Raw genomic sequence first — 57,671 nt, 5'->3', positions numbered from 1 at the left:
TACAAGGGCTATGGTATAAATTTAGAAGAAAACAATGGGAATACCCGACATACCTTACCCGTTCCTGCAACCTATATCATCGATCGTTCAGGGAAAGTTAAGTATGTTCATTTTGATCCCAACTATCAAAAAAGAGCCTCTGTAAAACTTTTGCTTTCGAAACTTTAGGTAGAGTATAGCATCATTTTTTTATAGTTTTGAGGTGACATTTTAAACAAAATTTAGATGATCAATAGGCTACATCCGTTTTTGTTTGGAAATGGAAGGGGCGTAATTCTTGACTGACTGCAGCCCTGCTTTTGGTACAAGTCCCGATGCTAATTTAGTGCCGATTTATCGGTAAAGAATCGGGCGCTTTCCCCGTCAATCAGGTTTATAGACAGCGTTCAAACGTTAATGGCTTACAATAGTTTCAGTAAGATTAGCTTTAGGATACTGTTTTCTCTCGAGAATAAATTAAATTTGTAAGAATACCCAACAGATGCTTTTCCATTTTAAAGATAAATTTCCTCAGTTGAATCCTTATTGGGATAAATATCTGGAATTTCAGGAGCGCATGGAGGTTCCGGCGAAAACCATTTTACTGGAAGAGGGTAAAATATCCCATCATTATTTTTATGTAGAAAAAGGTTGTGTACGTGCCGCTTTAAATAAACAAGGAGATGATAAAACTGTTCAGTTTTTCTTTGAAAAAGAAGGTTTAACTTCCTTAGAAAGTTTTCTGAAGAATACGCCCAGCCTATTTACCATTGAAACGATCGAGCCTTCGGTTATTTATCTGTTGCATAAAATAAAAGTAAAAGCTTTAATGACTGAACTGCGTGAGGAGCCTGGATTTGCGGATGTAATCTTAAATATTCTGGCTCAGAGGCAGATGCATTATATGAATGAATTTGTATCCTTCATCAGAGATACTCCCGAAGAACGTTATCAAAAGATCTTACAGGAAAGGCCTCATATTGTACAGCGCGTTCCTCAACATTATATTGCCTCTTATTTAGGTATAACCCGTGTACACTTAAGCCGTATAAAAAGTGCACTGCTAAAAAAAGGCAATCGGTAACATATGTTATCGTTCGGCACTGCAGCCGAATCTAACTTTGTATCAACAAAATACAAAAAAGATGAAAGCAGCAGTGATGTATCAAAAAGGGGAATTACCTCAATATGTAGAGTTTGAGCAACCAGTAGCCCAAAACGACCATGAAATATTGGTGTGTGTAAAGGCCGTTGCCATTAAACATTTCGATAAAGGCAAAGCAGCGGGTACGCATTATTCGAGCGATGCACCAAAAGCAACAGGCCGTGTGATTGGTGGCGATGGCGTATGCCTGCTCGAAGATGGCACGCGGGTTTATGGGATGGGTGTAAGTGGAATGCTGGCAGAAAAAGCAACTATAGAAAAGAGCAGGATGGTGAAACTGCCTGAAGGTTTAAGTGATGCAACGGCCGCCGCATTGGCCAATGCCGTTATTGGCTCGGCCATGGCCTTAAGGTTTAAAGCGGCTATCCAGCCTGGAGATGTGGTGTTGATTAATGGTGCAACTGGTTTTACAGGGATGGTAGCCGTGCAGATTGCGAAACATTATGGCGCAGCAAAAGTAATTGCAACAGGAAGAAATGTCCAATCGCTCCAAAATCTGTTAACGCTTGGTGCAGATGAAATCATCGAGATTACAACCGATAATTCAGCATTTTTATCGCAGGTGAAACAAAGCCATCAAGAAAAACCTATAGATGTAATTATCGATTACCTCTGGGGCCGTACCGCTGAACTGTTGTTATCCAGTTTAATGGGGCAAGGTTCGTTTACTAATAAAGTGAGGTTTGTTTCTGTGGGCAGTATGGCTGGCGATCTGATCCAGTTATCGGCTGCAAATTTAAGAAGTGTAGATCTGCGGCTCACAGGTTCGGGCCTGGGCAGCTGGAGCAAAGAACAGGTTGGGTTGTTATTTACTGAAATATTGCCTCAAATGTTTCAGCTAGCAGCAGATGGTAAATTGAAGGTAGAAACTATTGAGGTTAAGCTAGCAGATATTTCCAGTCTTTGGAACCTTAAGGTTGCTGATGGCAAACGTTTAGTGGTAACCATTTAAGTTTTATAGGGTCTTTAAATCAAGGTTTAAAGACCCTTTTAGAGGGAGCTAGGGAAGGATGGTAAAGTGAATGTCAATAAGGTCATCAAGTCATGCTGAACTTGTTTTATTAGTAGTGTTTATGGCTTTAAAGGCCTAATAGCTACTTCGTGGTCGGTATCTTTTATACATCGGTGCTGATTCCCATGTAAAAATTGAGACAGGATGATGGCCGCTTTACGTACATGTTAATTACTTCCGTGTAAAATCATCCATTAACTTCATCGTAATCAATGCTTCTTCACCGCTACATGGGTTTTCTCCTTTGTTTAAAAAGTAATCAACTACTTTTTCGATCATAGGTTGTTGCACATGCTGCAAAGACTCAAATATAAATTCTTCTGTTTGATCGGTAGTAACGGTGATTTTATTGCCAAACATGGGGAAACTGATATGGCCTTTTGAACCATAAACCACGCAACTATCGGCCTGATCTTGTGGCGAAACGGAGAAACACCAGGTACCGCTAAACACAACTCCATTTTCGAAAAGGATATTTCCTGCAACCAGATCATCCACCTTGGTGTTTTCCTGTTGTTTGGTGGCGATGCCCATAGCGTTTTTAACTGCACCGAAATAATAAGTCATCAGATCTAATTGGTGAGGAGCCAGGTCATGAAATAAACCACCACCAGAAATAGCTGGATTGATCCGCCAATTATCAGCTGTTTTGGTAATTAGTGCAGGGTTTGGCGACTGGAGCATTTTTAAGCGGACTAAACGAACATCACCAATGGTATTAGCAGCCAATAGTTCTTTAACTTTTAAGAACATTGGTTGGGCACGGCGATAATGCGCCACGCAGAGCTTCACCTTTAGCTGATTGGCGGCATCAGTCATGCGTTGAGCAGCTTCAGCATCTAAAGTCATGGGTTTTTCTACATATACCGGCTTACCAGCTTTTAAGGCTTCGATGGTGTAAGCTTCATGTTGGAGAGGTGGGGTAGCAATATAAATGGCATTAACTTCCGGATCGTTGATCAGTTGAGCAGCATCATTATACCATTTGGGTACCTGATGCCGTTTGGCATAATCTGCTGCTTTGGTACCATCGCGGCGCATTACGGCCACCAATTTAGAATTGGCTACCTTATTAAATGCTGGTCCGCTTTTTACTTCGGTCACATCTCCACAACCAATAATGCCCCATCTGATTTCTTCCATTGTATAATCTATTTGAAAGCTGAATTTAGAAAATATTGTCTGGAAACTATGCTCAATCGATAAAAGCTTTGTAAAAAAGAAAAGGGATTCACTTTGGGAGTGATCCCTAATCAACTAACCAAACAAACTATTCCGGAAACCACGCCGGAATCAATTTATAAACGAAAGAATTAGGAGATTGTTTTGCCAGGTTTGTTTATTTAGTGTATTTTTTTTAAAAAAGAAAAATAAAACCTTTATCAGGAATATAGCCTCGCTTTTTTTAGCTTTGTACCATGCAAAATCTTTCCAAGAAACTTCAGATTGATCTTATAGAACTTAAGGCAAAATATGCCTTTATTATGGATGAACTTGAAGTAACATTTGCAGATGCTTACCTGTCGAAATTGCAAGCTAAACAACGCCTGGCCGAGCAGATGATGATAGAAATGGAAAGGATACTTACCGGTGAGGCTGGAGAGCATGAAAACTAACCCATTAAGATAAAGAGATAGTTTTTGATATTAACCTTAAGGTAAAGAAGCACTATATTATATTATTAATCTGAAACCGTAATCCCGTAGCTGCCCAATTTATGGGGAAGTTAAACATGGGTATATTCGGACCGAAATTTAAATTTTATAATACTGCCTGGTTTTATTTATTTAACCAATATGAAATTATACTCCTTTTTAATACTAGGTATTTGTTTTTTAGGTGCTTGTTCACCAAAAATCAGCAAACAAGCTGAATCGAAAAGCAGTAATGTACTGCGCATCATGTCTTATAACCTTCACCATTGTAACCCGCCATCAAAAGAGAAAGAAGGCCTTATTGATATTGATGCCATTGCAAAAGCGATAGCACAACAAAAACCTGATCTTGTGGCTTTACAAGAGGTAGACGTGAATACCAAAAGATCGGGCACTATTAACCAGGCCGTTTTGCTGGCCACCAAGTTGAAGATGAATTTTTATTTTGGTAAAGCGATAGATCATGATGGAGGTGACTATGGCGTAGCTATTTTATCGCGCTTTCCTCTGTCTGCACAGCAGACTTTTATGTTACCTAAAAATAATGATGCCAAAGCAGAACAAAGAGTTTTGGCCATTGCAACTGCCGAAATTGCCAAAGGAGTTTTTATCCGCTTTGCTTCAACCCATCTTGATGCGCAACGCCCGGAAGATAACCGTATCCTTCAAGCTAAGGAGATTAATCGCTTAGCAGCAAAAGAAACCCTGCCGCTAATTGTTGCAGGTGATCTGAACGCCGATCCAAGTTCCGAAAGCATTAAAATATTCGATTCGAATTTTACCAGAACATGTAGCGATTGTGGTTTTACCATTCCTGTGATCAACCCACGGAAAACCATTGATCATATAGGTTTTAAAACCGGAAATCCTTTTAAAATTATTTCCCACGAAGTTATTCCTGAACGCTATGCCTCAGATCATTTGCCTGTCGTTGCCGTGCTCGAATTGAAAAAATAGCGAAACCATACGATTTACGCTACCTCTTTTTTAAAGCAGGAGGTATGCTGAAGGTGGGTTTTTTGTCAGCATCTTTAAAGTCTACTTCCATAAAGTAGCGCTTTTTTTTAACGATGTAATTTTCAATAAACCATAAAATATCAGGCAGGTTTTCCACCATTGGAGAACCTGCTATTTCGTGCCCCATATCTTGCACATACTGAAAGTAATACGGATATCCATTTTTTCTGAAGGTGCGTGCAAGATATTTCGAGCCAAAAAAGCCCCTGTTAAGTAATCTCACTTTGTTGTAGGGAACAAGTTTATCGGCTGTGCCATGAAAAAGCATCGTAGGTGCTGGTGGTATCATATATTTCGGCGCTCCCTTATAACTTAATATTGCCCCAGCAAAAGAAATTACACCTTTGTATTGAAAATGCTGTGGGAGTTTAGTCGATAACGCTGTCGCATTCCGCTTGTTATAGTCGGCATGTAGAGCAGTAATAGCGCCCGCACTAGATCCCGATAGGATGATCATAGCCGTATCGATACCGAGTTCTTTTGCATTTTTAAGCAGATAAGCTGTTGCGTCGAAAACATCAGTCGTAGCCGTATCAATAGCTGCTTTTAAATTTGAAGTATTAAATGGACTAGGGAATTTCTTTCCTTTAAGGCCTAATCGATAGTCAACAGACACTACTTTATAACCATGTCCTATCAAAGTATTAAAGTATTGATCAAATAACTTACTGTCTCTGTGGCCCATTACAAAGCCGCCACCAAATACAAAAAGCACTGTTGGCTTAGTTTCTGTTATTTTACCACTGTAATAAATATCTAACTTTAACGTGCCTGAATCTGTTTGCGAGAATATTTTAGTGTCTACACGAAATTTTTTATCCTTGAGTACAATTTGCCCTATTGAAGATAAAGAGCTGAATAAAAGTGCTAGGAACAGCAGGCTTAGCAGATATACTTTGTTATTGGGCATCATCTATTTTTTAGGAAGAGGTTCGCTACTAGCCAAATTGGATCGGCTTTGATTTCTAAGCTAATTTATTGCATTTTCAGCTCAAGTGCAATTAAATACACCATATTCTACACCATAATTTAATTTAGGCTATAATCGCGATTGAACTATTTTTTATAGCCATTTAGCTTAAATAACAGGATGTTTTTGCATATAGCTCCGTTTCTGAAAATAGGTACAATAATTGGTGCTTTGCAAACTTTAAATTGAGATTTGATTAATTTTATTCTGTTTTCATCGTAAAGATTAGAAGGGATAATATAATATGCATCATCTCCAGCAGTTAATTTTTGTTTAGTTTGGTTCGACCAATAATACTGGTGAAGATCGAATATTTCACCTATACCATAGGTATGCAAACCCGTTTTGTTGCAGACATAAAAATCCAAATGTGCTGCAGGAAACCAATTTGTAATCAAAATGGTATGGACTGTTTTATTGTTTTTTGATGATTTATCTATGCGATAAATAGAATCAATTATTCTTGCTGTTTCTTTCCAGCCGTATAAATCTAATGTGGGGTCTCCGGTACCCAAATGCATGGTGTCTTTTTGTGGCGAAAATGTGCCCTTGTAAAAATTAATTGCGATGAGACCTGCACTTACCACGAATAAGAAAAACAGCATACTAGCCCTAATAATGGCTTTTACTTTTGATAAGGTAAAAGATTCCAGTTTCAATGCAGAAAGAAATATTAAACAGCTATAGGCCGGACCAGACCAATGCGGCAATGTATCTCTAAAAATCGAAAGAAAAATCAGCGTTGCAATAAGTGGGAGTGCACAATATAATAGCAGTTGTATTTCGCTTTTAAGAAGAAGATGTTTGGTTTTGATCAAATTAAAAACTGCAATCCACGCCAGAAAAAAAACAATGGGATTGTTGTAAAATATTTGTCCGCTAATTTCTCTGGCGAAAGCCAATTGATTTATGCCAGCGTGGAACAGACTAACCCGATTACTATGATAAGTATAGGTGATGAAATGATGCCGGATGTTCCAGATGATAAAAGGAGATACGACAATCAAACTAATTAACGCAGAAATATATATGCCTTTTTGCACCATCAATTTTCTATTGCTAAACAGAGCGAACAGTAGAACGGCCACCCATAAATAGATACCATGAATCTTACACATCATGCAAAGACCTGTTGCCACACCGAACCAACACCAGAGACTTAATGTTGGTAAACCCAGATAAATAGATTTGGTGATTTTAAGTAACAAAAAGATGCTCCACAGCCAGAAAACCATTTGAGGGCTATCTGGCAAAATAAATGTTCCGGCAATAATGCTGCAATAAAAAGACGAAGAATAGAGTAAAACGGCAAACCAACCTACTCGGGTATTAAGGAGTAATTTGCCTGTTTTATATACGATTATTGTACTGATTGTTGATGATATTATGGCGCCGAGCCGAACAGCCAATTCATTGTGAATGTATAAATTTACTGTGGTTGTTCTGATTAACCAGGCCACAAATGGGGGATGATCAAAATAATTCCATTCCAAATTTAAAGCATAAGTCCAGTAATATACCTCATCGTTTCCAAGGGATATTGTTGAAGCAATGATCAGTTTGATCACAGTCATTACCATTATAAAAAGCCAAAGTTTAACTGGAATTTCTTTCACTTAAATGGGGCTGGCCTGACTGGCGATTTTAAGCTGTTTATACCTTTTGCTTACCTTGGCAGATCTGAAAAGTTTAAGATCGTATACTTGATGGTAACTAACTAAAGCACAGATTATACCGGTTATTGCTCCAAAAATTACATCAATAAGGAAATGTTGGGCCAGGTATATGCGCGAATAACCGACTAAAAAAGCAAAAAATAAACAGTAAAATGAGATTTTATTTTTCTTGAAAACCAAAACCAATACTGTGGCCAAGGCAAACGCAGAAGCGGTATGGCCTGAAGGAAAAGAATTTTGATCATGCATGTTTACCCCTTCAACAAAATGAGTATAGTGAAATAAAGTCTGCTCGAAAAAATATTTAGGCCTTGGCATGTGGAATATCCTTTTTGCGATTTGAATAAGCAGCCCTGAATAAATATAAGCAAGAGCAACAGTCATTGCTTTTTTCTTTTTCCGGAGTGCAAGCAGTATTACTGCAGCCAGAATACTGATTAAACCATCTCCAAAATTAGTGATATACTTAAAAAAAATATCCAGCCACGTTGGATGAAAACGGTTAAAAATGAGGAATCCATCAGTTTTAGAAAAGCTAAAATTAAAGAGAAGCAACAACAGAAGTACTGATATTGTTGTAAAGAAATAGTAATTGAGTTTGGTCAATCTTTTTATCGTACGCATGTTCTGTTCTTTAATACAAAACTATTAGCTGAATATCATCTGAAAGTTAAGTGAGTGTCATGTTTATGTCATGCTGCCTGATTTAAAGAATTTGTTGCCGATCTGTATGTTGATTGGAATAACCTCAATCTTGGTACTGGGGAGGTGATAATATTAAAGAAAGTCCTTTGTTAACATTTCTTAATAAGTTAATATGAAAGCGCTGATAAGTTAAAACGCTTTGTCTTGCTTTGTGGCAAAAGAATTAATAATTGATTATGCAAAACAATCAGGTAACAGTTAGCCCAGATCTACAGCAGTTTATTGATAAGTTTGAGCCCAGCAAATTTAAACTAATGTCTGGCGGGATCGAAATCAGGGGAATAAACGATATGCAAAGAAATATTGCTCAAGCCAGAGCAATCATCGAAAGATTAAAACTTCGTCTAATTGTTTCGCATAATGCCGAAATGCTTAGCTATCGCGGTTTTGAAGTAAATAACCTATAAGCCAAAAACCGATTTATAATTAGCCCAGGCATCAGGCTAATCATTAATTGCTGTTTCCGTTATACTTATAACATTTTTTTTTTCGACTGCGAATATAAATCAAAAAGACAATGTGTACAGTGATAAATAAAAAGAGGGCCACATATTGGCCCTCTTCTTTATCAAATCGTTAATTGTATAATCCCAGTTCTGCCAGCGATGCAAACTGCAAACCATCTTGTGCAGAGTTCATAATTACCTTAAGGTATCTTAAGGTTTTGGTGCTGCCAAATGCAAAATATTGTACTCCGGCAGCATTTTGAGCTACATAATTGTTTACCGATGTGAAATTTATATTATCGGTACTTGTTAAAACCTGAAAGTTTTTAATCGCACGGCTCAATCCGCTTCTTTGCACTAAACTTAAGCCGTTTGCCGATTTTGAAGATCCTAAATCAATCACAATCTGATGCGCATAACTTGTTGCAGAAGTGGTCCAACGTGAGTGCCAGAATGTACTGTGGCTACCATCGATTAAAGTAGCAGCCCTGCCATTGATAGCTCCCTCGCCGCTGGTTTCTTCAGAACTGAAAGAGTTTATGCTCCAGCCAGTTTTACTTAATTCGGTTAAAGGTGCAACATTGTCTTGCAGGGTAGAGGGATCAGTGCTTGGAGCTGGTAAACCCAATGCTGCCATGTCTGCATATATTTGCGTTGTAGCTGCTGAAGTAGATAGATTCAATCCCCATTTTTGGAAGAAAGTACTTAAGTTTTTGCCCGATATACTACAAGCCTTCAGCATGAAATAACGCATCTTGGCATCATCATTAGCTAAGGTTGGATTTTCAATACGCATGTCCTTGGCCAGGGTTCTATAAAAATTATCACCATAGGCTAAGGTTAATTGTTGAAACATGCAGAGTCTGATAAACAGATCGGTTAAAGGGTTGGTATAACTTGTTGATCCGTTATAATCTTTGGTGCCAGCAGGTTTTCCTAAGTAGGTAAAAGCTTTTGGCCACACGCCATCGTTTACCAGCCTGTTGATAGAAGGGGTAAGGGTACGCTGCACATATAAACTATATAGATTTACAGAAACCTCGCCCAAGGCTCCCCAACGCCACATCATTTGGTGCTGGTGGCCTAATTCGTGCCATAATCCCCAACCATTGGTACCCACTGCGCTTAAGGTTAAAATGGCATTAACATCTGAGGTGATATAGGCTGTACGATAATCATAAGCGAAAAAATAATAGGCCGGATCTTCATGCTGCGTTAAAAGATAGGTGTGTACATTTTTCGCATGTGCAGGCAAAGAGTTGTCTAAGCCGTTCAAATCATCCTCTAGTGCAATAACCTGCGTAATTTTGTTCAATATAGCACTCTGGTCTTCTGCTTGGTATTGTATCGCTTTAGTTCTTGATACTACGATAAAACAATTTGAGCCCTCTAAAACCACATCAGGAGCAGTGTAGGTTTGTAATTGATTAATCCAGTCTGAATTGGTGGTTACACCAAGTTTGTAATATGGAGCGTATTGGTAACCGCTATTAAAAGTTACTTTAGCAGTAGATCCTGTTGTAGAATTGGTGTACCTGATCCATAATAAGCCGCCAACAGCATTGGTAATGGTATTGGTACCCGCCGTTAACTGTATAGATGCGGGCTGGGTGTTCCAGGTACCATATCGAGAATAGGTACCGATTAACAATTTTGGCAGGCGGGTTCCATTGGTTTGTTCTACAGTGATATCTAAGGTAGCACCTGGAGCCATATATAAACCGGTTGCAGTAAAATCGGTTAAGTAGTATCCATTTTTTAAGCGGTCCCTTTCAATTGATGCACTAATTTTTTCGGTGACATTAAAAATATTGGTTTGAGTGAGGGATTGCACGCTGGCGCTGCCCATAGTTTTTTTGCTGTTTACAACCTCATCTTGTAGTACAGCCGTTTTTTTACAGGCCGAAAGGCTTACAATCGCCGAAACGGTTAAGAGTAATAATTTTTTTTTCATTTTTTAGGTTTTAGTAAATATTTGGTTATAGGTAGCCATGTTCCAAAAAGATAGAGGCATGACAATAATTAGTTGCTGTAATGTTTAAGTCTGCTTAAAACGTCAATACAATATATTCATATTTACACTTGTGCAAAAGCAAAAAGACTGCGCAAACGTTTGATCTGCCCATGTTTACAACAGTAGCCACTGAACGTTCTTCCACTTTGAGCTATTCTTTTAATATTTATTACGAAACGGTAATTGGGATATTAGAAATAGCCTGCCGCCATGGCAAGCTTCGAATTGTTCGAAGATATTAGTATTTGAGATAACCTAATCAACAAATTGGGCAAGAGCCTATAGATCTGGTTTATCCAATTTACCAATTGATTTTGAAGGCAAGCCTTAAGACAAAGAGATATATGCTATGCGTAACCCAAGCTTACTAAAGAAGCTAATTAAAATCCAGATTTAATTCGGATTCAGGTGTTAAAATGCAGTATAGAAATTTAACGAACTTCTTGTAAGTTGATTGTGATTAACACTTCAAAATAACGGCCTTTCATGCCTGCAGAAAGTGCTGCCTTGTCTGCATAGGTATGAAGCAATCTTTGCCGGATGTTTTCAAGGCCTGTATGGAAGCCTGTATCGTTCAGGCCTGTGTTAATCAGGTTACTTGTTTGAATACTAAATTGAGCTGCCTGCAACTTTACCATAATTTTTCCAGGATCTTCCGGTTGGCTGAGGTTACCATGTTTAACCATGTTTTCGGTTAGGCTAAGTAAGAGTAATGGAATTACCTCTGTTGACTCGGTTTTCTGGTCATAACTAAAATCTATAAATAAGTCTGGCTGCTTTGTTCTGCAAAGCTGGAGTAGGTTTTCGACTTGGCGGATCTCTGCTTCAAGCGGCATAATTTCTGGGCCGTGTTCGCATTCCAATGCGTAGCGCATCAGTTTTGAAAGATATCGCACCGCTTCTGCAGCCCTGGGTTCACTTTTATGTGTACTGTTATATATGTAGGTTAATGTGTTGAACAAGAAATGGGGATTGATTTGTGCTTTGAGGTAGGCATTTTTAGCATTAGCCAGTTCAAGCGTTGTTTGTTTTTGCTTCAACATTTCTTCAATAGCTTCTTTTTCCAGTTCTACTGTTCGATGTTTTTGATGGATATAACTTTTGATAAAATAATAAGCAGTTGAGAAGAGCAGGAAGTAAATGCCCCTCCATACTGTTAAAAACATATATTTCCAGTCTGTAACCGTCATTTTGCCAATAGAAAGCGCTATTACTTTTGAAAGCGAACGGTCTGCAAGGTAGGCGGTAAAAGTATACAGGCACACTTCAAGTATTGTAAATACAATTATGCTTAAGTAAACAGGTTTTTGTGGTTTCAACCCCCGTCCTAATACCAGTTCTGCATGGATGTAAAAGAATGTTATATTAATAATATAATGAATGCAGTAGTTTATTATGGGGCCGTTTATTTTAAGGATCAACGAGACCAGTATATATTCATAAATAATGAAAATAGCCCATGCAATAATATGCCAGCGATAATTTTTTAGCCAGTTTTTCATTTTGTTCTTTGGTTAAAATTCGGTTTCACATCAGTCAATAATTGCTTTGCGTAACAAGATCTTTTTTGGGTTTTGCCAGGACTAATTTCCCTCTATGAAAAGAATCACAGACTTAAAATTAACCCGGAAAACCGCATTTGTTTTCCGCTCCCAAAAAGCGGCTAGTGTACGCTTTCAAAAAACTGATCCAACAACCAGTACAGTTACAGTAATTACAACACTTACCGGCTTGCAGGAGTCAACCCCTTAGACGTTTCGAGACAAGGGTTTGGTTTTCAATATAATCCATAAATGCCTCTTTGTACTGTGGCGTCATGAGCACTTCATACTTTCCAAGATCTATTTTGTGTCCATTAATTTCCTTTACAAATGTAGTGTTGATCATGTATGATTTGTGAACTCGGTAGAAGTGCTCATTTTCCTGGAGTTTTTCCTCCATTTCCTTAATGGTCATGTATACCGAGTAATCATTTGTTGGTGTGTAAATGTGCACATGGTTGTTTGAGCCCTGGAGATAGATAATGTCTTTTTTAAGTACTTTGGTCAGTCTGCCGCGTTCGCCATTTGTGCGTAAGAAAAATGCACCTTCATTTTCACTTACAAGGCGCTGTGCATCGTAATATTCTGAAAGTACCTCATTAACAACCTCTATTATATTTGAGCCATGAAATAAAAATTAATTACATATTTGATATTGTAGCGAACGCTATTTTACTGTTTTAGAAAACCGCAAAACTTCAAAAGACACAGGAAAAAATAGATGGTTGCCTACGCTATGCGTGGGTGCCTGTTTATCTTGTGTCTGGGCATTTTGCGGTGCCTCTAAAGCGGATATCGGGTTAACCCACGCTTTTTTATGGATAGTTTTTCCCAATCAAATCACTTTCTCCTCAATCTGCCAATTGCAGAACTTCCACTATCCGATAATTTTAAGCTTAGAAGTAAGCTAATGGGTTTTTTTACGCTTCAGGATATTATAGGAACCAACCAAAAGGATTTACATGAACTGGATGATTACTCTGAGCACTGGTATTTTGAATTTGTTGATTTTTTACACCGGAAGGATTTGTTATATCTTCTTGGCTAGTATTTTTCCTGGGCAATGGCCAACATGGTGACAATCTTATCAATCACTTTTTCAACATCCTTTCCGGCATTTCCATAGTAAGCATTTTTAAAGCTCTTTTCTGATACGTTATCTTTTTCTACAGTACTATAATGTTTCGTAACATATTGATGTAGTGTCTTGGGGCTTTGGGTTATGATGATGCCTGCCTCGACTTGTAGATGTATAAACATTGCGAGCTGCCTTACGGTAAAATTTACTTTAAAATAACTGTCCAAAATACCACCAGAACTTAAGTCTTCGGCTATAGTATCAATTGATTTGAGGTAGCTGATCTCACTTTCTAGGTACCTCATTAGTGATTCGTCAATATCGGGCAAATTTCTATTGTACGGTATGATTATGGTTTTAAAGACCTGCCCAATTAACTTTTTAAAGAAATGGAGTAATCTATATTGCTCGTTAATGTTTTCGCACCGTTGAAGTTCATGATTAAAATGACTGCAGCAAGAATGATAAAAAGATGGGTGATTGAAATTTAAGGAGGTAAGCAGCAGGATAATTCCTGGCATTTGTAAAGGGAACGCAAATTTCTTTAACTCCATTTTAAGTGATTCGAAAAAATCACGTAGATATCCGGCCTGTTCGAAAGTGAAACGGCTTATATCACTATTTAGGTGTTCAAAGATTTGCGTAAGGACCGCGATGGTTTCATTATCGGTATGCAGTTCTTCAAGGTTTTTTAGGATCTGGCTGGAATTTTTCGCAATTTTTAATAATACCTGTTTCTGGGTAATTATGGAGACAGGGCTATGATGGTCGAAATAATATGGTAAATGCTGCTGAAGATCCAAAACCATCTGGTTGAGCAGATTTGCTATGCCACTAATTTCTTCAGTTTTGTTTTTTTGATCTGCATTAGGGTTATCCCGGTCCACCATAACTTCTAACTCATCCATTAATTGAATCAATCCTCTTTGATGTTGTGTTAGATAAACCTTTGATCTATCTGGCTCTATTTGTGTAATATTATGCTGAATGGAGCTGAATATCCGTTTGCTTTCCTTTACGATTTCATCTTGTAGTTCCTTATGTGGCCATTTATATGCTGTTCCTGTGGTAAGGGTATCTAAAATTATTTCCCTGAAACTTATAAGTTCATACATCATTGCTTAGTAGCCAGTTGCTTAATTCTAGGCTTTTATTTTCATATTTCCGTATTAGCGTGGTGAAACGAATAATTAACTTGGTGATACTTGATTTTAACGCTTTTATCGGTTAATTGTGATTCAGTTTTAAGATTGAGCAGTACATAAAAAGGCTGTGAGTTAGACTGAAACTTCATGGCCTGCAGATCGCTCTGTTTTTATCAATCGTGCTGACTTTTTTTGTGAAAAACCGACTTTTTGTGTTTCTTACGCCTGTAGCCAGTATTATTGATTTCTATTCTGCCGGCTCCTTTGGTTGTCTTTTTTTTTCTAAAAAAAATACGGATACTGAAAAAAAGACTTAAGCTGTGTCTGAAGGTGCCTGATTACAATTATTTTAAGTGCTTTCCTTAGTTTTATCCTCTTTCATATTTAATTGAAAAGGGGACATTTGTAAAAAACCGATTTTTATTATATTTGAAATCTTACGCATGCGTTCAAAAATATTAATGTAGTTGAGATGATCAAAAGAAACTTACGGCATAGCTTTTCACTTCTTAATGTTGATTATGTGCGACTTAACTCCAAATGGAATTATAGAAATGTGATCAGCCCGTACTATCGCATTTACTATATAGATGAGGGAGAAGGTGAAATATCAGATGCTGAAAGCTTGCTAAAGCTAGAGCCAGGCTATTTGTATATTGTTCCCAGTTTCACGCTATGTAATTTAAACTGTAAGAATTATCTGGGCCAGTATTTTGTCCAGTTTTTTGAGGATTCGACAGATGGAAGTTCACTTTTTGCCAATAACAGAAATGTATTAAAGACAGCGGCGACCGAAATAGATCTTAATCTTTTTGGCAGGCTGCTCCAGATTAACCCTGGAAGAGGAATCAATAGGTCTGATAATCCTAAAGTTTATGAAAAAGACATTTACTATAAAGAATATCAGGAACTTAACAACCAACAGAACGCTTCGGCATATCTGGAAACCCAAGGGATTCTGATGCTGTTAACTGCCAGGTTCCTAAACCCCCAGCTTTTCAAAAGTCCGGAACACAAACTTATACCGGTAAAAATTGCAGAAACTTTAAATTATATCCTTATCAATTTACACACAGACCTTTCTGTATATCAGCTTGCTTCTCGCGTAAATCAAAATCCCGATTATTTTTCAAGGCAGTTTAAACAGCATACGGGAACCAGACCTTTGAATTATATAAACGAAAAACGCGTTGAACGGGCACAGTATCTAATGGCGACAAGCAGAATGTCATACTCAGAGATTTGTGCCCAGACCGGATTTGATAATCTTTCCTACTTTTCTAAAACCTTCAAAAAGTTAACCGGCATGGCACCCAGCATATATAAGAAACAGATATACCAGGTTGGTTTTAACCATTAGACTAAATATTTGTATTGAAGTTAATATTGCCGATTGTTTTAAAACCCCATTCAGCATGAGATAACTGAACGATGTAACGGATATGATTATCGCTTAGTCCTTGTGGAGCAACACATCGCTGGATTGTAGTTTACGCCCACAAAAAATGATAGCTATGATCGTAATCATCCTGCCTTGTCGCAATCAGAAAGATCTGATTATCATTTGTACCGTTCTAGATGAAGTAAGAACTGCTTCGATTTGTTTATTTGCAGTGATATCAGCCTCTTCTTTTCTTTCTATATGTCTGTTTAGATACCTCTAAACTTAGTTTGTACATGTTAACCTGATACAAAGAACTCCGTATTTATACCCAGTTTGCCACTTTCTGGCAAGACTAAGACAGCAAATAAGTTAACATTTATATACCTATTTTTTATCAAATGTGCCCTTTAGGAAATCAGGTTATGGCTATTTTAGAAACGCTGACCATATAGACCGTCTTCCACTTTTATAATCAATCCAGCTACGCCTCCAGACTTGTGGGTTGCTGTCCGTGTTCAGTCCGACATTTGATAATACTTAGAAATAACCATTTATAATAAAAAAAACAATTATGAGCATGAAAATTACCCATTTAACAAGGCTGCTAGTACCAGCCAGATTATGGCTCTTACTGCTGTTGTTTGTGCCGATGAGTGCATTGCCCGTTATGGCACAAACAGTCAACATTAAAGGAGTTGTAACATCAGCCGATGATAACAGTCCACTTCCAGGAGTTACAGTATTGGAAAAAGGAAAGCAGAATGGTATGGTTACTGGTACCGATGGTTCTTATTCGGTTAATGTACCACAGGATGCTACGCTCGTATTTTCTTCTATTGGATTCACAAAGCAGGAAGTTAAATTAAACGGAAAAACAGTACTGAATATAAAACTGCAGAGTGATGTAAGTGCACTAAATGATGTAGTAGTAATAGGCTATGGAACCGCCCGAAAAAAGGACCTGATAGGTTCGGTAAATGTTGTGGCCGCGAAGGATGCTGGCGCTAACACCAATACCAGTGCCGCACAGCTCCTCATCGGTAAGGCCCCTGGTGTACAAGTATTAAATTCAAACGGTAATCCTGGTTCAAATGCCCAGATCATTGTACGCGGTACGGGCTCGTTTACCAATGTGGAACCATTGTATGTTGTAGACGGCATACAGAGTGATGCCAATCTTTTTAATACAATCAACCCGCAGGACATTGATAATATTACCATTTTAAAAGATGCGGCCTCAACCGCCATTTATGGTGTCGCTGCCGCTAATGGTGTGGTTATCGTTACCACTAAAAAGGCTAAAAGCGGTACCCCGCAGATATTATTTGACTCGCAGGTTGGTACTTCATCAGTGCGTAAACAACTTGACCTGCTTAATGCAAATGATTATGTCAACCTTCTTAAAGATATAGCTGCTACCAACAATCTTACGCCTCCGGCCAAACTAAATACTCCTTTTGTTGGTGTTGACCGTACCGACTGGCAAAAAGAAATATTTAAAACAGCTTTATCTACCCAAAACAATGCAAGTATAAGCGGAGGCAGCGAAAAGGTTACCTATAATCTCTCAATAGGTTATTTAACCCAGCAGGCTATTGTTAAAGATTACCGTTTAAGAAGATTAAACAGCCGTTTTTCATTGGACGAAAAGCTAGGGCGTTTTCATTTCGGACAAAGCCTTAACATCCGTTACACCAATACTAACGGACAGACAGCAAGCATATTAAACGCTATCAGCTACGCCCCTTATCAGCCAATATACGACCCCGCTATTTTGGGCGGCTACTCTATCCTTACCAATGTTGATGACAACAGTAATGCCGTAAATCCATTACAGAGTTTAGGTGTTCAAACTTTATCAAGCAACGATCTGGTATTGTATCCGCAGGTTTTTGGCGAAGTAAATATTATTAAAGGTTTAACTTTTAGGTCACAGCTGGCGGGTGTATACGGTACTTCGACAAACGATTCTTACCAGATACCTTATATTACATCCAACAACCTGGGTTTCAGTCGGCAGGCAGGCCGTGCATTTAACAGTTATTCCAATTATACTTTTGAAAACTACCTGTCGTACAACCGTATTTTTGGAAAACACAGTATATCGGCAACCGCAGGTACCAGTTATATTGATGCCGGATCGAGCAAATACCTGAGCGTACTGGGTACAGGAATGTTGAATGATAATGTGAAAGATATAGGCGTAGCGCCAACCATCACCAGTCAGGCCAACACATCGGGTTATTATACACAGTTTGGCCGGGCTATCTCTTATTATGGCCGGTTGGTATATACCTTTAACGATCGGTATATCTTATCCGGAAGTATCCGCCGTGACGGATCCTCAAACTTTGGACCTCAAAGCCGTTACGGTAACTTTCCAGGAGTTGGTTTTGCATGGCGTATCAGTGAAGAAGAATTTGTTAAATCGGCACTTCCGTTTATCAGCGATGCAAAATTTCGCATAGGCTGGGGCCGTACAGGCAATAATAAGTTTGGTTTAACCACAACACAGGTATTTACTTTTGGCGGTTCACCGACCGGCAACCTGATTTATTCACTGGGGGATAACAAAAGTTTTGTAAACGGAACTACTGTAACTTCGATTGCAAACCCACTGTTGAGATGGGAACAGACAGACCAGACCGATATCGGGCTTGATCTTGGCTTTCTGAAAAACAAACTTACGCTTACCCTTGATTACTATAACCGAAAAAGCAGTGGTTTGCTAGTGGGGATTCCGGTACCGACAAGCGTAGGCATTGGCGGATTAAGCGGATTCAGCAGTACTTTAATTACTAATGCTGCAGATGCTCAAAATAAAGGTTTCGAATTTCAGTTGGCCTATGCTGATAAAACCAGTGACTTTAATTACAATGTAAGTGTAAATGGAGGTTATAACCAAAACAAAACATTATCACTGGGGGCACAATCGTCAACCCCTATAATTGGAGGATACTTTAATAATTTAAATGGTATTACATTAACACAACCAGGTTCGCCTATTGGTGCTTTTTATGGTTATTCTGTTGATCATGTAGCAAGTACACAAGCAGAAATTGATGCATTAAATGCAGCTACCAGACAAAGAACCGGAAATCCAGCCAGTTTATACCAGGATGGATTATTGCCAGGAGATTTTATATTTAAAGATCTTAATAACGATGGTGTTGTGGATAGCAAAGACCAGAAGGTACTGGGCAGTCCAATCCCGAAATTTACATATGGTTTTAATGCCGGGGCATCTTATAAAAACTTCGACCTCAATATTGTTGTCTCGGGTGTTCAGGGTGTTCAATTGGCCAACTCACTTAAATTTTATACCGAAAATGCTTCAACCGGGCATAATGCTTCTACCGCCATTTTAAACAGGTGGAGAAAACCGGGTGATATTGCCGCTTTGCCAAGGGCAGGCCAAAATGTTACGGCAACAGGGAATTTGAGGCCTTCTGATTTTTTTGTTGAGAATGGATCATACCTGCGGGTACGCAACGTAACCTTAGGTTATACTTTTACAAAAACGGCATTAAATTCTTTCTCGGGTAATGTATTAAGCAGGTTACGGGTTTATGTAGCAGCTCAAAACTTATTTACCATAACAAAATATACAGGATATGACCCCGAAATAAGCACCCAAACCAATGGCGGTGTTAATGGCGGGGCCAGCGATTATATATTTAACCGGGGCATTGATGACGGACAGATACCACAGCCACGTACATTTTTGGCGGGCATACAAGTTGGATTTTAATGATGAAAAATATTAAAGATATAATGATGAAAAAATATATAAAATATCTGATTGTTGTCGTTTTAATGATTGCAACCGGGGGATGTAAGAAGGATTTGGATTTACAGAGTAAAAGCGCATATACCTATGATACTTATTTCACAAGTGATGCAGCTTTAAATCAAGCCGTAATAGCCAGCTATGCTACTTTATTGCATTCTGGTTTGTGGGCTCGCGAATGGTATTATATTTTTGATTTGCTAGGCTATGATGCCAAAAATGCCCAACCACTCCAGGGGGATCTATTGGCCCTGGCACAATATAATTTTGCTTCGAACCAACCGCAGTTAGAAGCCATGTGGTCTTCGCTATATCGAATGGTAATGCGGGCAAACGTTGTGATTAACCGTGCCCAGGCATGGGCCCCTGCCAATGCAACCGAACAGGCCAATCAAAAGCAATATATTGCAGAGGCTAAATTTTTGAGGGCTTATGCTTACTTCAATCTAGTTAACCTGTACGGACGTGTACCCTTGCGTAAAGCATATATCCCTCTGCCAACAGCAGAAGAAATTAACCTGCCCCGTGCCGCTGTAGCAGATGTATGGGCTTTTATTGAACAGGATTTAAAAGACGCACAAGCAGACCTTCCTATTTCATATGCTCCGGCCAGTTTTGGGCGTACCACCAGGGGTGCTGCGGTTGCATTGCTTGGTAAGTCATACCTGTACGAAAAAAAATGGGGAGACGCTGTTACTGAATTGACCAAACTGACACAGGCTCCATATACCTATGCGCTCGCGCCCGTATATAACAACCTGTTTGATGATCCGAATCAGAATAATACTGCCCTTAATAAGGAAACCATTTTTCAGGTCATGAACCAAGCCTGGACCGATTGGGGTATCGGTAACCAGTATGCCCCATTTGGCGGCCAGGAAACATGGGGTGGAAAAGCAAGCCACTCTGCCCGTGCACAGGAATATGGCTTTAACGATTGGAATAACGTGTTTATTACCACTACGGCTGTTAAAGCTTTTACCTACACTAACCCACAAACCAATGCCACTTATGTCGATCCACGTGCAGCTTATACTTTTTATGGAGATGCTGCAAGCGGGGGGCAAACCCAATATTGCCAGCAATGCGCAACCGGGCCAGTAGCCTTTCCCTATGCCTCAGCCGGATACAAATATTTAAAATATGAGTATTATAATAAAGTAGCAAGCTTTGGTGGCCCGCAAAGCGGCATTAACGGGCAGGTGATCCGATATGCAGATGTATTGCTGATGCTTGCCGAGGCTTACATACAACAGGGTAATACCGGGTCGCAGCCATTGGCGCTGATTAACCAGGTGCGCAGCAGGCCGAGCGTTAATGCGCCGCTTTATATCAGTTTGGGCAGCCAATCTCAGGCGATGACCATTTTGATGCGCGAAAGACAATTGGAACTGACCGGGGAACAATCCCGTTATTTTGATCTGATACGCTGGGGTATAGCTAAGCAGACCATTAATTCGCAAAGGCAGATCGAAGATGGTACCCAGCCTTTTCAGGATAAAAATATTTTATTTCCTATCCCACTATCTGAAAAGAACGCAAACCCAAATGTTGGTAAGGATATCGGTAGTGATTGGAATTAAATCAACAAAAGAGATGAGGCTGTATCATAAATTGTAATTTACTTTGAATTTGTCACGTTGAACCTGTCGAAACGCCTTTTAAGACATTAAAAAGGTCCTTCGACAAGCTTTCCGTAGGAGTTCTTTGGACAGGATGACAATTCATATATTTATGATGCAGCCTCTTTTATCTGCCTATTCTGGTATTCATTTACGGGCAGCCCAGTCCCTGATAATTATGTTCTTGGCAGGATCATATCAATTTTATAGAAAGCACTACCTATAAAAAAAACATAAATCAACCTTAAGCATCGGTTACCTGAGAATCATCTGGTCAGCCGACTCAGTTTAGGCTACTTAATTGAGTCTTTTATAAAGGTTTCAATCTCGCCAATGGCCTGTGTTTTATTTTCTACGATCTTTTCATAATGCTCATTGGTCAGTTTGCCCAATGCGAGTATTAACATGGCCTTTTGATCTTTGTTCAGTGATGTAAATAGTAATGAGATAACCTGGTTAAATAAGCTGTTTACTTTTTTATAGCTTTCAATGCCCTTGTCTGTCGGTTTTATTAAACGTGCTCTTTTATCTGCCGGGTCAACGCGTTCACTGATGAGTCCCGCTTTAAGCATCCGGTTCAAAATATCTATACCTGTTGTGGGTTCCAATAGGAGACGAAAACTGATCACGTCTGTTTTCCTGATCTCCTTATGGTCGTTCAGCGTATCTAAAATATAAAACCACTCCATTTCCATATCAGGGATTTGCCTTAATGCTAACTTAAGGTATGTTTTAATAAGACTGCCCGATTTACCTATCAGTTTTGAAAGCAGAACATCTCTTTCGGGATCAGGATCATCTTTCTGATTTTTATTAGATAAGTAATCGCAACAGAAACTTTCAACATCTGGGTCACGATGTGTATCAGCAAAAGCTTGCCAGGCAGTAATTAGTTCTACTAAAGGTTTCATGGGTACTAATATAAAGTAATAAATTTAATATTTTCGTTGTATTTATATCGGATTCGTTTTATTTTTGCTGAAATTATTTTTTTTATGAAAGATTATATCATTTTATTCCGGGAGCCCGATGGGAGAATGGATGAACATTCGGACGAAGATCTGCGGGTACACCAGCAGCACTGGAGCGAGTGGCTAACCCGGTTAAAAGCTGAAGGCCATTTAGTAGGGGGAAGTTCCCTAACATTGGAGGGTAGACTCATCACGGGTGATGGCACAAAAATCACCCCTGCAACCCATAAAGTGGGAACGGAGATCGTAGGTGGATTTCTATTATTAAAGGCAAATAACCTGGATGAGGCGGCAGAGATCGCATCATCATGCCCAATCTATGAATCTGCAGGTTATTCGGAAGTCCGCGAGTTTAAAAATTAAAACAGGTTATCAAAACGCTGGCTCATTCTTCTATAAATGGAATGAACAGATACCAAAGTATGCGAACTGGTTATTGCCTTTTCGTTGGCTTAGTTATAGCGCTTTCTTTTCTCCTAAAAGTCTGGAACGGGTTTCATTTGGGATTGATCAGCATTGTTTTTTTATCTTTGTACCATGCATGGTCAACTGATAAGTCTTATTACAAAAAGCCTACAACTTTCCAACCGGGATAGAGATTTGTGTGTGCAGTACTTTGAACCGGTGAGATATCCGAAAAATCGGATAATCGAAGAAGAAGGGAAGGTGCCAGGCCATCTGTATTTTGTGGTTTCAGGTTTTGCAAGGCTATTCCATTATAATGATAAGGGCGATGAGGTTACAACGCATATAAACTGTCCGCCTGGTTTCATTACATCCTATGCTGATTTTACCAACCAGAAAAGCTCCGATGAAAATCTGGAATGTATTACCGAATGTGAACTTTTGCGCATCAGTAAAACAGATCTTGATCAGCTTATACAACAGAGCCCTACTTTTATGGACTTTAGCTTTTTGGTATTTCAACAATCTTTATCCTATAATGAAACACGTGCCAGGGAGCTGGCTACCCTTGATGCGGAACAGCGTTATTTAAAAATGATGGACCAGTACCCCGAAGTTCTCCAGAATGTTCCCATGCAATACATTGCGTCTTTTCTTGGAATGAACCCTAAAAGTCTGAGCCGTATCAGAAAGAAGATCATTAGGTAACATTTGTGAAGTGGTTTTAAATCTGCAAAGTTCAACTTTGTCACAGCATTTAAAATCAATAATTATGACAGATAAAAAAATGGTACTGGTATCTGGTGCCAACGGGCATTTAGGCAACAATCTTGTGAGACTGTTGATCGAAAAAGGGATCCCGGTAAGGGCTTCAGTCCGTAATATCAAAAGCAAAGAATGTTTCAAAGATCTGAACTGCGAGGTTGTTCAGGCAGATATAACGGATAAAGCTTCCTTTAAGCGCGCACTGCAGAATGTTGATACGTTTTTTGCAGTTGGTGCGGCCTTCAAGCTATGGGCTAAAAAACCTAAGGAAGAAATTTATGATGTGAATATGCTGGGCACCCGGAATACGATAGAAGCAGCTGCAGAGGCGGGCGTAAAAAGAATCGTCTATGTAAGTTCCATCGCTGCACTGGATTATAGCAACCTTCCGACAAAAGAAAGCAATGGATATAATTCCGACCGAAGGGATATGTACTACAATTCCAAGAATGACGGCGAAAAGCTGGCTTTTGATCTGGCAAGAGAATTCGGTATAGAATTGGTATCGGTTATGCCCGGAGCAATGATAGGAGGTGAAGCATTTCTTCCATTAAATGTTTCCAATAATGTGCTAAAACTGATTCTTAACAAGCAAATCCCCATGGATACCAGGATTACCCTGAACTGGGTCGATGTTAAAGATGTAGCAGAAGGCTGTTACCTTGCTGCACTAAAAGGCCGGTCTGGTGAGCGTTATATCCTTGCCAACGAAAAATGTATGACCATTACCGATACAACTAAATTGGCGCAAAAACTTTATCCGGAATTGAAAATCAAAGTACCTGGAACTGTGCCAAAGTTTATTTTGTATGCTATTGCAGGTTTTATGGAGCTTTCAAGTAAAATAAGTGGAAAACCTCCACTGCTTACCACTAAAGAAATTGCTATGTTTTCAGGATTACAACAGGATTTTGATATTTCGAAGTCAAGAAACGAATTAGGATTTAATCCGAAAGATAGTGAACAGACAGTAAAGGAAGCATTGGCCTACCTGATGGAACATAGAGAGTTGATTTAATTTTAGAAAAATTATTGGGGCACTTTATAATATAATAGATGGTAGGGGAATTGCCAGCTATATATCTGTTTTCTGAACCTGGTTGGTATTTTTAATGGACTTGGTAAGTAAAAAGAGCAGGGTAAAGATAGGATATTCGTGGTATGGGCGCAATATCGTTAAGTTAAGGGATAAATCGCAAAAAGATGTCACCATGGGGGCTAATTTATTGTATAAAAATCAATATAAATGACGTTTAAATTTCAGAAGGTATATAATTCCCCTCTTTTAGAGGGGTGTCCGCAGGACGGGGTGTTATATTTGTCCTAGCCGGACAGGCTTCTTTCTTTTTGGCATCAAAAAGAAACAAAAAATGCCGGCTGAAAATTTATTCATCTGTATTACAGTTTTCAGCTGCATTCATGAGGGCTTCGCCGTTTTCTTTTGAAGGCAATTGTGCGGCCAAAACAGTGCAGCCCGATCCCGATAGCTATCGGGATGTTAGGCCGGATTTAAGTAGAAAGGAGATACCGTGCTATAGCCTAGCTGGATGGAAATGCTAAAGCAGTTAAAGTGCTGATTAATAATGATCTGCAAAACAGCGTCAATGGTAGCGTAGTCGAAGGACATTTATTTGCGGGTCATCAATCTCAAGAAGTCTTCAACTACGCTCTCCACAGGAGTCCTTCGGACAGACTGACGACCGTGGTGCTTAACTTAATGATATTAGGCATGGGCGGGAGCCGGGCTAATATGGCAGCGTTGACTTTACGATATAAAACCCTAAAGAGTATTAAACAGCGGTTTTTATGTCTCGGTTCATATGGTAGATTTTGTTAAAACGATATTGATAGTATCAGGAAAAAATATTTCAACTAAATGAATAAAAAAACAAAGCCACTTATGATAGGTGTTGATATCGGTGGTTCACACATTACAGCTGCAATCATTGATTTTAGGTCACATTCAGTGATAGATCACTCACGTGTGCGTAGCCATGTTAATACACACGGTACAAAGGAAGATATATTAGCCTCATGGATCAGTGTACTTAAAAATATTATCGGGAACCATTCCCCAGACGAGATCCTTTTAGGGATTGCCATGCCTGGCCCGTTCGATTATGAAAATGGGATATCGTTGATCAAGAACATGAATAAATATGAATCCCTGTATCATACGGATATTAAGGGCGTTTTGATCGAGCAGCTGGAACTATCGCCCGAGAATATTATTTTTAGAAATGATGCAGAGGCTTTTCTCCATGGAGAAGTTAATGGGGGCAATGCTTTGGGATTCAACAGGGCGATAGGGATCACATTGGGTACCGGTCTGGGATCGGCCGTTAGTATTGCGGGGAAAACCACCGATGCAAACCTCGGGGTCAGTGCATTTAAGCTGGGGATAGCAGAGGATTATATTTCCACCAGATGGTTTGTGAAACGTTATGAAGAACTCTCAGGAAAGAAAGTAAAAGATACAAAAGCACTTGTCGATCTATATGAAAGTGATCCTATGGTGCCTGTACTCTTTAATGATTTTTCCAGAAGCCTTGCAGACTTTCTTTTTCCTTTTATCAAAGCGCACGATGCAGAAGTGGTCATCATTGGAGGAAATATTGCCAAAGCACATCCTTTGTTTCTGAACAAGATCCAGAACACACTCCACCAGCAGGGAATTCGGGCTGAACTGAGGATAACCGCATTATGGGAAGATGCTGCAATGCTTGGTGCTGCTTACTCACATACAACAGGAATTTTGGCTTCATAAAAAAGCATGCTCGCATATCTTATCTATGTGATTTAAGGTGGATACTTTCTGCTGCCAACAGAAATATATAGCTAATTTCGAGTAGTATAGGCATTAACCTATACTGCCAGTTCGAATTTGGTGAGTATATCTTTCTGTATTTGTTGTCTAGGTAGTATGCACAACATGAGATATACAGCTTTTGCCATAACTACCTTACTATTTTTCTTCGGCAGACCTGCTTCCGCGCAGATTAATGCGGCCAGGCAGTTGGCTTACTGTACCGAACAGGTAAAAAAGACATTGAGAATTATTCCTCGTCATGGAAATAATATTCCAAGGAGTATTGTTCCCGGTTCATCTGAATGGAAGTTTGTAGGCTATAAGGATTGGTGCAGTGGTTTTTGGCCAGGGATACTATGGTATAGCTATGAAGCAACAAAATCAAAAACGTTTCTCGCTGAGGCAGCGGCTTTTTCTTCGGCGCTTAAGCCACTTTCAGCGCAACACGCTTTCGACCATGACCTGGGCTTCCAGATATTCAATAGTTATGGGAACGGATATAGGCTTACCAAAAATCCTAAATATAAAGCAATTATACTCAAAACAGCCGATACCCTGGCCACCCTGTTTAATCCAAAGGTTGGAACGATCCTGTCATGGCCAAGGGAGGTTCCCGGAATGCAATGGCCACAGCATAATACCATTATTGATAACATGATCAATCTGGAACTGCTTTTTTGGGCATCCCGGAACGGGGGGGAGAAAAGATTATATGATATCGCTTTTTCCCATGCTGAGGTAACCATGAAGAATCATTTCAGACCTGATTATTCTGCATACCATGCGGTGATTTATGACCGGGAGACAGGAAAAAAAATCAAAGGACTAACCCACCAGGGATATGCCGATAACTCCATGTGGGCACGTGGCCAGTCCTGGGCCATTTATGGATATACCGTGTGTTTCCGCGAGACAGGTAATGCTGCATTTCTTGAATTTGCCCAAAAGGTAAGCGACGTTTATCTGGCAAAATTGCCTGCAGATGGAATTCCTTATTGGGATTTTAACGATCCTTCTATTCCAAATGCTCCGAAAGATGCATCTGCAGCAGCAGTGGTTGCATCAGGGCTTTTGGAGCTTTCTACTTTTGTTAAGGACAAGGCGAAATCACAAAAATACAGGAAAGCTGCAGAACTCATGTTGACTTCCCTTTCTTCATCAGCATACCAGAGTAGAAATAAGAATTCAGCCTTTCTGTTACATTCAACAGGGCATAAGCCCAATGGATCTGAAATTGATACATCGATCATATACGCAGATTATTATTACATAGAAGCGCTGTTGAGGTTGGAAAAACTTCAAAAAGGAATGAAGCTAAATTAAACCTTTAGTATAGTAATAACCAATGTAGCTCTCTTTGTGGAATATTGCTGGGCGGGACGTCTGATTTAATTTCTGGCTGCCATTTTTCATATTTAGTTTTAGTCGATCTATATGCCAGGTGCAGCTGGAATACCGAGACTTAATTCAACAGTCTCGCTCACAATATTTTAATAAAATTGGTGCTGCAAAATGAAAATAATTATAGGTTACTTAAAAGATAGCGTTTACTTTGATTATATGAGGCGCAACCTCAATATCATTAAGTACCATGCCATTGTCAGTCTGAGCTTGTCGAAGACCTTTTATAGTCGAAAACAAAAAACATTTATCCTTCGACAGGCTCAGGATGACAATGTTTTTTGTTTTCTCCTTTACTTAATGACATTAGGCGGAGCCTTCAAAAAGGCGTTTTAAACATCTAGATCTCGGCAGTGCAACAGTGTATTGGGAGGAATCAATTCCCGATCGAATCATAAATAAAATGAAAACAGTAAAATATTCTTTTATCATCTACTTGATTATGGCCTGTAAATTGGCTTATGGTCAGGATAATCTATCAAAAGTATGGACTGCCGACCTGGGAAACAGGACATATAAAAATCCGGTTATACATGCGGATTATTCCGATCCCGACGCGATCAGGGTCGGAGAGGATTATTATATGACCGCATCAAGCTTCAATTGTATTCCAGGACTTCCTATTTTGCATTCCAGCGACCTGGTAAACTGGAAATTAGTTAACCATGCACTCCAAGTACAGGAACCAGCTGAAGTTTATGATGTTCCCCAGCATGGAAAGGGTGTTTGGGCACCTAGTATAAATTATCATAAGGGAGAGTTCAGGATCTATTATCCTGATCCCGATTATGGGATTTTTATGGTCAGGACCAAAAATCCGCTTGGAAGGTGGGAAAAACCTGTACTTATCCTTAAAGGCAAGGGAATTATCGATCCAAGTGTATTCTTTGATGATGATGGACAGACCTATCTGGCTGTAGCATGGGCAGCAAGCAGGGCTGGTGTAAATAGCCTATTAACCGTTTTCAAAATGAACAGTGATGGTACCCGCGTAGAAGATGAGGGAAGACATGTTTTTGATGGGCATGGAAAAAACCATACGGTAGAAGGGCCAAAATTTTATAAACTTAACGGGTATTATTACCTTTTTGCACCTGCTGGAGGAGTAGCAACTGGCTGGCAGCTTGTAATGCGTTCAAAAAATATATATGGTCCATATGAGGAACGTAAGGTTATGGAGCAGGGCAAAACAGCGATCAATGGCCCCCATCAGGGGGCTTTGGTCCGTACGGCAAAGAATGAATACTGGTTCCTTCATTTTCAGGACAAGGGACCTTATGGCCGTGTAGTTCACCTTCAGCCTGTAACCTGGAAAAATGACTGGCCGATTATCGGCTCAGATGCGGATGGCGACGGGATAGGAGAACCGGTTTCTGTCTACACTAAACCCTCAGTTTCAGGAATCCATGTAATCTCCGCACCATCGGAAAGTGATGAATTTAACGGCATTGAGCCTGGTCTGCAATGGCAGTGGCATGCCAATAAAAAAATACAATGGTCGGCAATGATCCCTAAAAGTGGGTACCTCAGGCTTTTTGCCTTTCCCAGCCCACAAATTGATAAAGGCCTTTGGAATGTGCCGAACCTGCTTCTCCAGAAGTTTCCTGCGCCTACTTTCACTGCTACCACCAAGCTCCGCTACGAAGTAGAATGGGATACCTGGCAAGAGAAAAAGACTGGGCTGCTCATTATGGGGAATGACTATTCCTATCTTTCTGTCTCTAAAAATGAAAAAGGATTTCAGATCGCACAGGTAATCTGTAAAGATGCTCCCAATAGCGGAACTGAGCAGGTATTGGCTCAAAGGCCGTTGAAGTCTGGAGCAGTTTATCTTCGGGCCGAGGTTGCTCAGGAAGGACAGGTAACCTTTTCATACAGTGAAGATGGTGAGCTGTACCACAAAATAGGGGAAACATTTAAAGCGCAGCCTGATAAGTGGATAGGCGCAAAAATCGGAATTTTCTGTACAAGCGGGAGTGGCGTACGTACTGGCGGATATGCTGATTTCGATTATTTTAGGATAACCAGATAATCTGCACTCAGAAATATCCCTCTGGCATCATCAAGGGGTAACTTAAATCGGCCAAGAACGGATCGTATCTGAAAGGAATTATATTATGTAGTGGTAGAGGTGTATCATAAAGATAGATTTGTCATCCTGAGCCTGTCGAAGGACCCGTTTAAATACCTTTAAGGTGTTTCGACAGGCTCTCCGTAGGAGTCCTTTGGACAACATGACAGCATTTGAGGTGAAACGCCTTTATGATACAACCTCTTTGTATTGGGCATTTTTTCAAATTATTCAGTTTTATCGATTAATAGAGTATTAAAAACACTACCCTGTGTCATACTAGTATGAAAAACGAAAATCTGCCAGAAAAAATAAATAATGAGAACCTGCCTTTCAACTTTAGGCGGCAGTTAGTTTCAGATGAAGATATCAGAAAGCATTGGGACTGCATAGCGACAAGAATTTTTAGAGGTGGAGAAGCTGAATATCCCCTGGAGCCAAAGGATAATAAGGGAGATAACAAGGCTTGAAAGTGACTTGGCCAGAAACGAAGCTTTCCCGGCAATAATTTTTTTACCCGTTCAAGCAGGATAATCTTGTTGATAGCCGTACATATTTAGAACAAACGAACCACCAATACGCCTAATATTTTTATGAAATTTTACCAACACACTTTTCTGACACTACTTTCCCTACCTGCATTTTTTTTGGCGTCGGCCCAAACAACTACTGTAATTTCTGAACAAATACTTTATTCTCCGGATAAGTCGCTTGTGGTCCGTTTTTTTCAAAAGGAAGCCGCAGATCATAAAAAGGCATTTTTTTATCAATTGTCGTATAAAGGAAAAAATGTTATTCAGGAGTCAAAACTTGATCTGGAGCTTGATAACCACCTTTCAGAAAGTGCAATGGCTCTAAAGGTAGATACCCGCCAAAATTGGTTTGAGAACCTCGAGATAAAGAATTCAGTACGCACGCAAAAAGATACAACCTGGACTCCTGTTTATGGAGAAAGGAAATTTATCCGTGATCATTATAACAGTCTGGTGATTAAAACAGTGAAGGATGATAATCCGATATATGAGATGAATATCGAATTCAGGGCCTATAACCAGGGTATTGCATTCCGCTTTTTCTTTCCGGAAAATGTTAAGGGAACCTACTACCGGATCATTTCGGAAAATACAGAATTTAAGTTTGAAGAAGGCGCTTTGGCCTGGAAAGCAAACTGGGCACAGGCACCATATCATAAGGTTGCATTGGAGAACTGGGATGGTGAGGCTGAGCGGCCACTGACCCTTGAGCTGAAAAATGGTCTGTTTGTATCTCTCTTAGAGGCACAAATGGTGGATTATTCAAGGACCAAGTTCAAGCTGAGCGGAAAAAACACAATAAGTACATCCATGTTCACCCCTGTAGATCTGATTTCACCCGTAGCTACGCCCTGGAGAGCGGTAATGGTTGCTGAAACTGCCACAGGGATTGCCGAGGGAACGGACCTGATTCTAAACCTGAATGAACCATCAAAGATAAAAGATCAAAGCTGGGTAAAACCTGGAAAGATTATGCGGGTGATGTCGCAAACCACAAAAGATGCACTGGAGAATATCGATTTTGCTGCAAAAAGAAACCTGCAGTATATTCTCTTCGATTGGAAATGGTATGGTCCTGCTTTTAGTTTCAGTTCTGATGCCTCAAAAGTTGCCATCTCAGATTTCGATCTCCCTCAGATTATCAGGTATGGAAAGGAAAAAAAAGTAGGGGTATGGTTATATGTGAACCAACAGGCGCTGTTGATGCAGAGCGATAGCCTTTTTTCAATCTATAAAAAGTGGGGTATTGCCGGCGTTAAGTTTGGTTTTGTACAATCAGGATCGCACAGATGGACAACATGGGTAGAAAAAGCCATACAACAGGCTGCACAAAACCAGATAATGGTAAACATCCACGATGACTGGCGCCCAACGGGCGAGCAGCGCACCTGGCCCAATCTGATGACCTCGGAGGGAATAAGGGGGAATGAAGAAATGCCCGATGCCACTAGTAACACGGTAATGCCGTTTACCAGGTATATTGCAGGAGCAGCAGATTATACCATCTGTTATTTCGATCCAAGGATAAAAACTACCCATGCCCACCAGCTTGCGCTGGCAGCAATTTATTTTAGCCCCATCCAAACCCTATATTGGTATGATAAACCGGCCCTTTATAAAGGGGAGCCTGAACTCGAATTTTGGGACAAGATTCCTGTTACCTGGGATGAAACAAAGGTTTTGTCGGGAAGTCCTGGTGAGTACGTCACAACAGCCAGGCGCAGTGGCGAGGAATGGTTTTTAGGTAGCATTACCAATAATGAGGCCCGTAAAGTAGAATTGAAGCTTGATTTTCTTCCCAAAGGGCAAAAATTTGTTGCCAGGATTTATAATGACGACAACAAGGTTAATACTGCCACCAAGGTAGGGATAAAAGATATAGCGGTTGATTCAAAAACTATCCTGAAACTGGATCTCCAGCCTTCAGGAGGTGCTGCAATATGGCTCCACAAAAAATAATATGTAAAGGATTACAACAAAATAAAAATGAACAATAAACCTGCTTTTACCGAAAAAAGATTCCTTTTTACCTTTATCCTGGTTACTTCCCTGTTTATGCTATGGGGAGTAGCGCACTCCATGAGTGATGTACTCAATAAACATTTTCAGAATGTGCTCAATGTATCAAAAGCACAGTCTGGCCTGATCCAGTTTTCCGTTTTTGGGGCTTATTTTATCATGAGTATCCCTGCCGGAATGTTTCTGAAACGTTTTGGCTACAAGGCAGGTGTAATATTAGGGCTTGGACTTTTTGCTATCGGAACTTTTCTCTTTGTCCCAGCCGCAAATGCAGAAAGTTTTGGTTTTTTCAGGATAGCACTTTTTATTCTCGGTTGCGGAATGGCAACGCTCGAAACTGTTGCACATCCCTTTGCAGCCTCACTTGGCGATCAGCGTACCAGTGATAGAAGAGTAAACTTTTCGCAGTCTTTTAATGCGATAGGGGCAATAATCGGTCCGGCGATAGGAACATTCTTTTTGCTCCGGGCAACTTCCGGTGGTCATGAAAACTCGCTAGATTCAGTAAAATTACTTTATGCAGGGCTAGGAGGATTTATCCTGATCGTGGCTGTGGCTTTTTTCTTTATCCGCATTCCAGACCTGATCGATCCCCACAGTATTTCTGATGCACCACTATCTGCGCAGAACATTGACATCGCGCCGGGAAAAAGGCTTTTTCAACACAGGCACTTTGTCTGGGCAGTAGCTGCTCAATTTTTTAATGTAGCTGCACAAGCGGGCACCTGGAGTTATTTTATAAACTATGGGCATGAGAAGATGGGCTTTTCTGATGAGAAAGCAGGAAATTTTATGGTTTTGTTTATGGTAATGATGGCGCTTGGAAGATTCGTCGGAACTTACCTGATGAAATTTATAGCGCCAAATAAGATCCTCGCAGCATTCGCCATTTGCAGTATCATTGCCTGTATTATTGTAGCCCAGAGTTGGGACTGGACATCATATTGCGCCCTGCTGAGCATCAATTTTTTCTTTAGTATTATGTTTCCAACTATCTTCAGCCTTGGACTGAAAAATCTCGGTACACATACCCAGCAGGCTTCCTCATTTATTTCAATGGGTGTAGTTGGCGGAGCTGTAATGCCTTATTTTATGGGTAAGATAGCCAATGAGGATGTCGCCCATGCATATTATCTGCCTATCATCTGTTATGTAGTGATCTTTCTTTTTGCAGCCAGATTTTTTAAGGTAATCAGATAAAAATTTTCAGCATGCTTTTGCTTTCTACTTTTAATCGGGTAAGAAATTCGACATATACTGATATTGCGGATAAGGGTTGCCGGAGTGGATTTTGGTGTGATGAAGCTGTGTCATAAAGGCAATTTTACCTAACATGCTGTCATGTTGTCCAAAGGAGTCCTACGGAGAGCTAGTCGAAACACTTTAAAGCATATTTAAATGAGTCCTTCGACAGGCTCAGGATGACAAATCAATATTATGATACAACCTCATCACCATATTTACCCAGTGTATTTAAAACTTAATGCAATTTTTGATTTTTATGGCTTTTTAATCCTACAAATTTAAGGAAAGAATGTCTTTGGCAAGATGAGATCTTTGTTAATTTTTCGATTAGGAAAAAAACCTAAAAAAATGAGTATACAGAACATTTCCCTGTGTCTTTAAGATAATCCAGCCTTCCAACTCTACTATAAACTTGCTTCGGCTGTTGGAAGGCGCTATACCAAATATTAAATAAAAGAATTATGGATATTTTTTACAAAAAATTATGGCAGGTAAGTGCAGTGCACTTATTTCTACTGCTGTTTTTTTGTTGCACCCCCGTTTTTGCACAAACGCAGGTAGTGACAGGGAAAGTTGTTGATGCGGCAACAGGCGACCCGATTCCGGGAGCTACAGTTAAAGTGGTCAGTTCCAATATAGGCGTTTCGGCCGACGTTAATGGAAGTTTCACCCTTAATGTACCTGTGGGAAGTTCAATACAGTTCACTAGCATTGGTTATAAAAATGTAGTATTGAAGGCGGAAACAGGCAGGCCGATGTTAGTCAAGTTATCTTCTAATACTGAGCTTGATGACGTTGTGGTAGTGGCCTATGGCACGCAGAAAAAGGCAACAGTTACCGGTGCGATTTCTACCATCAACTCAAAGACATTTCAGGACCGTGGGCCTACCAATAACCCAATTGCCAACATCCAAGGACAGGTTCCTGGGGTAGTGGTAACCAGAACCTCTGCGCAGCCAGGAAGGGAAAACTGGAATTTTCAGATCAGAGGAGCAACATCTATTAATAACCAGGATCCATTAATCATCCTCGATGGGGTAGCATTGAACAATAACAATGCATTAAATTCAATCAATCCAGATGATATTGATAACGTATCAATTTTAAAAGATGCGGCAGCATCTATATATGGTGCAAGGGCAGCTTATGGTGTAGTGTTAATCACGACCAAAAAAGGCAAGAGCGGACAGTTCGTGGTACAGTATAGCCCAACAATTTCGCGTAAACTGATTGGTCTTCAGCCTGAAATGGCAAATATGGAGCAGTGGGCAAAAGGCTTAATTGAAGCCAAAATCAATGATAATTATGGTGTAATACCAGCAACAGATCTATGGTATCAAATGGCCAATTTTGCAATTGCGAATAACGGAAATGTGGTTTTAGCCTCACAGATCCCCGGTTATAACGGATCATCTATCACCAGCGGACTTTTTTATAATGGACTGCCAGTACCTGCTTTCGGCGATGTGAAAGAACTTAATTTTACCGACACCAGAATGTCGGAAATCCTTTGGGGCGGGGCCACTTCAACACAACATAATCTTAGCCTTGCAGGAGGAAATGAAAAAAATACATTTCGGGCATCTCTTGGATATCTTAATGACGGCAGTCAGCTTCAGTTTGGAAATAATGGAAACCAACGTTATAACCTTAGATTGAACAATGGCTTTAAATTCAGTGAAAAAGTTCAGTTGGAAACCAATGTCTCGCTTGAACAGAATAATATCCAGCAGCCTACACTGTATACAACGGGTTCATACAGCGCACTGGGAAATGGTTTTCAGCCCGGAATCCCAGCATTTACGCAATCTGGCAAACCTTACCAGTGGGGTGGCGTCATCAGTCCACCGGGATCATTAAGGGATGGTGGTGATAATCTCGAGAATAATACCAGGATCTTATTGAATTCTACAATAAATTATAAACCTGTAAAACACCTTACCTTTTCGGGTACTGCAGGATATAACATGTGGTATCAGGATAACAAGGTACAGGCAAAAGCGGTACAGTTTTATTCCTATGATGACCGTTACCTGATCTCAACAACACCAAGCAGGGGGACAGCTGGTAATGTTACCGGAAATGCCAATTATTTCAGGCAGACGGTTAACGATAAATATTATAACCTCATTGGTAGGGTAACCTATGAAAATACATTTGCGAAACACCATAATGTAACTGTGCTTGCGGGCGGATCATATGAAAGGGATGAATACAATATGTTCAATACCCGCACCTATAATCTGGGTAGCGACGATATCCCTTCGCTGAACCTTGGTCTGAGTAATGGAACTGCAGGTTTTGTCACCAACGATGAGGCCAGGAACCATTATGCCCTTGGTTCGTACTTTGCAAAAGGTACTTATGATTATGATGGTAAATATCTTTTCGAAGGTAGTGTAAGGTACGATGGTTCGTCCAAATTTATCGATGATAAACGCTGGAAAACTTTTTACAGTGCCCAGCTAGGTTACAGGTTGTCTGAAGAAGCTTTTGTCAAAAAACTAGATGTTTTTTCGGATCTTAAGATCAGAGCATCGTATGGTACAGCTGGTAACCAAGGAGGTATCGGGTTATATGACTACCTTCAATCATTGAATGTAGGAAGCAGTGGTGTACTATTGGGCTCGAACATCGCAACAGCAACAACCACTACAGGAAACCTGGTTTCTCTTAACAGGACATGGGAGACTGTTGTCAACAAAAACCTTGGTCTTGATTTTGGGCTTTTAAAAGGAAAATTGACAGGGACTTTCGAGCTTTTCGAAAAACGCAACAAGAATATGCTTATCAGCATAACCTACCCCGGAACGCTTGGAATCGGTGCACCGCAGTCAAACAACGGCGAGCTAAAAACATGGGGATGGGAGGGGATCGTGACCTGGAGGGATAAGATCGGAAGCGTAAATTATTCTGTTTCTGCCAACATTACCGATAGCCAGAACAAGATTATTTATCTGAACGGAACCCCACTGATCAATGCTGGATACAATGGGGCAGTAGAAGGCTATTCAATTGGATCTTATTTTGGCCTCCAATATGCAGGCCGCCTTCAAACACAGGCTGAGGTTGATGCTTATAATAAATTTTATGCTCCTGGAGGGGTTGTAAACGGGATTGGTATTCCGATTGCAAGCCCATTGACCAACCTTCCTGGGCAGTTATCAGGTCTTAGGCCTGGAGACAATTCGTTTGCAGATGTAAACGGCGATGGAAAACTGACAAATGGTACATCTACATCTGATATGGGTGATTTTGTTTACCTGGGAAGTGATATCCCACGGTATACATTCGGTTTAAACCTGAGTATGCAATGGAAAGGTTTTGATCTGACAACCATCTTTCAGGGAGTTGGAAAGAGGACTATTTTTAGGGCAAATGGTAGTGCCAATAACTGGCGGACACCCTATCAGGCCCTTGGCCAGGCTCAGGTTACTGCCTGGATAGGAAATACTTGGTCGCCTGAAAACACTGGCGCTTATTTCCCGAATCTTCATACCAATACAGCTTTTAATAACTACAACTATCAGGCATCTACCTGGTCCGTTGAAAATGGAGCTTATTTGCGCTTGAAAAATGTTGTAGTGGGTTATACCCTTCCAAAAGCACTAATGGCCAAATCGCATCTTTTTAACGGCCTTAGACTTTATGCTTCTGGAAGTGATTTGTGGGAAGTTAGCGGAATCAAGGACGGTTGGGATCCGGAAGTTACCAGGACTACCTCAGGCAATGAGCGTTACCCTTTTTACCGTTATTTAACTTTTGGTGCCAACCTTACTTTTTAATAAAAAGGTCATGAAAAATATAACATATAAAACAGTATTCTCCCTGGCGATGATTTTCCTGATGGCTGCGTCGGGATGTAAAAAATCATTGGATCTCCTTCCTCAGGATCAACTTTCAGAGGTTGCATATTTTAAGAATGCAAATGATTTTAAAACTTTTGCCAACCAATATTATGGTTATCTGAGGAATTTTAATACTTCCTTTGGCGATAACCCGCATTATGATGGTAGGGCCGATGTATTTGGTGGCGGTGGTGCCTTTGGCTCAGGTACAAATACCGTTCCTGTTACGGATGGAAATTGGAATAGTAATTATACCCGGATTAGGGCTTGCAATTTTTTGCTTGAAAAGGCGGCTGCTTTTGCCGATAAGGCGAGTATCGCACAATATATTGCAGAGGCAAAATTTTTCAGGGCATACGCCTATTTCGACTTACTTCAGCTGTATGGCGGCGTTCCTCTTATTACAAAGACCCTTGATCTCGAATCGCCAGAACTTTATGGAGCCCGTGCGGGCAGAGACGCAATAGCAGATCAGATCGTGGCGGATCTGGAGGCGGCCATTCCGGATCTTCCAGCTTCTATTACTTCCACTTCAGTAGATTTTGGAAGGATAAGCAGAACAGCCGCCCAGGCTTTTTTAGGCCGGGTTGCGCTTTATGAAGGAACCTGGCTTAAATTTAGGAATGGTGATGCCACCAGGTTTAACAATCTCCTTGATAAATCTGCAGCTGCCTCCAATGCGGTAATCTTAAGTAACCAGTTTGCATTGTTCGGCACAGCAGCATCTAATGCTCTAGGCGGAAATAGTACCGTTCTGGGAGATTCAGCGCAGAAATACCTTTTTATCCTGGAAAACCCGAAATCTAATCCAGCAGGCGTAAATAAAGCCGCCAATCACGAATATATCATCTCTTATCGTTATGATGACATTATCAAGGTGATCAATACCAATATCAGTCGCCAGGGAACCCAGATCGGACCTCAACAGAAATTTGTGAACGCATTTCTCTGCCAGGACGGATTGCCGATTGAGAAGTCTCCTTTATTCCAGGGTTTTCAAACTTATGGTTCGCAGTTTGCCAACAGAGACAACAGGCTAAAGTATACCATTAGGATACTAAACGGTTATTATTGGTATGGTAACGCCAACTTTAGGGTGACCTGGTTGAACGATGCTGCCGATAATGCCAATTCTACAGGTAAGGTTGTTCAGATTGGAGGTTATACTAACCAAAAATGGGTTTCTGAACGCAACGTGCCAGATACAAAAGAATCTGAAGATTATCCTGTACTCAGGTATGCTGAGGTTTTATTGAACTATGCCGAGGCACTTTATGAGAGAAACGGGACCATCAGTGACATCGATCTTGATAAATCTCTAAATCTTGTACGCCTGCGTGCCAACAAAACAATGCCTAAACTTTCGAACGCGTTTGCAGCTACAAACGGACTTGATCTGCGTACTGAAATCAGAAGGGAACGTTTTACCGAACTTTACTACGAAAACCTCAGGTTTGATGATATTAAGAGGTGGCATAGCGCGGGTACCGATTTGGTGACCAATGTTGGTGGATCGGCTTATGGAAATGCCGCTGGATTTGTTAGTCCATGGCCTGTTTCCATTAGATTTACAGGAACGCAGGCTCAATTAGGACCTAATCAGTTAGCACCTGTGCCAACAAATGCCAAGGATGCAAATGGCAATTTGATTTTAGACAATACGGCCCGTACCTTTTCCGAACGGAATTATTTATATCCCATTCCTACACAACAGTTAACCTTAAACCCAGCCCTGATCCAGAATCCAGGGTGGTAATTTTTTAGATTTTAGTTCTTTATCAACCCGGTTGCCGAATGGTGGCCGGGTTTTTTATGCTTTAAAATTTTTGAGAAAGGCAGGGTTTTATCCATGTACCAATAGCTTATTCAACGTGGCTATAGTCCAATGTCTTAAGTTAAATACCATCCGCTGTCAGTCTGAGCTTGTCGAAGACCTTTTTATAGACGAAAACAAAAAAACATTTGTCCTTCGACAGGCCCTCCATAGGAGTCCTTTGGACAGGATGACAATATTTTTTGTTTTTTCCAACTTAATGACATTGGGCTACAGTTAGCCATTTAGTTTTAGGCGACAGAGTATGAATTAAGCTTAAATATGTCCCTATTGTAATAATGTTTCATTATTTTAGTAACCAACAATTGCAAAACTGTGCAAAGAATACTGCTGATTTTTCTTTTCTTATATGCCGGTCTGAGTGTCGCCTCACAGCGAGATTCGCTCAGTGTACGCCATCTGGAAATAGAAGATGGGCTGTCCAATAATTATGTCCGCTGTGTTTATCAGGATAGAAAAGGATTTTTCTGGTTTGGTAGCAGAGATGGCCTCAACCGTTATGATGGATATGGTTTCAAGGTGTTCAGGAATGAAATTGGTAATAAAACTTCTCTTATCCATAATATTATACATGCAATTAACAGTGATACAGACAATAACATATGGATCGGTACCAGACAGGGGCTAAGTATCTATAATGATAAAAAAGGAATCTTTACAGCAGGCTCATGGCATGACCCTATAAAAGGGACAGATTTACTGATTAAAAAAGTAATCAGAGACCTTGTACCTGGTATAAACAATACCATGCTCGTCGCGACCGAAGGAATTGGGCTTCTGAGGTTCAGCAAAGGGAAGACCGTAGGTGAGCAGATTCCCCTTTTGATAAACGGCAGGCGCACTTTTTCCTATGGTGTGCAATCCGTCAGGCTGGATGATAAAGGAAGAGAGTGGGTGTTTGTACAAAATCTCGGACTTTATTATTTTGATCCCAAAGCCCGGGCACTGGTACTGGCTAGCGCTGATGTGGTTCTTGCGCTCTCTTTGGGCGTAAATGGCGGACAGGTGTATATCGGTACCTATAACGGTCTGTATCGCTATGATCCAGTCAGAAGGAAAAATACGGCCGTTAACGCCAGCGGAATCGGAGGGAAGTCAATTCTTGCTATCACCCCTGACAGTCGTAACATTCTTTATCTGGGAACAAATGGAGATGGAGTGTTCCGCTATGATCCGGCAAATGGAAGCATGCAGCTGTTGGGCAATGAGATCAACAACGGTCTGAGCGGTGAACAGATCTACTCCATATTTATCGATAAAAACGATAGAAAATGGATCGGAACTTATTCAGGCGGGGTAACCATTCTTGATCCGGTAAAAAAGATATTTCAGACATGGGCACACAATCCGCAGGGCAATTCTATCCCAGGAAACTCGATATCATCGTTTTTAGCTCCAAAAGATGGAAAACTTTATATCGGTACCGATGGTACCGGACTAAGTATCTGGGATAGGAAGTTAAACCGATTCACCAATTATAAACACGCCGCAGACCCTAACACCATATCCAGTAATTTTATTTCATCGATGGTTTCTGACAGCCACGGAGGTATCTGGATCGGAACCTTTACGGAAGGTGCCAGCCGTTTCGATCCAAAGACTAGGAAATTTACCAGATATAAGATCATAGATCCGCAGACCGGAGTAGAAAGCAAGGTCGCTTTCACGGTATTTGAGGATCAGGACAATGATATCTGGGCGGGGACCCTCAGGCGGGGAAGTCTTCTTGGAGGGCTTTATCGCTTTAACCGCGGTTTGGATAAGTTTGAGCTTTTCGATCAGAAGCTTGGTGATCTGTTTACAATGATGCAGGCCAGGGATGGCCAAATTTGGGCGGGTAATCTTGATCAATTGATCCAAATTGATAAAAAGGGAAAGAAACATAGGTTTTACGATCTTGGCTATACCGTTCGGGTGATATTTGAGGACAAAAAGGGGCTGCTCTGGATAGGGACAGAAGGTGGGGGACTCATCATTTTTGATCCTTTCAAAAGCAAGGTGGTGTCGAGGTTAACTACTGCCAATGGCCTTTGCAATAATTCAGTATTGAGCCTGATACCCGATAACCAGGGAAATCTCTGGATGAGTACCTATTTTGGAGTATCGTGCTATAACCTTGATAAAGGTACCTTCAGAAGTTTTTATCAGAGTGACGGCCTGCAGAGCAACCAGTTCCAGATCAATGCGGGAATCAAACTTGGTACAGGTGAAATCGTTTTTGGGGGTATAAAAGGGTTTAGTCTTTTCGATCCAAGGGAAATTATTCCCCACAGCCAGATGCCGAGCCTGTTTCTTACCGGAATAACCATTAATAATACGCCGCTGGAAGAGAACTTGAAACTGATTGTGGATGAAGACAATATTGCCATCCGGGAAATAGAAGTTCCTTATGATCAGGCAGTATTTACCTTTTCGTTTACGGCACTTGAATTTTCGTCCCCAGAGAAGATTTCCTATAAATATTTTATGGATGGCTGGGACAGGGGCTGGACAAATTCGGGAAAGGACAGAAAAGCAACTTATACGCATATTTCCGAAGGTAGCTATGTATTTCGGGTCAAAAGTACAAATGCAGAGGGTGTGTGGGGAAGTAATGAAATTATCCTAAAGATCAAGGTTCTTCCGCCATGGTACCGGACGTGGTGGGCCTACCTGGGATATATGACCATTATCTCCTCAGTTATCTATGTATATCTTCGATATCGGTCTGCACAGACCCGTCTAAAATATGAAGTTCAGATAGTAAATCTTGAATCCCAAAGGAAAAAAGCTGAATATGATACGCAGGTAGCCCAGCATAATATGGAACGTTTGGCGCATGACAAAGAGAGACTGATCAATGAGCAGGAAAAAGCACTTGCCGAGAAGCGCATGTCGTTCTTTACCAATATATCTCATGAGTTCCGTTCTCCGCTTTCCCTGATCATTAATCCAATTAATGACCTGATCAAAAACAGTAGTGTGGAAGGCAAGGAAAATGCGGAGCTCAGCATGATTCAGCGAAATGCCAAAAGGATGCTGTCGCTGGTAGATCAGCTGCTGCTCTTCAGAAAAGCAGAAGAAGGTTTTGAGGACATTAAAGCTGCTAAACTTGATCTTGAAAAACTATCAAGAGAGGTTTTTTATTGCTTTGTTCAACAGGCCTCTGCCAGGGAGATCGATTATAGGTTTGAAAATGCTGCTGTTGATAAAGAAGTTTATGCCGATAGGATAAAGATAGAAATCGTGCTGTTTAACCTGATTTCCAATGCCCTGAAATATACCCCGAAAGGAGGAGAAATAGTAGTAAGCTTAACCGAAGATGATCAAAGCCTTTTGATCACCGTCCAGGATTCTGGTCCCGGTATTCCCGATACCGCAGGGGAAAAGATTTTTGACCGTTTTTATCAGGCAGAAAGAAAGGACGGAAACCATAAAGCTGGATTTGGGATCGGGCTCTATCTGGCAAGACAGTTTATGGAGGCTCATTCTGGTAGCATTTTTTATCAAAACAGGGCAGAAGGCGGATGTATATTCAATATCTGTCTTTTAAAGGGAAAAGAACATCTTGTTGGCCAAGTTATTGAAGAAAAACAGGAAGGGGCAGAAGAGCTTTTTAATGAAATATATGCTACCGAACTTCCTGAATCTGCAGCGCACAATAACATCAGTCTGGATGTAAACCTGGTCAGCGATAGGCAGTCTATTCTGGTTGTTGATGATGAAAGGGATATCCGCCAGTATATTTCCAGTCTTTTCTCTGGCATTTATACCGTTTATCTGGCAGAAAATGGTGAACAGGGACTTAAGCTCGCTGCGGAAAAACTTCCAGACCTGATCATTACAGATTTCAAAATGCAAGGGATAGATGGGATAGAATTCTGCCAGATGATCAAATCCAATCCTACGCTTTCCTATATTCCCGTTATTCTTTTAACAGCAAGTTCATCTCAGGAAGTGAAGCTGAAGAGTGTACATGGTGGTGCTGATGACTATATTAACAAACCCTTCGAACGCGAATACCTGATTGCCAGGGTAGCCAATTTGCTGCGCAACAGGAATAATCTCCAAAACTATTTCTATAACGAAATTACCCTTCAAAGTAATGCTGTGGTGGTATCTGAAGAGTACAAGAAATTTTTGGATACCTGCATCTTAGTTGTTGAAAACCACCTTACCGATTCTGACTTTGGCATAAAGGCCCTTGCCGATGAGATAGGAATGAGCCACTCCAATTTGTATAAGCGTGTGAAAAGCATTTCAGGACAATCGGTGAATTCCTTCATCCGATTCATCCGCTTGAGGAAGGCTGCAGAACTGATGATCAACTCAGACCACAATGTAACCGAGGTAGCCTTCCGTTCGGGATTTAATGATGCCAAATATTTTGGTAAACAGTTCTCAAAACTTTTTGGAGCAACCCCCACAGCGTTTATCAGAAAACACCGGAAGATTTTCAATAAAAGGTATAAAATGAAATAGATATGTTTCATCATACTGCCTATTTTAAGAGTAAAATGGCTTTTTAGGTGTTGCTAAAGCGGTTTGGCGAAAATACACTCCTATTTTACGAATTTATACCCATCATTTTTTTAAGCTCGTACCATCTTCGTATCAACCAAATATTGATATGTTATGATGACTGAGAAATTGATTGCACTATGGGAAGGAACACTGAGGGGGAATGAGCGTGATTATGCACAACTGCATGCAAAACTTTATCCAAAGCTTTTCGTTTTTACCACCAGGATGTTAGATGATAATGATCTGGTAAATGATCTTTTACAGGACCTTTTTATTAAGTTCTGGGAGAACAGAGAAAAAATCGGAACGATCAGAAACGTGGAAGCCTACTTTTATAGGTCTGCCAGGTCGATCGTACTTAACCATATCCGTCTCACCAAACACCGTGAAGCTAAGCTGACCTTAATGCCAGTTCAAGGGTTAGTCTTTTCGGCAGAGGAGATCATGGTATCTAATGAATCAGATTCCCTGATGAAGCAACAGATGGTAACGGCGCTCAATTCGCTTCCTGCCAAACAGCGGGAAATACTCACCATGCGTTTTTATGATGAGCTTAGCTATCCACAGATTGCCGATATTCTTAAAATCCGTTATCAGTCAGTAATAAACCATGTTTACCGTGCGGTACAAACACTTCGGCAGGTCTCAGACCTTTCATCCGTTTATGCAGCTTAGTGAAAAAAATGAAACTACATAAAATGAACCATACAGGCAAGTTTCTGTTCAGATTTGCCACTGTCCTGTTTGCGTTGTTATACACAGCAACAGGTATGGCACAACAGCGAAAATCGATCCTTCCAGGCGAACTTTGGCCAGATGACAAGGGAAACCATATCCAGGCACACGGTGGAGGGATTACTAAAGTGAAGGATACTTATTACTGGTATGGAGAAGAGCGTCGCCAGGGACTGGATTCTAATTACAGGTACGTGAGCTGCTATTCATCAAAAGATCTGATGAACTGGAAATTCAGGGGAGATGTATTAAAAATGACCGATCCCGACAGCCTTGGGAAAAAGTGGGTATTGGAACGCCCAAAGGTTTACCATAACATCAAAACCGGAAAATACATCATGTATATGCATATCGATGGGCAGGTAAAGGGTCAGAAAGGTAATTATAGCTATGCGCGGGTAGGCGTGGCTATTGGTGATTCTCCAACAGGACCTTACAAGTTTATTCGTACTTTCCGCCCCTTAGGTCAGGAAAGTCGTGATATAGGCCAGTTTATAGATGATGACGGATCTGCTTATCTTATTTTTGAGGATAGACCAGTTAAAGGCTTCCACATTGCGAAACTTTCTGAGGATTACCTGGATGTTGAAAAAGATATCTGTATCATTAAAGTACCCCTGGAAGGCGGAGCAGTGGTAAAATATAATGGACTTTATTATGCGATTGGTTCGGCGCTGACCAGTTGGAACCCAAACCCAAATAAGTACGCAACAGCTAAATCCCTGGAAGGACCATGGTCCGAATTCGAAGATATTGCTCCACCTGAGACCAATACCTATGGATCACAGTCTACGTTTATGCTTAAGGTTGTCGGCACAAAATCGACTGCTGTAATCTTTGTGGCCGATAAATGGAAACCCCGTACCCAATGGGATTCCCGATATCTTTGGATGCCACTGGAGATTGGCGAGGGCAAACTCAGGCTTCCGGAACCTAAACCATGGCGCATCAATGTGAAAACAGGAGAAACAGCGGTCATAAAATAATTAGATTAAAAAAGAGGGTGTATCATAAAGGTGATTTCAGCTCAGATGCTGTCATGTTGAGCCTGTCGAAACACCTTAAAGAGAATTTAAAACAGGTCCTTCGACTCCGCTATCATTGATGTTGTTTTGTAATCATCTAAATATGAGTTATTTATTGCGATTTTGTATTTCCACCCAACTAGGCCGTAGCACCGTATCCCCGTTCTACTTAAATCCGGCCTAATAAATTTTTCGGGCTGCACTGCACAAGCCAATCTACTAGCTTCGAAAGAAAAATTTTCAGCCGGTGTTTTTTGTTTCTTTTTGACATCAAAAAGAAAGAGGCCCGTCCGGCTAGGACTAATAAAACACCCCGTCATGCGGACACCCCTCTAAAAGAGGTGAATTACATATCACTTGAAATTTAAATGCTACAATTTTGGGGTAGCCTGGCAGTCAGATTGGTGACTTATCAACAAAAGGAACAGTTTAAGGATATGCTGAAAATATGTTTATATCCTAGGTGTTACAATGTGAGTATGGTACTATATTTTTCGTGTCGTATAGCGTACATTCACTTTTATGATCAGGCCTGTAAAGGTGTGTTTCAAAATATCTATTTAATCCAAAACAATGAAAAAAATACAGAATCTTTATTTGATTGCCTATTTTCTATTTTTTTTAAGCTCTATTTCATCAGCACAGCAGAAATTCATACATCCGGGTATCCTCTTTTCCAGCTCAGATCTACAAAGGATATATCAGACCGCCCAGGATAAAAGTTCGGTGGGTTATGCATCGTTTGAGCTATTAAGGGATAATTCATTGGCCAGCACAGACTATAAGATGAAAGGGCCATTCAGGGTAATATCCAGAGACGGGGAGTTTGGGAATACCAAGAGCCTGATGGAAGCAGACTTCAGCGCAGCTTATCTTAACAGCCTCATGTGGATAGCTACACGCGATCAAAAACATGCCGAAAAGGCCATTACAATATTGCTAGGCTATGCAGATTCCCTGCAGCGCATTCCAGCTACCAACGATGCTCCGTTATTGGTCGGATTGGAAGGAACCAAGATTATCAATGCCCTGGAAATCCTGAAATACGATTTTAAAAGGGCTGATCCCAGAAAACTTGAGCGGATAGCCCGTATGGTAACAGGGATTTTTTTGCCAGTCTGTGAGCAGTTTTATGCAAGCCCTGCTTATACAAATGGAAACTGGGGACCCATAGTGACAAAATTCTACCTCTCGGCTGCAATCTATCTTGATGATCAGAAAATGTATCATAAAGCTGTAAATTTTTATCTCCATGCTAACGATAACGGAACCATAGCCAACTATGTGGACGGGGAAACCGGACAGATCCAGGAAAGCGGTAGAGACCAGGGGCATTGCCAGTTAGGGATAGGGGCGATGGCCACTATCTGTGAGATTGCATGGAAACAAGGGGATGACCTTTATGGTGCGCTTGATAACCGGCTGTTAAAAGGATTCGAATATACCGCCAGCTATAACCTCGGCAACCAGGTTCCGTTTAAAAAATGGAAGGATATAACTGGAAAATATAGTGACTGGGAACAGATATCCGTTACAGGAAGGGGAAGATTTATTCCTATTTACCAGGTGGCCTATAACCATTATGTACGCAGAAAGGGACTTTTAATGCCCTTTACCCAGCAAGTAATAGCAAAAATGGGGGCAGAGGGATATGATCGGGACCAACCGGGGTTTGGTGGATTGCTTTACCTTGACAGCAAATAAGCTTCACTACCAATCGTCTTTTATCTGATTCCTTTCTCCGATTACCCCAAGGCAGTCAATGTCATTAAGTTAAGCACGGCGGTCGTCAGTCTGTCCAAAGGACTCCTGTGGAGAGCGTAGTCGAAGACCTTTTTCTGTAATTTGTTAAAAAGATTGTCTTTCTACTCCGCTCAGGATGACATTTTTTTAACTCTCGCGATAGATTTCTCCATTTCGCTGCGCTTCAGTCGAAATGACGTTTCTCGCGGTCGTCATTCCCGCGCAGGCGGGAACCTTAATACACAAACAATAGCCAAAGCATTACGATTCCCAATCAAGTTGGGAATGACGATTTAACTATTTATATCTCCTCCAACACTAACACCCAATCATTACCATTTGCAGGCTCACCTGGTGGGTTAAACTCTTTTATTCCTTTATTTTCAAATTCTCCGATTTTTGTACTTTTTCCTGTTCTTGGATCAAACCATGATGCTTTTACTTCATCGCCATCTATTTTACCTAGCTGCACACTGAAATTACGTCCTGTATAGGTGTAAAGCAGTGCAAATTCTTCACCTCTTGTGGCAAGAATCCGATCGTACTTTTCGCCGTTTTTACCTGCTACCAAAGTCTGATCAGGCACACGGTCGAAATAAGAATGAGAAAGCATTAAATCTTTTAAATATTGCATTTGTTTAGCACCTGGGGCATTAATTGCAGTGATCCACTGGTCTTTCGGACCATAAGCAGGTTTTAAATCTGTTTTTTTGTACATCTGCATCACCGAATTATGACCATAGGTATAGCCAAAAGCACCAGCAAAAACCGACCAGTAACCATATCTCCTCACATCACTGTCTGTCCAGCGTGGTTGGGTAGTATCGTGTAAGCCCTGAGGAATATCTTCGTACGAAGGCTCACCATCAATGGTTGGTTTGGTAGGTTTTAATTTATAATCGGCTTCGATATATTTCCAGTTATCCTCGCCATAATGCAATTTTTCATTTTTAGATGTATCCTGATCATAACGGCGATGGCCAGATTGAACCATATCAAAATCGCACCATTTTGCATTTTGAAACCATTGTGAAGAAGCTGTTCTTCCCCTGGGGTGGAAAGTAATTAAATGATTCGGATCGTTTGCCCTTAAAGTTTCGCCAATGGTATTCCAAACATCCGCACCATCACTACCTTTAATATCACCACCATTGAGCCAAATGATGTTCCACTTATCTTTATAACGTTTTGCCAGGAACTCAGAATAAGCCTTTGCCTGCGTTTTATTCACTTTTTTATTTTTTACATTGGTACCCCAAACCGGAACCAGGGCCATATAAAGGCCTTTTTCTGCTGCCTGATCAACGATATAATCTACATGGTCCCAATAATCATAAGCCAAAGAATCTTTTGGGTTATTGCCCGGTGTAAGCATCGGCTTTGATACATCTGCATGTACAACCGACGAATCCAGATACACATTTCTCGATGGAACATCATGTAATAACATCACCTGGATTACATTAAAACCTTTCTGTTTGCGGTCTTCGAGGTAAGTATTCGATTCTTCGCGGGTTAACCTGCTGAACAATAACCAGCCTGTATCGCCCAACCAGAAAAAAGGTTTGCCATCGCCAGTAGTGAGGTATCTGCCATTCTCAGAAACAAGGAGGCTCTTATCGCCAAAATGAGGTTTCTCCTTACAGCCAAAAGCTAAGCAAGAAACCACAACAAGCAGAAATATTTTAGATTTAATGTTCATGTTAAATTTTATTGATGATGATGACTTCGTCGCCTGATCCAACCTTCTTTAACTTAGTAATAGCGCCGGCATTAATTTTCTCTTCTTTAAGTAGTTTCCCTGTTCTCGTGTTCAGCACTTTTACGTTGAATTTTCCAGATACTTTGCTCAAATCGAGATTGATGGTATTGGCAGAAGCGTTATACAAAATATATGCTTTACCCGGGTTTACTAAACCATATTGTTTTGCAGACTTATCTGCAGGTAAAAAGGGTTTCATCGAAGATGCCGCGGTTAAAATTGAAGCATCAATTCCATCGACATTGGAAAGCGAACCACCTGCCATTAAAATTGCCCAACCGAAACTGTCAAAGCTATCTCCTGAATAAATCACTACCTTTTCAGGGAATTTGTTTTTATATTCAGATACTGCGTGGTAAACTTCTTCGAAAGAGGTTTTTTTAGGTTTTAACAAACGTGCATGCTGACGTGGAGCCAAACTTAGCCCACCTTGTGGTGCGTAAGCCGTTCCATCGGCCTGGTAATGCCAGTACCTAATGTCGATCAGATCGACAACATCAGCACGGTTCGGATCCGCTAAAATGGCATCCTGAACATCTTTAGTTACACTTAAGCCAATAATTGGGTGCTTGCCTGTTTCTTTTTCCCATTCGTTAATGGTATCGATCCAGAACTGAACAAAGTGCAACGGACCGGTAAATTCGGCACCAATTAACTGGATAACGCCTGAGTTTCCATCAAAATTCTCTAAACATTTTCTGATATAAGCTTTATGGATCGCCTTGCGGTGTTCGTTGCTGATATCGTAAAACTGCTCAGCCATAAAAATGCGTTTGTCGCCAGCATATGGTACAGGTTCAGGGAAACCTGTGTTGTTTATGTTGTTTGCGGTACGCCAAGGAAAATCGGCATAATGCGCCCCGGCCTCGATAATGTTGTGTTGAAAATAGTTCTCGTGGATTAAAACCAGGCCTTTTTGATCAGCCAGATTAGCAAATTGCTTTAACCTGTCCCAATACCAAAGGTTGTATTTGGTAATGTCATATTTGCTCAAACCATCCCAGGCTTTATCTTGTCCGCTACGAGCGAAAGGCAATTCATAAAAAGGTGCCCAAACTTCGCCATCCATACGGCGGATGCGTTCGTGATCATCTCTTCTTCTATCGTACCAAAGGCCATAATTGTGATCTAGCACTTTAACCTGACCGTTTTTCATGGCATCGGTCATCGAATCCAGATCATCAGTTAAACCATTACCAGAACGACCGGGAACGAAACGTGTGATATGAAACTTCGCATTTTTTAATCCATACGGACGGGCGCTTCCGTTCCACCAAGGCACATCCTGACGATCACCCAGAACGATTTCGCTGCCACGAACCAACCAACCATTTTTGATGCCCATTGCACCCGCAAGAGCAGGTTGAGCAACTTTATCTAAGCCGATTTTATCTATGCTTTTTGCCGAACCAGCATCTGTCGGGATTTTATTCCTGTCAGGTGCTGCATCAATATATTCCGAGACGGTTAAAGCAGGTTTGTAGGCCAATTTTGTCAGTTTTAATGCAACATCTACAGGTGGACTGCTTGATGCTTCCGTTTCAACAGGCAGTACAAAATTCCTGCGATCTACCTCACTTCCCAATCTATCTTTTAGTTGGGCATAATATAAACTTCGCGGCTGAATCTGTTCGTTCGACACATCCCAATAGCCATTTCCGGCAAATTGAGACCAAGTTCCAAAAGCCCAGTTTTGAGCTGTTGGTGGCTGAAAATTATCAACCCTTGCGGCACTACATTGCCAAAAAACACTATTTGCGGCACTCCAGCCAGCACCTTGCCCATCCTGTCCGCGGTTTAAATAACTCAACGCTTGTCCATCAATATTTACGATATCGAATAATACACCTGATGCCCAGCTATCAATTGCGCCGCTAAAACTGAAAGGTAAATAAGACTGACACTGCACAAAAACATTGGGGCCTGGAGCGCAAAAGCCAACAGCAAAATCATGGTAGCCATATTCTGAGTATAACCTTTGGAAAAGCGTTTGCTGACCAGTTGTTAAAAAGGTAAAACGGCGCTCGCCACCGATTTCGGAAATTGGGGCTAACGATTTACAATCTTCAACAGTAATCCTTTTTGAAGTTTCCAAAACATTTACTGCAGAACCTGCAAAATGCTCAAAAACCACCTGACGAACCCAGGCATCCTGTACGTTTTCTAAACAGATAGCTGTCCAACGGTGATACTCGTCTTTAATATTTTCTTTATGATAATCTGATTCGATTTTCAGGTTTTCAATACCTGTTTGTGCAATTCTTCCATCCCATTTATATTTTGAAACCGTTGCGCCACCATATTTAGCATCTAAAGCTGTTGTAATTGGGGCATCAAAGGTAATTGTAACTCCATTAATTGCGGTAATTTTTCTATCCCAATGAATATCCCTAGTTCCTGGTTTCCATCCCAAAGCACTTTCACCACCACCAAATTCGACCGTTTTGAGGGTTTCGATCCATTCTTTGGTTGAAGGTCTGTTAATGATGATCTGATCACCTACTTTAAATCCATTGGCATTAGCCAGTGTAATTTTATTTGCATTAACGGGCACATAAGCATCTGTAACTGCGATTGCCTGTTCTTCTATCCTGTTTTTTTGACCTATAATCCTGATTACACCCATCCGGTCTAAACCAGTTGCAAAAATCTTTGTACCATTTTCGCTCATTCCACTTCCACGGAGTACTACCCCAGAAGCTGACAACCTTAATGTTCCGGCAACTTCGTAAGTTCCTTTTTCCAATAAAACCGCACCACGCAGACCATCTTTCCCGACTGGTAATTTCGAAACATAATTAATGGCCGATTGAATCCTTAAAGTAGCATCGCCTTTTGAAACCGGAACTATTACCTTTATTGGTGCATTGGGAATGGCTTTTTCGCCTGCCATGTAACCTGCATAAGAAAAATCGGGAATGCGGTTTCCATCTGCATCCGGTGTATAAGCCATTTTACCGTCCTTCCCTTTAAAGATAGGTTTTGGTTGCTCCACCGGTTTTGTTTTTTGGGCAAAAGAAAAATTAAACACCAAAAGCGCCATTACCAAAATCGGTAAGGTTTTTAGTTGTATAACTTTTAATATGTGGTTAGTTTTTGGCATTAATGTTATTTTCTTTGTCAACAATCTATGAACGGTCGTCACCCTGAATTCATTTCAGGGTCTTTATAGCATGAAAGATGCTGAAATAAATTCAGCATGACGATTTTGGATAGAAGATACTCAGTCTTTCAGCTTTAGTCTTTTTTCTTTAACCCTTAACAGGTCTCACTTTATTGATATCTACCAAACTATTCAAATAAACTTCGATATTGGCATAGCCTGATTTCGAAATTTTTGATGCATCCTTAGCGTCTTTCGGGTTTAGTCCGTTTTTGGTTTCCCAACTATCAGGAATACCATCGTTATCGGTATCTATATAAGGTTTTCCTTTATATTCAGGATATCCGCCTACTTGTGCGATATCTGAAATAATTCCTTTTTTATAAGAATCTGCAGGTAAACGGCGTTTTACATAACTTTGTTGAGCTGGAAGTTTCCCATCCTCAACATGATCAATTTTACCAGTGGTTACCTGCCTGATAATGCGTTGATCAACAGCATCTCTAACAGGAAGGGATGCACCAGCATTAGCTAAAACATAATCATAAGCTTTTTTAGTATCAATGATGGAAATTTTAGCCATTGGCAAAGGTTTATCTACTTTCATCGAATCTAATAGTTTTTGTTTATCTCTTTTACTTTCAGGCTGAACGCCACCGTCCCAATTATTTTTGGTTACTTTTTCATTTCCTTCTATAATATTTCCGGTTACATAAGCCCTACCAAATTCGCTCGAGAACTTTTTATCCCTACCCGATTCAGGTTTTAAGATACGATAAGAAATCGGTTCGCCCGCAGGTGTAATGGGGCCTGGTTTATAATAATTGTTGATGAAACTATAAAATGAAGCATTATCGCCACCATCGGCACTCCTGTTCCACCAGTTAAAGATCACATTATTGGCAAAACCAAAATCGCCATACATCCCAACAGATGGATTCCTGCTGATATTTGATGCCCAAAGGTTACGCATAAAAGTACTGTTCAAACCACCAATTGTACTTCCGAAAGCATGGTTGTAGGTATCCAAAGCCTCAGAAAAGATCGAATTCTGAATGGTAACGTTTACTGTAGGTAATTTTACAGGTTTAGAACCATCTTTTGGATCGTAAACATGGCGGTAAATCGACATATTTTCATCCAGTCCCCAACTTGCCGAAACGTGATCGATAATGATGTTTCCTACAGGATTTCCGCCAATGGCATCATCTCTACGGGTAACATCGGTTGCACCACGACGGAAACGCATATAACGGATCACCACATCGTGGGTATTAATCCAAACCGATTCGCCAGCTACACAGATTCCATCACCGGGCGCACTTTGACCGGCAATGGTAATATAAGGTGCACGGATAATCAGTGGTGTTTTTAATTTGATGATACCCGAAACGTTAAAAACAATGATTCGGGCACCGCCTTGCTCACAAGCCTCGCGTAAAGTTCCGCTGCCCGAATCTTCAAGACTGGTTACGACGTAAACTTTTCCTCCACGGCCGCCAAAAGAATAAGCACCACCACCTTCAGCACCCGGAAAGGCCACTGTTTTAGCTTGCGGTAGATCGCCTGGTTTTGCTGCCCATGGAATATAAGGTTTACCATGTTTTGCTTCTTCATCTACAATGTGTTTTACTTTTAAAAATTGCAGTTCAGATTTTTCTTCAATGCTTTTTAAAAGCGAATCGGCTTTCTTTTCCATAGCCTCTGGGATTACCGGATATTGTGCAAAGGCTGCATTTCCAATGCCACAAAGCACTATTATGCTAAAAATTGAATTCCAGGTACGCATATTAGTTAGGCTTAACAATAGAAAGTGGAACCACACTATTTAAATATACTTCGATGTTTGCATAACCACTTTTAGTGATTTTTGAAGCATCAGATGCATCCTTAGGATTTAAACCATTTTTAAGCTCGTAAGCATCAGGCATGCCATCATCATCACTGTCCTTATATGGTGTGCCTTTATATGCTGGGTAACCTCCAACCTGAGAAACTTCGGTAATGATACCTTGCTTGTAAGAATCGCCAGGTAATCTGCGGTGTTCGAATTGAAAAGCAGACGGTTTCGCATCAGGGTGAACTTCAATTTTTCCTGTGGCAACCTGTTTAATTACCCGGGTATCAACCGGATCTCTCTTTGGTAAAGTTGCACCAGCATTTGCCAAAACATATTCTTTAGCTTTTAAAGTAGGGATAATGCTAATCTTAGGCATTGGAAAGGGATTCTTAGCTTTCATCGCTGCGAAATATTTACTTGCTTCTTCGAAAGACATTAAATTTCCTTTTTTATCTTCTAATTGAACCCCTCCATCCCAGTTATTTTTGGTTACTTTTTCGTTGCCGTCGATGATATTTCCAGCTACATAAGCCCTGCCAAAAACAACATAAGGTAATTTACTACGGCCAGATTCTGGTTTTAAAATGCGGTAACTGATCGGATCTTTTAGTTCAGTAACAGGACCCGGTTTATAAAAGTTATTGATGATGTTATATTGTGCGGTATAATCGCCGCCATCTGTAGAGCGGTTATTCCAGTTAAAAACCACATTGTTAGCGAAATTAAAAATTCCGTTCCAACCAATTGATGGGTTACGTGCACCGTTATCTGCCCAAAGGTTACGAACAAAGGCACAGTTTTCTCCACCTAAGGTGCTGCCAAAAGCATGGTTCCAATAATCTAATGCTTCAGAAAAGATCGAATTTTGAATGGTGATATTTACCGTTCCTAATTTCTCTTCTGTTTTGCCAGTACTATCATTGTACATATGGCGGTACATCGACATGTTTTCGTCTAATCCCCAGCTTGCCGAAACGTGATCGATCATAATGTTACCTACGGGATTACCACCAATGGCATCATCTCTGCGACCAACAAAGGTTTCTCCCCTTCTAAAACGCATGAAACGAACAATCACATCATGTGTATTTAACCAAACCGATTCGCCGGCCACACAAACACCATCACCAGGTGCGGTTTGACCAGCAATAGTAATATAAGGCGCGCGAATAATTAATGGCGTTTTTAACCTGATAATCCCTGAAACATTGAATACCACAATCCTTGCACCACCCTGCTCACAGGCATCACGCAAAGAACCTGGACCGCTATCGTTTAAGTTTTTAACTACAATAACCCTACCGCCATGACCACCAAAACTATAGGCTCCACCGCCTTCTGCACCTGGAAAAGCCAATAAATCTGATTGTGGTAAATCATTTGGTCTGCCTGCCCATGGAATATATGGCTTACCTTGTGCTGCTTCTTTTGCAATAATCGGCTTTGCTTTCTCCCAGGCAATATCCGATTGGTGATAAGCTTCCTTCATCATTGAATCAGATGATTTCTTGATGTTGGCCGGAATGTTTGGATATTGGGCAAACGTATAATTTGCGGAGAGTATTAATGCTGTTGTTAGCAACAGATTTAAAATGTTCTTTTTCATTTGTGTTGTTCGTTGGGAAGAGAAAGAAATTACGAAATATTTTTAACTAGCAGAAAAAATCTAATTGCTGATATTGAAAATCGTGGCTCATTTCTTTGTCTATCCTTGTAAGTAATTTTGGTTAGAAAGTATATTATCTTTCAAATTTGCATGCAAAAAGCACCTGTTTAATGTATAATTTTGGCTATCTATTGTACCATCTTATCAATTGGCAAAAATGCCTGTAACAAATTAAATTCATTCTCGCAGCCATGTTACAAGATAAGAATAAAATTCATATATAAATGTAACATTCTTAAATAAAAAAAAGGAAACAAATTAATGTCCCCTTTTTCCAAACCAAATATAAAAAAAACAGGGCGGTGAGCAAACCGCTCCAAGATCTTAGCTCATTTATTTTAATGGATCAAAGGTACCACCTCCATTCATGCTATCCCAACCTGTTGTTTGTTGTAGATAAGGACTTGCTGATAATACAGTTTGATTGATTCCAAAGAAATAATATTGAGGATACCAGGTGAATTTCCAATTCGCTGGGCTTGTTTTGTCAAGATCATCTCTAACGCTTACTTTAAAATAGTTATCGTAAAGGTAATCAAGGTATTGATCATATGTTGTTATACCTGCAGGATAGGTAGCTGGGTCTCTGTCAATTAACGGAGCTGTTCCCGTAGCAGGTTTTAATAATGGATCATTTGCACCAACGTAATCTGCACCTGCAGTTGTTTTAACACCGATATAAAAACCAGTTCTGCGGGTACCGTTTAATGGAGCAAAACCTAATCTGGCTGTAGTTGCGCCTGACTCAAATAACATCCATCTCCTTAAATCCCAGAAACGTTTACTTTCATAAGCGAATTCTATTTTTCTTTCATTTAATACGGCAGCAAATAATTGGTCGCGGCTTAAACCATTTCCAATGCCATAAGAACCATCAGTGCCAGCTAAAATACCTGCCCTATCTCTTATAGATTTAATACCTTCAAAACCTTCGCTCAATTTATCTGTACCAATAGCCGATTCGGCTAAGTTAAGTACTACTTCAGCAAATCTTATTTCCATATAATCTGTTGGACTATTACTGAAATTACCGATGGAGTTGTTTGCATTTGGATTATTTGCTTTACATAAATAAATACCGCTTGCATTGGCTCCTTTTGTTTCAGTAGTGCCATTATAGCCAGCTGTTGCCGTTTTTTTCCATACGTAGGTCCATTGTTTATAATTTGTGGCTCCGCTATATGGCCAAATGGCTCCGTTGTATACAAAAGTTTTATAAAATCGGGGATCTCTATTTTTGTAAAACTTAGCATCAGAATATGGGTAAGTTGAAGATGAGGCCGTAATCGGTTTACCATCTCTCATCGGGAAGGCATCCACAATCTGCTTGGTTGGCGATATTGATCCGGCGCCATTAATTTCACGCGAACGCGTAGCCTGTTCCCAACCATTGTTTTTTTGTGGATTTCCAGTTGTTAGTGCATTAAAGCCAAAAGAGAATACAGATTCGATACTGTTATCAGCTGTGAACATATTTCCCCACGCTACACCGTTTGCTGTTCCGCCTACTTTATATAAACCAAAACTATTAGCTTCTAATAAGGTTTTTGCCGCTAAATTTGCCTGGTAGGCTCTTTCCCAACGTATCCTGTCATCAGTACGGTTAAAAAGTGGACTAGCCCATGTTAACAGTACCCTACCTTTTAACGCAGCCGCTGCACCTGATGTAATCCTACCATTATCTACACCTGTCCATTTTCCAGGCAATAAAGAAATTGCCAGATCTAAATCTTTAACAATCTGTTCGATACAGGCAGAAGATGAACTTCTTTGTATTTCGTTGTCTGGTCCGGAAGAAACAATTGGATCTTGGGGCGTTAATACCAATGGTACTCCACCATATAACTTAACCAATTCGAAATATTGCCAGGCTCTCCAAAAGTACATCTGTCCTTTAAATTTATTGGTTACGTCTGTTGTTAAACCATGTTTGTCAATTTCCTGAAGAAAAAGATTAATCTCTTTCATGCGTGTCCAGGTGTTATTGGCTACACTATTTGGCAAACGTTGGCCAAAGTATTTCAATGCATTTGTATTCACATAAGAAATCTGCGCCCATTCTTTATTCCAGTCCGTTTCACCAGCCAGCTCATCAGTTGTTTGGGTAAAGGCCGAACTGTAAGTGCCATTATCGGTAGCGCTTTGTACCTGAACATTCGGGGTTCCGTTATTGGCAGGTAAAAACATGCCGTAT

The 57,671-nt window shown here is 40.4% G+C and carries 40 protein-coding genes (1 of these 40 running past the window's edge); 26 read left to right on the top strand and 14 right to left on the bottom strand.

The window, feature by feature from the left end; all coding sequences use genetic code 11:
- The 3 genes from ASU31_RS16280 to ASU31_RS16270 form a co-directional block, all read left to right on the top strand.
- Nucleotides 1–168 carry the end of a peroxiredoxin family protein gene (locus ASU31_RS16280; protein WP_057933342.1) on the top strand. It extends 414 nt beyond the left edge of the window, so the window shows 168 of its 582 coding nt (coding positions 415–582); its start codon lies off the left edge, out of view; its stop codon occupies nt 166–168.
- Nucleotides 169–481: 313 nt separating this feature from the next.
- On the top strand, nt 482–1,063 hold the full coding sequence (locus ASU31_RS16275; RefSeq protein ID WP_057933341.1) for a Crp/Fnr family transcriptional regulator: 582 nt from the start codon (nt 482–484) through the stop codon (nt 1,061–1,063).
- A 61-nt stretch (nt 1,064–1,124) separates the two neighbouring features.
- Nucleotides 1,125–2,096 carry a quinone oxidoreductase family protein gene (locus ASU31_RS16270; protein ID WP_057933340.1) on the top strand — a complete coding sequence of 324 codons (972 nt, stop codon included), beginning with the start codon at nt 1,125–1,127 and terminating at the stop codon, nt 2,094–2,096.
- Between the two features lie 231 nt (nt 2,097–2,327).
- Here the strand turns inward: ASU31_RS16270 and ASU31_RS16265 are convergent, their stop codons facing one another.
- Complete coding sequence (locus ASU31_RS16265; RefSeq protein WP_057933339.1) at nt 2,328–3,299, bottom strand: Gfo/Idh/MocA family protein; 972 nt, start codon at nt 3,297–3,299, stop codon at nt 2,328–2,330.
- 275 nt (nt 3,300–3,574) lie between these two features.
- Here ASU31_RS16265 and ASU31_RS16260 point away from each other — a divergent pair, with 275 nt between their 5' ends.
- Both ASU31_RS16260 and ASU31_RS16255 read left to right on the top strand, forming a co-directional pair.
- Nucleotides 3,575–3,772, top strand: a complete 198-nt coding sequence (locus ASU31_RS16260) for a hypothetical protein (protein WP_057933338.1) — start codon at nt 3,575–3,577, stop codon at nt 3,770–3,772.
- 180 nt (nt 3,773–3,952) lie between these two features.
- A complete protein-coding gene (locus ASU31_RS16255; protein WP_057933337.1) occupies nt 3,953–4,768 on the top strand; it encodes an endonuclease/exonuclease/phosphatase family protein in 816 nt (271 codons plus the stop codon).
- Between the two features lie 19 nt (nt 4,769–4,787).
- Here ASU31_RS16255 and ASU31_RS16250 read toward each other — a convergent pair whose 3' ends face one another.
- From ASU31_RS16250 to ASU31_RS16240, 3 genes are all read right to left on the bottom strand, one after another.
- On the bottom strand, nt 4,788–5,738 hold the full coding sequence (locus ASU31_RS16250; RefSeq protein ID WP_057933336.1) for an alpha/beta hydrolase: 951 nt from the start codon (nt 5,736–5,738) through the stop codon (nt 4,788–4,790).
- A 146-nt stretch (nt 5,739–5,884) separates the two neighbouring features.
- The gene (locus tag ASU31_RS16245; RefSeq protein WP_057933335.1) at nt 5,885–7,372 is read right to left on the bottom strand and encodes an ArnT family glycosyltransferase; all 1,488 of its coding nucleotides are present in this window, start codon (nt 7,370–7,372) and stop codon (nt 5,885–5,887) included.
- 42 nt (nt 7,373–7,414) lie between these two features.
- Nucleotides 7,415–8,098 (bottom strand): phosphatase PAP2 family protein, encoded by a 684-nt coding sequence (locus ASU31_RS16240; RefSeq protein WP_057933334.1) that lies wholly within the window; start codon nt 8,096–8,098, stop codon nt 7,415–7,417.
- Nucleotides 8,099–8,355: 257 nt separating this feature from the next.
- Between ASU31_RS16240 and ASU31_RS16235 the strand changes: the two genes are divergently transcribed.
- The gene (locus tag ASU31_RS16235) at nt 8,356–8,586 is read left to right on the top strand and encodes a hypothetical protein (RefSeq protein ID WP_029278309.1); all 231 of its coding nucleotides are present in this window, start codon (nt 8,356–8,358) and stop codon (nt 8,584–8,586) included.
- A gap of 169 nt (nt 8,587–8,755) precedes the next feature.
- Here ASU31_RS16235 and ASU31_RS16230 read toward each other — a convergent pair whose 3' ends face one another.
- Nucleotides 8,756–10,579 carry a M60 family metallopeptidase gene (locus ASU31_RS16230; protein WP_057933333.1) on the bottom strand — a complete coding sequence of 608 codons (1,824 nt, stop codon included), beginning with the start codon at nt 10,577–10,579 and terminating at the stop codon, nt 8,756–8,758.
- A 491-nt stretch (nt 10,580–11,070) separates the two neighbouring features.
- A complete protein-coding gene (locus ASU31_RS16225) occupies nt 11,071–12,141 on the bottom strand; it encodes a sensor histidine kinase (protein WP_057933332.1) in 1,071 nt (356 codons plus the stop codon).
- A 94-nt stretch (nt 12,142–12,235) separates the two neighbouring features.
- Here ASU31_RS16225 and ASU31_RS27550 point away from each other — a divergent pair, with 94 nt between their 5' ends.
- Nucleotides 12,236–12,391 carry a hypothetical protein gene (locus ASU31_RS27550; RefSeq protein WP_157258053.1) on the top strand — a complete coding sequence of 52 codons (156 nt, stop codon included), beginning with the start codon at nt 12,236–12,238 and terminating at the stop codon, nt 12,389–12,391.
- Here the strand turns inward: ASU31_RS27550 and ASU31_RS28130 are convergent.
- Nucleotides 12,380–12,688 carry a LytR/AlgR family response regulator transcription factor gene (locus ASU31_RS28130; RefSeq protein ID WP_425339034.1) on the bottom strand — a complete coding sequence of 103 codons (309 nt, stop codon included), beginning with the start codon at nt 12,686–12,688 and terminating at the stop codon, nt 12,380–12,382. The two genes, ASU31_RS27550 and ASU31_RS28130, sit on opposite strands and share 12 nt — an antisense overlap.
- A gap of 309 nt (nt 12,689–12,997) precedes the next feature.
- Here ASU31_RS28130 and ASU31_RS27545 point away from each other — a divergent pair, with 309 nt between their 5' ends.
- Nucleotides 12,998–13,228, top strand: a complete 231-nt coding sequence (locus tag ASU31_RS27545; RefSeq protein ID WP_157258051.1) for a hypothetical protein — start codon at nt 12,998–13,000, stop codon at nt 13,226–13,228.
- Here ASU31_RS27545 and ASU31_RS16215 read toward each other — a convergent pair.
- Nucleotides 13,225–14,376, bottom strand: a complete 1,152-nt coding sequence (locus tag ASU31_RS16215) for a hypothetical protein (RefSeq protein WP_157258049.1) — start codon at nt 14,374–14,376, stop codon at nt 13,225–13,227. The genes ASU31_RS27545 and ASU31_RS16215 overlap by 4 nt on opposite strands.
- 499 nt (nt 14,377–14,875) lie before the next feature.
- Between ASU31_RS16215 and ASU31_RS16210 the strand changes: the two genes are divergently transcribed.
- From ASU31_RS16210 to ASU31_RS16200, 3 genes are all read left to right on the top strand, one after another.
- The gene (locus tag ASU31_RS16210; RefSeq protein WP_057933329.1) at nt 14,876–15,763 is read left to right on the top strand and encodes a helix-turn-helix domain-containing protein; all 888 of its coding nucleotides are present in this window, start codon (nt 14,876–14,878) and stop codon (nt 15,761–15,763) included.
- A 601-nt stretch (nt 15,764–16,364) separates the two neighbouring features.
- The gene (locus ASU31_RS16205; RefSeq protein ID WP_057933328.1) at nt 16,365–19,538 is read left to right on the top strand and encodes a SusC/RagA family TonB-linked outer membrane protein; all 3,174 of its coding nucleotides are present in this window, start codon (nt 16,365–16,367) and stop codon (nt 19,536–19,538) included.
- 26 nt (nt 19,539–19,564) lie between these two features.
- Nucleotides 19,565–21,160 (top strand): RagB/SusD family nutrient uptake outer membrane protein, encoded by a 1,596-nt coding sequence (locus ASU31_RS16200; RefSeq protein ID WP_057933519.1) that lies wholly within the window; start codon nt 19,565–19,567, stop codon nt 21,158–21,160.
- Nucleotides 21,161–21,492: 332 nt separating this feature from the next.
- Here the strand turns inward: ASU31_RS16200 and ASU31_RS16195 are convergent, their stop codons facing one another.
- A complete protein-coding gene (locus ASU31_RS16195; RefSeq protein WP_057933327.1) occupies nt 21,493–22,110 on the bottom strand; it encodes a MarR family winged helix-turn-helix transcriptional regulator in 618 nt (205 codons plus the stop codon).
- Nucleotides 22,111–22,194: 84 nt separating this feature from the next.
- Between ASU31_RS16195 and ASU31_RS16190 the strand changes: the two genes are divergently transcribed.
- The 15 genes from ASU31_RS16190 to ASU31_RS16110 all read left to right on the top strand — a co-directional run bounded on the left by ASU31_RS16190 (nt 22,195) and on the right by ASU31_RS16110 (nt 47,067).
- On the top strand, nt 22,195–22,533 hold the full coding sequence (locus ASU31_RS16190) for a YciI family protein (RefSeq protein ID WP_057933326.1): 339 nt from the start codon (nt 22,195–22,197) through the stop codon (nt 22,531–22,533).
- 261 nt (nt 22,534–22,794) lie between these two features.
- Nucleotides 22,795–23,283 (top strand): Crp/Fnr family transcriptional regulator, encoded by a 489-nt coding sequence (locus ASU31_RS16185; RefSeq protein WP_245224553.1) that lies wholly within the window; start codon nt 22,795–22,797, stop codon nt 23,281–23,283.
- Between the two features lie 64 nt (nt 23,284–23,347).
- Complete coding sequence (locus ASU31_RS16180; protein WP_057933324.1) at nt 23,348–24,358, top strand: NAD-dependent epimerase/dehydratase family protein; 1,011 nt, start codon at nt 23,348–23,350, stop codon at nt 24,356–24,358.
- A gap of 858 nt (nt 24,359–25,216) precedes the next feature.
- Nucleotides 25,217–26,107, top strand: a complete 891-nt coding sequence (locus ASU31_RS16175) for an ROK family protein (protein ID WP_057933323.1) — start codon at nt 25,217–25,219, stop codon at nt 26,105–26,107.
- A 165-nt stretch (nt 26,108–26,272) separates the two neighbouring features.
- Nucleotides 26,273–27,472, top strand: coding sequence for a glycoside hydrolase family 88 protein (locus ASU31_RS16170; protein ID WP_057933322.1), 1,200 nt, complete (start codon nt 26,273–26,275; stop codon nt 27,470–27,472).
- A gap of 481 nt (nt 27,473–27,953) precedes the next feature.
- Nucleotides 27,954–29,582 carry a glycoside hydrolase family 43 protein gene (locus ASU31_RS16160; protein ID WP_057933320.1) on the top strand — a complete coding sequence of 543 codons (1,629 nt, stop codon included), beginning with the start codon at nt 27,954–27,956 and terminating at the stop codon, nt 29,580–29,582.
- A gap of 323 nt (nt 29,583–29,905) precedes the next feature.
- Nucleotides 29,906–30,091, top strand: a complete 186-nt coding sequence (locus ASU31_RS16155) for a hypothetical protein (protein WP_057933319.1) — start codon at nt 29,906–29,908, stop codon at nt 30,089–30,091.
- 123 nt (nt 30,092–30,214) lie between these two features.
- Nucleotides 30,215–32,113 carry a glycoside hydrolase family 97 protein gene (locus tag ASU31_RS16150; RefSeq protein ID WP_083505396.1) on the top strand — a complete coding sequence of 633 codons (1,899 nt, stop codon included), beginning with the start codon at nt 30,215–30,217 and terminating at the stop codon, nt 32,111–32,113.
- Nucleotides 32,114–32,140: 27 nt separating this feature from the next.
- Nucleotides 32,141–33,373 carry an L-fucose:H+ symporter permease gene (gene fucP, locus ASU31_RS16145; RefSeq protein WP_057933318.1) on the top strand — a complete coding sequence of 411 codons (1,233 nt, stop codon included), beginning with the start codon at nt 32,141–32,143 and terminating at the stop codon, nt 33,371–33,373.
- A 506-nt stretch (nt 33,374–33,879) separates the two neighbouring features.
- The gene (locus ASU31_RS16140; RefSeq protein WP_057933317.1) at nt 33,880–37,203 is read left to right on the top strand and encodes a SusC/RagA family TonB-linked outer membrane protein; all 3,324 of its coding nucleotides are present in this window, start codon (nt 33,880–33,882) and stop codon (nt 37,201–37,203) included.
- Nucleotides 37,204–37,213: 10 nt separating this feature from the next.
- The gene (locus tag ASU31_RS16135) at nt 37,214–39,022 is read left to right on the top strand and encodes a RagB/SusD family nutrient uptake outer membrane protein (protein ID WP_057933316.1); all 1,809 of its coding nucleotides are present in this window, start codon (nt 37,214–37,216) and stop codon (nt 39,020–39,022) included.
- A gap of 393 nt (nt 39,023–39,415) precedes the next feature.
- Nucleotides 39,416–43,561 carry a hybrid sensor histidine kinase/response regulator transcription factor gene (locus ASU31_RS16130; RefSeq protein WP_057933315.1) on the top strand — a complete coding sequence of 1,382 codons (4,146 nt, stop codon included), beginning with the start codon at nt 39,416–39,418 and terminating at the stop codon, nt 43,559–43,561.
- 153 nt (nt 43,562–43,714) lie between these two features.
- On the top strand, nt 43,715–44,278 hold the full coding sequence (locus tag ASU31_RS16125; protein ID WP_083505395.1) for an RNA polymerase sigma factor: 564 nt from the start codon (nt 43,715–43,717) through the stop codon (nt 44,276–44,278).
- A gap of 8 nt (nt 44,279–44,286) precedes the next feature.
- Nucleotides 44,287–45,324 carry a family 43 glycosylhydrolase gene (locus ASU31_RS16120; RefSeq protein ID WP_209435010.1) on the top strand — a complete coding sequence of 346 codons (1,038 nt, stop codon included), beginning with the start codon at nt 44,287–44,289 and terminating at the stop codon, nt 45,322–45,324.
- A 612-nt stretch (nt 45,325–45,936) separates the two neighbouring features.
- Nucleotides 45,937–47,067 (top strand): alginate lyase family protein, encoded by a 1,131-nt coding sequence (locus ASU31_RS16110; RefSeq protein WP_057933311.1) that lies wholly within the window; start codon nt 45,937–45,939, stop codon nt 47,065–47,067.
- A 340-nt stretch (nt 47,068–47,407) separates the two neighbouring features.
- On the opposite strand, the gene ASU31_RS16105 is transcribed toward ASU31_RS16110, so the two are convergent.
- From ASU31_RS16105 to ASU31_RS16085, 5 genes are all read right to left on the bottom strand, one after another.
- Nucleotides 47,408–48,808 carry a glycoside hydrolase family 140 protein gene (locus ASU31_RS16105; RefSeq protein WP_057933310.1) on the bottom strand — a complete coding sequence of 467 codons (1,401 nt, stop codon included), beginning with the start codon at nt 48,806–48,808 and terminating at the stop codon, nt 47,408–47,410.
- A 1-nt stretch (nt 48,809) separates the two neighbouring features.
- Entirely contained in the window at nt 48,810–51,971 is a 3,162-nt protein-coding gene (locus tag ASU31_RS16100) for a DUF6298 domain-containing protein (RefSeq protein ID WP_083505394.1), read from the bottom strand.
- Nucleotides 51,972–52,119: 148 nt separating this feature from the next.
- Entirely contained in the window at nt 52,120–53,760 is a 1,641-nt protein-coding gene (locus ASU31_RS16095) for a hypothetical protein (RefSeq protein WP_057933309.1), read from the bottom strand.
- Between the two features lies 1 nt (nt 53,761).
- Nucleotides 53,762–55,417, bottom strand: coding sequence for a pectate lyase family protein (locus ASU31_RS16090; RefSeq protein WP_057933308.1), 1,656 nt, complete (start codon nt 55,415–55,417; stop codon nt 53,762–53,764).
- Nucleotides 55,418–55,810: 393 nt separating this feature from the next.
- Nucleotides 55,811–57,671, bottom strand: a 1,861-nt coding sequence (locus tag ASU31_RS16085) for a RagB/SusD family nutrient uptake outer membrane protein (RefSeq protein ID WP_057933307.1), incomplete at its 5' end; no start/stop codon positions are given.

The organism is Pedobacter ginsenosidimutans (genome assembly GCF_001442625.1).
GTDB classification, from domain to species: domain Bacteria; phylum Bacteroidota; class Bacteroidia; order Sphingobacteriales; family Sphingobacteriaceae; genus Pedobacter; species Pedobacter ginsenosidimutans.
This window is presented reverse-complemented; position numbering and strand designations above follow the sequence as displayed.

What these genes read in the sequence shown, in the direction of transcription:
- ASU31_RS16275 (WP_057933341.1), top strand. Translation starts at nt 482, where the DNA reads ATGCTTTTCCATTTTAAAGATAAATTTCCTCAGTTGAATCCTTATTGG.
- ASU31_RS16270 (WP_057933340.1), top strand. Translation starts at nt 1,125, where the DNA reads ATGAAAGCAGCAGTGATGTATCAAAAAGGGGAATTACCTCAATATGTA.
- ASU31_RS16265 (WP_057933339.1), bottom strand. Translation starts at nt 3,299, where the DNA reads ATGGAAGAAATCAGATGGGGCATTATTGGTTGTGGAGATGTGACCGAA.
- ASU31_RS16260 (WP_057933338.1), top strand. Translation starts at nt 3,575, where the DNA reads ATGCAAAATCTTTCCAAGAAACTTCAGATTGATCTTATAGAACTTAAG.
- ASU31_RS16255 (WP_057933337.1), top strand. Translation starts at nt 3,953, where the DNA reads ATGAAATTATACTCCTTTTTAATACTAGGTATTTGTTTTTTAGGTGCT.
- ASU31_RS16250 (WP_057933336.1), bottom strand. Translation starts at nt 5,738, where the DNA reads ATGCCCAATAACAAAGTATATCTGCTAAGCCTGCTGTTCCTAGCACTT.
- ASU31_RS16245 (WP_057933335.1), bottom strand. Translation starts at nt 7,372, where the DNA reads ATGACTGTGATCAAACTGATCATTGCTTCAACAATATCCCTTGGAAAC.
- ASU31_RS16240 (WP_057933334.1), bottom strand. Translation starts at nt 8,098, where the DNA reads ATGCGTACGATAAAAAGATTGACCAAACTCAATTACTATTTCTTTACA.
- ASU31_RS16235 (WP_029278309.1), top strand. Translation starts at nt 8,356, where the DNA reads ATGCAAAACAATCAGGTAACAGTTAGCCCAGATCTACAGCAGTTTATT.
- ASU31_RS16230 (WP_057933333.1), bottom strand. Translation starts at nt 10,579, where the DNA reads ATGAAAAAAAAATTATTACTCTTAACCGTTTCGGCGATTGTAAGCCTT.
- ASU31_RS16225 (WP_057933332.1), bottom strand. Translation starts at nt 12,141, where the DNA reads ATGAAAAACTGGCTAAAAAATTATCGCTGGCATATTATTGCATGGGCT.
- ASU31_RS27550 (WP_157258053.1), top strand. Translation starts at nt 12,236, where the DNA reads ATGAAAAGAATCACAGACTTAAAATTAACCCGGAAAACCGCATTTGTT.
- ASU31_RS27545 (WP_157258051.1), top strand. Translation starts at nt 12,998, where the DNA reads ATGGATAGTTTTTCCCAATCAAATCACTTTCTCCTCAATCTGCCAATT.
- ASU31_RS16215 (WP_157258049.1), bottom strand. Translation starts at nt 14,376, where the DNA reads ATGATGTATGAACTTATAAGTTTCAGGGAAATAATTTTAGATACCCTT.
- ASU31_RS16210 (WP_057933329.1), top strand. Translation starts at nt 14,876, where the DNA reads ATGATCAAAAGAAACTTACGGCATAGCTTTTCACTTCTTAATGTTGAT.
- ASU31_RS16205 (WP_057933328.1), top strand. Translation starts at nt 16,365, where the DNA reads ATGAAAATTACCCATTTAACAAGGCTGCTAGTACCAGCCAGATTATGG.
- ASU31_RS16200 (WP_057933519.1), top strand. Translation starts at nt 19,565, where the DNA reads ATGAAAAAATATATAAAATATCTGATTGTTGTCGTTTTAATGATTGCA.
- ASU31_RS16195 (WP_057933327.1), bottom strand. Translation starts at nt 22,110, where the DNA reads ATGAAACCTTTAGTAGAACTAATTACTGCCTGGCAAGCTTTTGCTGAT.
- ASU31_RS16190 (WP_057933326.1), top strand. Translation starts at nt 22,195, where the DNA reads ATGAAAGATTATATCATTTTATTCCGGGAGCCCGATGGGAGAATGGAT.
- ASU31_RS16180 (WP_057933324.1), top strand. Translation starts at nt 23,348, where the DNA reads ATGACAGATAAAAAAATGGTACTGGTATCTGGTGCCAACGGGCATTTA.
- ASU31_RS16175 (WP_057933323.1), top strand. Translation starts at nt 25,217, where the DNA reads ATGAATAAAAAAACAAAGCCACTTATGATAGGTGTTGATATCGGTGGT.
- ASU31_RS16170 (WP_057933322.1), top strand. Translation starts at nt 26,273, where the DNA reads ATGAGATATACAGCTTTTGCCATAACTACCTTACTATTTTTCTTCGGC.
- ASU31_RS16160 (WP_057933320.1), top strand. Translation starts at nt 27,954, where the DNA reads ATGAAAACAGTAAAATATTCTTTTATCATCTACTTGATTATGGCCTGT.
- ASU31_RS16155 (WP_057933319.1), top strand. Translation starts at nt 29,906, where the DNA reads ATGAAAAACGAAAATCTGCCAGAAAAAATAAATAATGAGAACCTGCCT.
- ASU31_RS16150 (WP_083505396.1), top strand. Translation starts at nt 30,215, where the DNA reads ATGAAATTTTACCAACACACTTTTCTGACACTACTTTCCCTACCTGCA.
- fucP (WP_057933318.1), top strand. Translation starts at nt 32,141, where the DNA reads ATGAACAATAAACCTGCTTTTACCGAAAAAAGATTCCTTTTTACCTTT.
- ASU31_RS16140 (WP_057933317.1), top strand. Translation starts at nt 33,880, where the DNA reads ATGGATATTTTTTACAAAAAATTATGGCAGGTAAGTGCAGTGCACTTA.
- ASU31_RS16135 (WP_057933316.1), top strand. Translation starts at nt 37,214, where the DNA reads ATGAAAAATATAACATATAAAACAGTATTCTCCCTGGCGATGATTTTC.
- ASU31_RS16125 (WP_083505395.1), top strand. Translation starts at nt 43,715, where the DNA reads ATGATGACTGAGAAATTGATTGCACTATGGGAAGGAACACTGAGGGGG.
- ASU31_RS16120 (WP_209435010.1), top strand. Translation starts at nt 44,287, where the DNA reads ATGAAACTACATAAAATGAACCATACAGGCAAGTTTCTGTTCAGATTT.
- ASU31_RS16110 (WP_057933311.1), top strand. Translation starts at nt 45,937, where the DNA reads ATGAAAAAAATACAGAATCTTTATTTGATTGCCTATTTTCTATTTTTT.
- ASU31_RS16105 (WP_057933310.1), bottom strand. Translation starts at nt 48,808, where the DNA reads ATGAACATTAAATCTAAAATATTTCTGCTTGTTGTGGTTTCTTGCTTA.
- ASU31_RS16100 (WP_083505394.1), bottom strand. Translation starts at nt 51,971, where the DNA reads ATGCCAAAAACTAACCACATATTAAAAGTTATACAACTAAAAACCTTA.
- ASU31_RS16095 (WP_057933309.1), bottom strand. Translation starts at nt 53,760, where the DNA reads ATGCGTACCTGGAATTCAATTTTTAGCATAATAGTGCTTTGTGGCATT.
- ASU31_RS16090 (WP_057933308.1), bottom strand. Translation starts at nt 55,417, where the DNA reads ATGAAAAAGAACATTTTAAATCTGTTGCTAACAACAGCATTAATACTC.